The 57,671-nt window shown below is 53.0% G+C and carries 49 protein-coding genes and 1 riboswitch (1 of these 50 cut by a window edge); of the genes, 21 read left to right on the top strand and 28 right to left on the bottom strand.

Annotated features, from left to right (window positions below; all coding sequences use genetic code 11):
• Positions 1-285: 285 nt before the first annotated feature.
• Positions 286-873: a TetR/AcrR family transcriptional regulator gene (locus BCV73_RS08230; RefSeq protein WP_089546711.1), complete on the bottom strand. Its 588-nt coding sequence runs from the start codon at positions 871-873 to the stop codon at positions 286-288.
• A gap of 233 nt (positions 874-1,106) precedes the next feature.
• Here BCV73_RS08230 and BCV73_RS08225 point away from each other — a divergent pair, with 233 nt between their 5' ends.
• Positions 1,107-1,769 (top strand): DUF2306 domain-containing protein, encoded by a 663-nt coding sequence (locus tag BCV73_RS08225; RefSeq protein WP_256992777.1) that lies wholly within the window; start codon positions 1,107-1,109, stop codon positions 1,767-1,769.
• Positions 1,770-1,851: 82 nt separating this feature from the next.
• Here the strand turns inward: BCV73_RS08225 and BCV73_RS08220 are convergent, their stop codons facing one another.
• Positions 1,852-2,829 (bottom strand): hypothetical protein, encoded by a 978-nt coding sequence (locus tag BCV73_RS08220; protein WP_089546710.1) that lies wholly within the window; start codon positions 2,827-2,829, stop codon positions 1,852-1,854.
• Positions 2,830-2,973: 144 nt separating this feature from the next.
• Complete coding sequence (locus BCV73_RS08215; protein ID WP_076167500.1) at positions 2,974-4,329, bottom strand: amino acid permease; 1,356 nt, start codon at positions 4,327-4,329, stop codon at positions 2,974-2,976.
• A 238-nt stretch (positions 4,330-4,567) separates the two neighbouring features.
• Between BCV73_RS08215 and BCV73_RS08210 the strand changes: the two genes are divergently transcribed.
• Positions 4,568-5,683: a VanZ family protein gene (locus tag BCV73_RS08210; protein ID WP_089546709.1), complete on the top strand. Its 1,116-nt coding sequence runs from the start codon at positions 4,568-4,570 to the stop codon at positions 5,681-5,683.
• A 47-nt stretch (positions 5,684-5,730) separates the two neighbouring features.
• On the opposite strand, the gene BCV73_RS08205 is transcribed toward BCV73_RS08210, so the two are convergent.
• Together BCV73_RS08205 and BCV73_RS08200 are read right to left on the bottom strand one after the other, a co-directional pair.
• The gene (locus BCV73_RS08205; protein WP_089546708.1) at positions 5,731-6,522 is read right to left on the bottom strand and encodes a hypothetical protein; all 792 of its coding nucleotides are present in this window, start codon (positions 6,520-6,522) and stop codon (positions 5,731-5,733) included.
• Between the two features lie 205 nt (positions 6,523-6,727).
• Positions 6,728-7,495: an SDR family NAD(P)-dependent oxidoreductase gene (locus BCV73_RS08200; RefSeq protein WP_076167506.1), complete on the bottom strand. Its 768-nt coding sequence runs from the start codon at positions 7,493-7,495 to the stop codon at positions 6,728-6,730.
• Between the two features lie 273 nt (positions 7,496-7,768).
• Between BCV73_RS08200 and BCV73_RS08195 the strand changes: the two genes are divergently transcribed.
• Both BCV73_RS08195 and BCV73_RS08190 read left to right on the top strand, forming a co-directional pair.
• Positions 7,769-8,377, top strand: coding sequence for a TetR/AcrR family transcriptional regulator (locus tag BCV73_RS08195; protein ID WP_076167508.1), 609 nt, complete (start codon positions 7,769-7,771; stop codon positions 8,375-8,377).
• Positions 8,378-8,438: 61 nt separating this feature from the next.
• Positions 8,439-8,522, top strand: a riboswitch (ZMP/ZTP riboswitch).
• Positions 8,523-8,589: 67 nt separating this feature from the next.
• Positions 8,590-9,435 (top strand): bifunctional 5,10-methylenetetrahydrofolate dehydrogenase/5,10-methenyltetrahydrofolate cyclohydrolase, encoded by an 846-nt coding sequence (locus BCV73_RS08190; RefSeq protein ID WP_089546707.1) that lies wholly within the window; start codon positions 8,590-8,592, stop codon positions 9,433-9,435.
• Between the two features lie 210 nt (positions 9,436-9,645).
• Here the strand turns inward: BCV73_RS08190 and BCV73_RS08185 are convergent, their stop codons facing one another.
• The 3 genes from BCV73_RS08185 to BCV73_RS08175 are packed head-to-tail and all read right to left on the bottom strand — an operon-like array spanning position 9,646 to position 13,147.
• Positions 9,646-10,878: an ABC transporter permease gene (locus tag BCV73_RS08185; protein ID WP_089546706.1), complete on the bottom strand. Its 1,233-nt coding sequence runs from the start codon at positions 10,876-10,878 to the stop codon at positions 9,646-9,648.
• Positions 10,875-11,567: an ABC transporter ATP-binding protein gene (locus tag BCV73_RS08180; RefSeq protein WP_089546705.1), complete on the bottom strand. Its 693-nt coding sequence runs from the start codon at positions 11,565-11,567 to the stop codon at positions 10,875-10,877. The genes BCV73_RS08185 and BCV73_RS08180 overlap by 4 nt, the downstream gene beginning before the upstream one ends.
• On the bottom strand, positions 11,564-13,147 hold the full coding sequence (locus tag BCV73_RS08175; RefSeq protein ID WP_179231926.1) for an efflux RND transporter periplasmic adaptor subunit: 1,584 nt from the start codon (positions 13,145-13,147) through the stop codon (positions 11,564-11,566). Before BCV73_RS08175 ends, BCV73_RS08180 begins: the two co-directional genes overlap by 4 nt.
• Positions 13,148-13,356: 209 nt before the next feature.
• Here BCV73_RS08175 and BCV73_RS08170 point away from each other — a divergent pair, with 209 nt between their 5' ends.
• Entirely contained in the window at positions 13,357-14,586 is a 1,230-nt protein-coding gene (locus BCV73_RS08170; RefSeq protein WP_089546703.1) for an aminopeptidase, read from the top strand.
• 98 nt (positions 14,587-14,684) lie between these two features.
• Here the strand turns inward: BCV73_RS08170 and BCV73_RS08165 are convergent, their stop codons facing one another.
• The 3 genes from BCV73_RS08165 to BCV73_RS08155 all read right to left on the bottom strand — a co-directional run bounded on the left by BCV73_RS08165 (position 14,685) and on the right by BCV73_RS08155 (position 17,169).
• Positions 14,685-15,854: an MFS transporter gene (locus BCV73_RS08165; RefSeq protein ID WP_089546702.1), complete on the bottom strand. Its 1,170-nt coding sequence runs from the start codon at positions 15,852-15,854 to the stop codon at positions 14,685-14,687.
• Positions 15,855-15,924: 70 nt separating this feature from the next.
• Positions 15,925-16,203, bottom strand: coding sequence for an ArsR/SmtB family transcription factor (locus tag BCV73_RS08160; RefSeq protein WP_076167525.1), 279 nt, complete (start codon positions 16,201-16,203; stop codon positions 15,925-15,927).
• A gap of 201 nt (positions 16,204-16,404) precedes the next feature.
• Positions 16,405-17,169, bottom strand: coding sequence for an exodeoxyribonuclease III (locus BCV73_RS08155; RefSeq protein WP_076169474.1), 765 nt, complete (start codon positions 17,167-17,169; stop codon positions 16,405-16,407).
• 163 nt (positions 17,170-17,332) lie between these two features.
• Between BCV73_RS08155 and BCV73_RS08150 the strand changes: the two genes are divergently transcribed.
• The gene (locus tag BCV73_RS08150) at positions 17,333-18,517 is read left to right on the top strand and encodes an MFS transporter (protein WP_089546701.1); all 1,185 of its coding nucleotides are present in this window, start codon (positions 17,333-17,335) and stop codon (positions 18,515-18,517) included.
• A 54-nt stretch (positions 18,518-18,571) separates the two neighbouring features.
• Here the strand turns inward: BCV73_RS08150 and BCV73_RS08145 are convergent, their stop codons facing one another.
• Positions 18,572-18,907 carry an antibiotic biosynthesis monooxygenase gene (locus BCV73_RS08145; protein ID WP_076167530.1) on the bottom strand — a complete coding sequence of 112 codons (336 nt, stop codon included), beginning with the start codon at positions 18,905-18,907 and terminating at the stop codon, positions 18,572-18,574.
• 293 nt (positions 18,908-19,200) lie between these two features.
• Here BCV73_RS08145 and fabV point away from each other — a divergent pair, with 293 nt between their 5' ends.
• Positions 19,201-20,391, top strand: a complete 1,191-nt coding sequence (gene fabV / locus BCV73_RS08140) for an enoyl-ACP reductase FabV (protein WP_089546700.1) — start codon at positions 19,201-19,203, stop codon at positions 20,389-20,391.
• A 119-nt stretch (positions 20,392-20,510) separates the two neighbouring features.
• On the opposite strand, the gene BCV73_RS35705 is transcribed toward fabV, so the two are convergent.
• The gene (locus tag BCV73_RS35705) at positions 20,511-20,636 is read right to left on the bottom strand and encodes a hypothetical protein (RefSeq protein ID WP_256992776.1); all 126 of its coding nucleotides are present in this window, start codon (positions 20,634-20,636) and stop codon (positions 20,511-20,513) included.
• A 298-nt stretch (positions 20,637-20,934) separates the two neighbouring features.
• Between BCV73_RS35705 and aspA the strand changes: the two genes are divergently transcribed.
• From aspA to BCV73_RS08115, 5 genes are all read left to right on the top strand, one after another.
• Positions 20,935-22,344, top strand: a complete 1,410-nt coding sequence (aspA, locus tag BCV73_RS08135; RefSeq protein WP_076167538.1) for an aspartate ammonia-lyase — start codon at positions 20,935-20,937, stop codon at positions 22,342-22,344.
• A gap of 266 nt (positions 22,345-22,610) precedes the next feature.
• Positions 22,611-23,702, top strand: coding sequence for an endospore germination permease (locus BCV73_RS08130; RefSeq protein ID WP_089546699.1), 1,092 nt, complete (start codon positions 22,611-22,613; stop codon positions 23,700-23,702).
• On the top strand, positions 23,699-25,549 hold the full coding sequence (locus tag BCV73_RS08125; RefSeq protein ID WP_256992775.1) for a spore germination protein: 1,851 nt from the start codon (positions 23,699-23,701) through the stop codon (positions 25,547-25,549). The genes BCV73_RS08130 and BCV73_RS08125 overlap by 4 nt, the downstream gene beginning before the upstream one ends.
• Complete coding sequence (locus tag BCV73_RS08120; RefSeq protein WP_089546698.1) at positions 25,546-26,691, top strand: Ger(x)C family spore germination protein; 1,146 nt, start codon at positions 25,546-25,548, stop codon at positions 26,689-26,691. Before BCV73_RS08125 ends, BCV73_RS08120 begins: the two co-directional genes overlap by 4 nt.
• A gap of 78 nt (positions 26,692-26,769) precedes the next feature.
• Entirely contained in the window at positions 26,770-26,970 is a 201-nt protein-coding gene (locus tag BCV73_RS08115) for a hypothetical protein (RefSeq protein ID WP_089546697.1), read from the top strand.
• Between the two features lie 81 nt (positions 26,971-27,051).
• Here the strand turns inward: BCV73_RS08115 and map are convergent, their stop codons facing one another.
• The 6 genes from map to BCV73_RS08085 form a co-directional block, all read right to left on the bottom strand.
• Positions 27,052-27,798 (bottom strand): type I methionyl aminopeptidase, encoded by a 747-nt coding sequence (map, locus tag BCV73_RS08110; protein ID WP_076169476.1) that lies wholly within the window; start codon positions 27,796-27,798, stop codon positions 27,052-27,054.
• Positions 27,799-27,964: 166 nt separating this feature from the next.
• Positions 27,965-30,229 carry a YhgE/Pip domain-containing protein gene (locus tag BCV73_RS08105; protein WP_089546696.1) on the bottom strand — a complete coding sequence of 755 codons (2,265 nt, stop codon included), beginning with the start codon at positions 30,227-30,229 and terminating at the stop codon, positions 27,965-27,967.
• A 226-nt stretch (positions 30,230-30,455) separates the two neighbouring features.
• Positions 30,456-31,037 carry a TetR/AcrR family transcriptional regulator gene (locus BCV73_RS08100; RefSeq protein WP_089546695.1) on the bottom strand — a complete coding sequence of 194 codons (582 nt, stop codon included), beginning with the start codon at positions 31,035-31,037 and terminating at the stop codon, positions 30,456-30,458.
• A gap of 122 nt (positions 31,038-31,159) precedes the next feature.
• Positions 31,160-31,498, bottom strand: a complete 339-nt coding sequence (gene ymzB, locus BCV73_RS08095) for a protein YmzB (RefSeq protein WP_089546694.1) — start codon at positions 31,496-31,498, stop codon at positions 31,160-31,162.
• A gap of 256 nt (positions 31,499-31,754) precedes the next feature.
• A complete protein-coding gene (locus BCV73_RS08090) occupies positions 31,755-37,220 on the bottom strand; it encodes a HAMP domain-containing protein (RefSeq protein ID WP_089546693.1) in 5,466 nt (1,821 codons plus the stop codon).
• Between the two features lie 278 nt (positions 37,221-37,498).
• Positions 37,499-38,473, bottom strand: coding sequence for a helix-turn-helix transcriptional regulator (locus tag BCV73_RS08085; RefSeq protein WP_089546692.1), 975 nt, complete (start codon positions 38,471-38,473; stop codon positions 37,499-37,501).
• 230 nt (positions 38,474-38,703) lie between these two features.
• On the opposite strand from BCV73_RS08085, the gene BCV73_RS08080 reads away from it, so the two are divergent.
• Positions 38,704-39,498: an alpha/beta hydrolase gene (locus BCV73_RS08080; RefSeq protein WP_218828116.1), complete on the top strand. Its 795-nt coding sequence runs from the start codon at positions 38,704-38,706 to the stop codon at positions 39,496-39,498.
• A 121-nt stretch (positions 39,499-39,619) separates the two neighbouring features.
• Here BCV73_RS08080 and BCV73_RS08075 read toward each other — a convergent pair whose 3' ends face one another.
• The 5 genes from BCV73_RS08075 to BCV73_RS35395 all read right to left on the bottom strand — a co-directional run bounded on the left by BCV73_RS08075 (position 39,620) and on the right by BCV73_RS35395 (position 43,980).
• Positions 39,620-40,042: an SgcJ/EcaC family oxidoreductase gene (locus BCV73_RS08075; protein ID WP_089546690.1), complete on the bottom strand. Its 423-nt coding sequence runs from the start codon at positions 40,040-40,042 to the stop codon at positions 39,620-39,622.
• Positions 40,043-40,066: 24 nt separating this feature from the next.
• Positions 40,067-42,205 carry a multicopper oxidase domain-containing protein gene (locus tag BCV73_RS08070; RefSeq protein WP_256992774.1) on the bottom strand — a complete coding sequence of 713 codons (2,139 nt, stop codon included), beginning with the start codon at positions 42,203-42,205 and terminating at the stop codon, positions 40,067-40,069.
• Between the two features lie 51 nt (positions 42,206-42,256).
• Positions 42,257-43,006 carry an SDR family NAD(P)-dependent oxidoreductase gene (locus BCV73_RS08065; protein ID WP_179231925.1) on the bottom strand — a complete coding sequence of 250 codons (750 nt, stop codon included), beginning with the start codon at positions 43,004-43,006 and terminating at the stop codon, positions 42,257-42,259.
• 417 nt (positions 43,007-43,423) lie between these two features.
• Positions 43,424-43,831 carry a DUF6223 family protein gene (locus BCV73_RS08060; protein WP_089546687.1) on the bottom strand — a complete coding sequence of 136 codons (408 nt, stop codon included), beginning with the start codon at positions 43,829-43,831 and terminating at the stop codon, positions 43,424-43,426.
• The gene (locus tag BCV73_RS35395) at positions 43,828-43,980 is read right to left on the bottom strand and encodes a hypothetical protein (RefSeq protein WP_218828115.1); all 153 of its coding nucleotides are present in this window, start codon (positions 43,978-43,980) and stop codon (positions 43,828-43,830) included. The genes BCV73_RS08060 and BCV73_RS35395 overlap by 4 nt, the downstream gene beginning before the upstream one ends.
• 218 nt (positions 43,981-44,198) lie before the next feature.
• Between BCV73_RS35395 and BCV73_RS08055 the strand changes: the two genes are divergently transcribed.
• Positions 44,199-44,885, top strand: a complete 687-nt coding sequence (locus BCV73_RS08055; RefSeq protein ID WP_089546686.1) for a response regulator transcription factor — start codon at positions 44,199-44,201, stop codon at positions 44,883-44,885.
• Entirely contained in the window at positions 44,882-46,000 is a 1,119-nt protein-coding gene (locus BCV73_RS08050) for a sensor histidine kinase (RefSeq protein WP_076167576.1), read from the top strand. Before BCV73_RS08055 ends, BCV73_RS08050 begins: the two co-directional genes overlap by 4 nt.
• A gap of 124 nt (positions 46,001-46,124) precedes the next feature.
• On the opposite strand, the gene BCV73_RS08045 is transcribed toward BCV73_RS08050, so the two are convergent.
• The gene (locus BCV73_RS08045; protein WP_089546685.1) at positions 46,125-47,669 is read right to left on the bottom strand and encodes an MDR family MFS transporter; all 1,545 of its coding nucleotides are present in this window, start codon (positions 47,667-47,669) and stop codon (positions 46,125-46,127) included.
• A 173-nt stretch (positions 47,670-47,842) separates the two neighbouring features.
• On the opposite strand from BCV73_RS08045, the gene BCV73_RS08040 reads away from it, so the two are divergent.
• Entirely contained in the window at positions 47,843-48,280 is a 438-nt protein-coding gene (locus BCV73_RS08040; RefSeq protein WP_089550152.1) for a MarR family transcriptional regulator, read from the top strand.
• A gap of 78 nt (positions 48,281-48,358) precedes the next feature.
• Here the strand turns inward: BCV73_RS08040 and BCV73_RS08035 are convergent, their stop codons facing one another.
• Together BCV73_RS08035 and BCV73_RS08030 are read right to left on the bottom strand one after the other, a co-directional pair.
• Positions 48,359-48,958 (bottom strand): nitroreductase family protein, encoded by a 600-nt coding sequence (locus BCV73_RS08035; protein ID WP_089546684.1) that lies wholly within the window; start codon positions 48,956-48,958, stop codon positions 48,359-48,361.
• 196 nt (positions 48,959-49,154) lie between these two features.
• On the bottom strand, positions 49,155-50,177 hold the full coding sequence (locus BCV73_RS08030; RefSeq protein ID WP_244169189.1) for a UDP-N-acetylmuramate dehydrogenase: 1,023 nt from the start codon (positions 50,175-50,177) through the stop codon (positions 49,155-49,157).
• 211 nt (positions 50,178-50,388) lie between these two features.
• Between BCV73_RS08030 and BCV73_RS08025 the strand changes: the two genes are divergently transcribed.
• The 5 genes from BCV73_RS08025 to BCV73_RS08005 all read left to right on the top strand — a co-directional run bounded on the left by BCV73_RS08025 (position 50,389) and on the right by BCV73_RS08005 (position 55,786).
• Positions 50,389-51,486 carry a GerAB/ArcD/ProY family transporter gene (locus tag BCV73_RS08025; protein WP_089546683.1) on the top strand — a complete coding sequence of 366 codons (1,098 nt, stop codon included), beginning with the start codon at positions 50,389-50,391 and terminating at the stop codon, positions 51,484-51,486.
• Positions 51,476-52,960, top strand: a complete 1,485-nt coding sequence (locus tag BCV73_RS08020) for a spore germination protein (RefSeq protein WP_089546682.1) — start codon at positions 51,476-51,478, stop codon at positions 52,958-52,960. Before BCV73_RS08025 ends, BCV73_RS08020 begins: the two co-directional genes overlap by 11 nt.
• 3 nt (positions 52,961-52,963) lie before the next feature.
• Entirely contained in the window at positions 52,964-54,106 is a 1,143-nt protein-coding gene (locus BCV73_RS08015; RefSeq protein WP_089546681.1) for a Ger(x)C family spore germination protein, read from the top strand.
• 178 nt (positions 54,107-54,284) lie between these two features.
• Complete coding sequence (locus BCV73_RS08010; protein ID WP_089546680.1) at positions 54,285-54,953, top strand: futalosine hydrolase; 669 nt, start codon at positions 54,285-54,287, stop codon at positions 54,951-54,953.
• On the top strand, positions 54,950-55,786 hold the full coding sequence (locus BCV73_RS08005) for a 1,4-dihydroxy-6-naphtoate synthase (RefSeq protein WP_089546679.1): 837 nt from the start codon (positions 54,950-54,952) through the stop codon (positions 55,784-55,786). Before BCV73_RS08010 ends, BCV73_RS08005 begins: the two co-directional genes overlap by 4 nt.
• Positions 55,787-55,889: 103 nt before the next feature.
• On the opposite strand, the gene BCV73_RS08000 is transcribed toward BCV73_RS08005, so the two are convergent.
• Positions 55,890-57,671, bottom strand: partial view of a glycoside hydrolase family 3 N-terminal domain-containing protein gene (locus tag BCV73_RS08000; RefSeq protein WP_089546678.1) — the 3' portion only. Its footprint extends 537 nt past the window's final position; only the last 1,782 of its 2,319 coding nucleotides appear in the window; its start codon lies off the right edge, out of view — the gene reads right to left on this strand; its stop codon occupies positions 55,890-55,892.

Raw genomic sequence — 57,671 nt, 5'->3', positions numbered from 1 at the left:
ACTGTATTTCCTCTGTGTGTTCTCTATATCTCCACCTTGATCTCCACCTTGCTCCCGTCTTTACTTGTGCCTCACCTCCATTTTTCAATGGTTATAACTTTGCGGCTCATTTTACGTCCCACTTTTGTAACCACTAGTACAAAATTATTCAAAAAGCACAGCCGCGTCCATCGCGTGAACATCGTACAGCGCAAAGCGGCAGCTCGAATACGAACACAACAGCAAACAATGATTTAGATAGACTAGATGATAGATTAAATATATCTCTGACTCCCAGGGATTCTGCTAAAATATGGCCGCAAGCGTGCCGTCAATAATCTGCCGGGCCAACGCACGGTTCATGGTCCCCGGATAAATCACACGCAGGCCATAACAACAGCTGAGGAACAGAGCCGTCAGCTCCGATGTATCCCGTTCACGAGAAATTTCGCCGACGGACTGCCCTTCGCGAATCGTTTCCTCGAGAGCCTGCTCCAGCAGCGCCACATGCTGTTTGAAGATCCGCTCAACAGTCGGGTCAGACTTTCCCCGCTCTACCGACGCGTTAATAAGCAAACATCCACGGTCCTTGGCTGTCGAGCCCTCCCGGATTTCCCATTCCAGCAGCTCCCGCAGCCGCTCCTTCACCGGAGCGTCTTTGCGCAGAATGTCCAATTGGGTCTCGATCCCCACCTGATGGTATCGGATCAGCGCCTGTTCGTACAGCTCATGCTTGCTCCCGAAGGCATTGTACAAGCTTCCTCTGCCGAGACCGGTTTCCTTGCATAAATCGTCTGTTGAGCAGGACCCGTATCCCTGTGACCAAAACACCTCCACAGCGGCATCGATGACGGCTGTGTCTTTGAACTCACGGGGTCTACCGCTTTTACTCATGTTTAGGCATCCCTTTCGTAGGTTTGATTGGATTGATTCTTAGCTTACTTAATTTTGTACTCATCTGTCAAATATTATTTTTCTAATAAAATCCATTTCGTCACAAAAACGACACCAAACATGCGTTGCAAGCAAAGCCGTTTTCCTATAGCATAAATTTCCGAACGAAGTTCGGCCACCACGGTGCTGCCGCGGTTCGAACATTATCTCCAAATGGAGCGGAGTATTTTGCCATGTCAAAAAGCAAGCGCTATTATGCCCTGATGCTGCTGGTCATCACCGCCTTTATTTTATACGTCGCCTATGTACAGATCATTCAGGATCCACAAGCTTCGGCTTTCCTCGGTTTCAAAACCGACCTGAACCATCCCCTGAACCCGAACCTGTGGCTGATCGTCATGAGGATTCATGCCATATTGGCCTGCTTGGCCATGATCTGCGGAGCCGTCAACTTCGCAGCACGGATCCGGGTCAGACACGTAAAATTCCACCGGTTCAACGGATATTTATATGTCATCTGTGTCATGCTGGTTGGCCTCACCTCAGGTTATATGGCACCGGTCGCCACGGGAGGAAGGTCGGTCAGCATTGCGTTTAACCTGTTAACGATGCTATGGCCGGCATTCACGGTGATCGCTGTAATTCAGATCCGGAAAAAGCAAATGGCCAGCCACCGGAAGTGGATGGCTCGCAGCTATGCATTCTGCTTTACAAACCTGGTTGTCCACGTCCTCACGTGGACGATCCGCACGCTTGCCGGAAGTCCTTACCCGGTCAGCTACCGGATCAGCGTGTTTATTACGATTCCTTTGCTGCTTCTCATCGCAGAGCTTGTTATTCGCACTGCGTGGCCTGGGTCAGCCGGTTCCCGGCGTTCTGCCGGCAACAAACCGTAAGCGAAAAAAACCGCCAGATGGCGGTTTTTCTCTTCTTATTCATGCAAATTTCCGTGCAAACAACAGTAATTTCAGCTTGAAGCTATTCGTTTTCGATCGAATTCAGCGCTGCAAACGCGAGCGGTCCAAAGCCTTCAGAAGCTTCCCTCTGCGGCTGTGTGACATGAAAAACAAATCCGCTGCCGTCAAGCTTCTTCACGATATATTCATGAGTTCCCGAGGAATCGAATGCCGTCAAAAAAATAAGCGCGTCCTTCATCGGACCGGTAAGGTCTGCCGCCCCAAGCTTCTTGATTTCGCCATACGGCTTAAGCTCTTTCTTCCCCTGCGACTCCAGCTGGTCCAAATTGAAATCTGCAGGCAGCTTCTCAATACGGACCGAGTACTCGTGATCAACATTCATATACAGCAGATGCTTGCCCGCATCAAATGAAAACTGTTCGGGAATATACAGCGAGTACCCTTCAGCCTGAACAAGCTTGGCGGGCCGCACTTCGTCGTTGCCTTCCAAGGTGACTTCCAGCTTGCCCTCGGCAGGGCGCTTACTGACACTGCCGCTGCTTGCGGATGATTTAGAGTCTCCTGAATCAGATTGACCGCCGGCAGAAGCACTGGAAGATGAATCCTTGCCGGATGTGCCGTCTTCGCCGCTTTCGCCTGCTCCTTGCACGCTGTCCGATTTTTTAATTTCGGTCAGTACGAGCTGCTTTAATGTATCCTCGCCTTCAATAGCCTTTTCTTCGTATTTGAATTGCACTGGGTCCTGCTCCTGTAAATCGGCTACCGCTTGATCCAGCCCGTCACCCAGCTGAAAAGCAGTAGGCTTGCCGTCAACCACAATTTCCACCGTATGCGGATCAGCCTGGCCGGTATACGTTCCGGTTCCTTCCCTCACGGACGGTACCTGTTCAGCATTCCCGGGCTGGGTTGACGGATTGTTCTGCTCATCCACGTGGTCTGGCGTACCCGGCGCCGTTTCCTGTTTGTCACTGCATGCGGTTACCGCAACAGCTATAGCCAGCGCCAGCAGAATCGAACTGATTTTAATCGTATTCTTCATGCTGCACCTCCATTACCATCTTAGACGGACGGAGGCAGCTTCAGGTTTCAATAAATTCGATAGTCTTGATAAAAATATCAAATGGGATGGGTCATACGAGACAATCCAAACCGCTTCATAAGCGCATCATTCGTTTTCTTTCGTTTACTTACTTCTTCCTCCAGTCCTGGAAAACCGGATCATGGACCAGATAATCAGCACGATAAGTACGGCAATGCATACGCCGATACTAAGCCGGTTCTGCGCATCGAATAAAAACATGGCCGCGATTACCGCCAAGCAGGCCACGACGGCAGAAGTAACATACGGGTACCCCCAAACCTTAAAGGATGGCTCCACCGGATACGACTTCCGCAGCTTGATTTGTGCCAGGGAGATGCAGATCCAGACCAGCAGGACGCAAAATCCCGGAACAGCCATTAACACGCGGAACAACTGATCCTGCGCAAACATGCCCAGCATGGATCCCAATATCAAGATCACGGCACACAATAACAGCGTATTTACCGGGATCCCCCTCCGGTTCGTGCGGGCAAGAGCCGGCGATGCTTCGCCGGCTGCAGCCATGGAGTGGAGCATGCGTGAAGCTCCGTAAATTCCCGAGTTGGCTGCGGACAGCACTGCTGTAACCAGAATAAAATTCATGAGATCCGCCGCCCCGGACAAGCCGGTCGCGGTCAGTACCTGGACAAACGGACTCGACTCGGGGCCGAGCTGGTTCCAGGGAATCAGCCCGCATATCACGAGGATCGGCAGCGTGAAAAATAATATGATCCGCAAAATAAAATTGCGCACCACTTTGGGCAGCACCTTTTCGCTGTTTTCCGTTTCCGTCAATGTCAAACCGATCAGTTCCGAGCCCCCATAGGAAAACATGACCACAAGCAAAGCGGAAAAGATGGACGTCCACCCGTTGGGCAGAAATCCTCCGGCCGCCGAGTAGTTATGCAGATACGGCGTGTTGCTGCTCGGAATGATCCCAAAGATCAAGCATGTCCCTAAAACGATAAAGACGATAATCATGGCGATTTTGATCCCCGCCAGCCAAAATTCAAACTCGCCGAAGCTTCCCACGCTCATCAGATTAATCAGAATAATGAAGGCCGCGCTGGCTAGACTAAGCAACCATAACGGTACCCCGGGAAACCAATACTGCAAAAAGCTGCCGGCCGCTATAATCTCAATGACGCACACGGAAAGCCACAGGAAGCAGTACATCCACCCCATAATAAAGGACACTCTCTCACCAAAGGCCTCACGGACGAAGTCCTTCATGTTTTTACCCGGGTAAACCGTAGCCATTTCCGCCATGGCTCCCATGACGACGAGCAGCAGCAGCCCGGCGAAGACGTAAGAGATAATGACGCCCGGTCCGGCGAGACCGATCGTTTCGGCACTGCCTTTGAAGATACCGGTGCCGATGACTCCACCCATGGCCATCAAGCTGATATGCCTTGGTTTTAATTTTTTCTGCAATGAAACCCCATCTGGTTGTGACATCAAATATCCTCCTGCTGAATCTTGTTGTATTAGAACAAAAACCATAAGTTCAAGTATAACATTTTGCTTAAGCATCCTGATAGAAATTTAGCCGAATTTTCTGTATTTGCTTCACGATTCTTTATGATTTTTAAACAAAATTTAACCAGAAACCGATCATACTTATGCTATGATGTACATTCAGCCGATGGCAAGGCCGAAAGAAAACATAAAGAAATTAAGGCGGTGCAGTTTAGTCGTGTTTCATTCGTATGTATTTCCAATCTCTTATGCATTTCTGTCTTTTCCCTTTGCGGCACTATTTTTTACCATTCCCTTCATGGTCGTCCAGTACCGCAGACACGGTTATATCCATAAAATCAGGGCGTTTGTGCTGTACCTGTTCCTGTTGTACCTGCTCAACGCACTGTTTCTGGTCATCCTTCCGCTGCCATCTTCACGGCACAATCCCGCCATGGCCGGAGGGGCGCTTCAGCTGGTGCCGCTGAATTTCATTCACGACATCCTGAAAGAAACGTCCGTCGTGTCTTCGCAGCCCTCGACGTACCTGCGGCTGCTTACGGAACGCGCCTTCCTTCAAGTGGTGTTCAACGTGTTTCTTACCGTGCCGTTCGGTATGATCCTCCGTTATTATTTCCGGACGGGATGGAAACTTTCCATTCTGCTGTCGTTTTTGCTGTCGCTGCTGTTTGAGACGACCCAGCTCACCGGAATATTCGGGATCTACGATCACCCGTACCGGGTATTCGACGTCGATGACCTGATCACTAACACGCTCGGCGGTTTGCTTGGATTCTTGGCAGCCGAATGGTTATCCGGCCTTCTTCCCCGTATTGAGCATTTGGATGCCAACATCGACCGGGCCGCCAAACGGGTGACCTATACGCGGAGGGGAATCGCCTTTATGGCGGACGGGATCGTCTGGGCGATGCTGCTTGGCATTCTGCATATTCTGCATATACCGGCTTCCTTCTGGGTTGCGACAGGACTGTATTTCATGCTGGTACCTTGGCTGACGGGCGGACTGACTCCCGGCAAATGGCTTGTCCGCATCCGTCTGGCCGATGGAGGGGAGCGAATCTCCCTTAAATCGCTTGTGGTTCGATATGGAATCCTCTACTGGCTGTTTTTTGGAGTCAACCGGGTTCTGGCCGGCTCCCTTGACACCGTTCCGCCGATCCTTCGCATGATCCTGGGACTCATCGTGTTTGCCTTGAATACCGTCTTCTTTATCCATGTCGTCATCTGCGTATTCAAGAAGGAGCCGCAGTTGTTCTATGAAAAATGGAGCAAAACCCGGCATGTTATCCTTTGGCAGCCGGCCGCAGCAACCGAACCGGAGAAAAAGGAGTAGTTCCCCTTGGCAAAACATACTTCACTAGGACATATCACGCTTGTCCTTCAAGACTTGGGGAGCTTGGTTTCCGCTGTCCGGATGACGGAATCGATCTGCTTCTCCCATTGGTAAATTTGATTGAGGGAAGCGCTGATTTTACCAAGCTCCTTATACATCACGGTCAGTTCAGCCGTGGCTGTGATCGCGTTCCCGAGCTTGACTGCCGCTTTATACCGTTTGTCCGATGCGCTCCGGGTGCTGTTCGCTGCCGTAATCTTCTTATTCTCGGCAGTCACCTGCTTCTTTAATGTTTGGACTTGGGCCAACGTATCCTTCACCGCCTTGGCTTTGGCCGAGGCTTCCTTCTTGGCGGCAGCGAGCGCATCCTTACGGCTCTTGATTTCCGCACGGGCCGCACTGGCCGAGGCCTTGATCTGGTTGCGCTTCAGATCGTACTGAAGCGCGGCCTTCTGGTCCTTGCGTTTTCTCGCATCCGCCGCCTTCTTCCCAAGGTCTGTATATTCATTGAGCAGCGGCTGATATTTCTTCTGAGCCTGATCGGCTTCGGATTTCAGCTTATCGATCTTGGCCTTGTCGATCCCCTGCACCTTCGCATTGACAGTCTTTAACCGGTCATCATTCTGTTTCCGGAGCACTTGAATCTGCTGTTTCTTCAGCTTGTTGGCCTCATCCAGCGCCTTATAGCTGTCATGAAGCACGCCTATACTCTGTAAAGCGGCGTCCCAGGCACTGTCCGATGCGGCGTCCGCCTTGGCCGGACCCAGCAAGAACAACGCGACCGAACAGCATAAAACCGTCAACAAGCTGTTTTTCCATAAAACTTTTACATACGACATCTCCATCTCTCCCCCAAATCATCAAAATTCATAATAAATGGACAAAAAAAGCACCCCGCAAGTAAGGCATGACGCCTTTCCTGCAGGGTGCTTCTCCCGCTTCCATTCACTATGTTGAACCCACTATATCGCTATTTCTCACAGTTGTCAATAAATTCCTGGAACATTTGTTCCTCTTTTTCTTGGCCGAATCCGGTTGTCGTGATTACTGACCGACCATTCCGCCGTCTACCGTGTACAGGGAACCTGTAACGAATGAAGCTTCATCGGAGAGGAGGAAGTTCATTACCGCCGCTACTTCCTGCGGCTCGCCGTAACGGCCCATCGGTGTGGCCGCTTCATTGGCGGCTTTGTACGCTTCCGCATTGCCTGAGTTCGCCTCAATCTGCCGCATCATCCGGGTGTTGATCGTTCCCGGCAGAACCGCATTAACCCGGATGCCCAGCGAAGCCAGCTCGTTGGCAGCAACACGCGTCAAGCCGATCACGGCATGCTTGGACATAATGTATGGGGCCACTCCTGGCGCGCCCATCAGGCCTGCAAGCGAAGACGTATTCAATATTGCGCCGGAATTCTGCTTTTTCATAACTGGAATAACGTAATGCAGCCCCAGGAACACCCCACGGACGTTGACGTTATATACCAGATCAAGCGCTTCCACGGATTGCTCTTCGATCAGCCCGGTAGGGCCCTCAATCCCTGCATTGTTCGCAAAGTAATCGATGGTGCCGAATTTTTCAACCGCACGGTTCACATAGTTCTGCACATCCTGCTCTTTGGATACGTCGGCAGCGATCGCCAGTGAATTGGTATCGTTCAGGCCAAGCTCCTCGACGACGCTCTTGACCGCATCTTCCTTCAAATCGACCAGGACGAGGTTCAGCTTGCGCTCGGCCAAACGCCGTGCCAGCTCTTTCCCGATTCCGCCGGCGGCGCCGGTAATGACTGCAGTTTTCGTTTGTGTTTGACTCATGACTGAATCGCTTCCTTTTCAACAAAGTTTATAAAATGATTTATAGGCTTTATAGCTCATGTCTGCTACATGTATAGGTTACACCTTTATTAATTGTTTACACAATAATCATATTTCGAAATAATGTCATCTATCCAACAGATTGCCGCCGTATGTCACCGAACCATGACAATCTTGAACATTTACCTTCTCTTTGTTGATGATTTTCTGCGTTTTGGCGGCATCCCAACTTACGTTATAATAGGAGAAACGACAAGCTGGAGGCAGATGCATTTGACAGATGAACACGTTCTTGACCGCAGAGCCAGAAGAACCCGGCAGGCGCTCAAATCCGCTCTCGTTTCCTTAATTCTCGATAAAGGCTTCGATTCGGTGACTATTATGGACATCGCGGCCCGTGCAGACTATAACCGGGGTACCTTTTACAAGCATTTCGTCAGCAAGGAAGACCTGCTCAAGGAAATCCACGACGAGTTTCTGCAGGGCATCGCCGAACTGCTCGTCAAGCCGTATGAGGGCCTGGAGCGAATTGAAGCCTCGATGACCTACCCCTCAGGGCTGCGCTTGTTTGAACATATCGAACAGCATAAAGATGTGTTCCTGGCCTTATCGCGAGTCGAACGCGGAAAGCTGGCGATGGACATGTACGACAGGCTCAGGGAGTCGATGCGGAAGGACATGCATATCGAAATGGAACCGACCGAGCCGCCGATCGACTACGAAATCATGCTGAGCTACCGGATGTCGGCCACGGTAGGGGTCATTATGCACTGGGCAGAGGTTGATTTTAAATACACGGCGTCTTATATGGCGCAGCAGCTGATGGTGCTGGTTGAGACAAAAATGGATTACATCGTGTTTAAAAGAAACGGCGGCACATAAGCATCATTCTCAAAACTCCCCATTGTGCCCGTAAGCACAATAAGGTATCATTCTACATAGATGGACTGTGTGCGACTGGCGGAAACATGGGATGAACCATGAGGGAGCACATGGATATAAACAGCCGTACGCCTGGGCAGAGGTAAGGGGGATTTCCCCTTGCCTCTTTATGTTTTTCTGGACCTTACCATGATTTAAAGGAGATGCAGACAATGACAGAACAAACGTTGATTTTGGACGGAGCGCGCGTGGCGCAGGACATTAAGGACGGCTTGGTTAGCAGGGTGAAACGGCTGTCCGAGCAAGGGATTACCCCCTGCCTGGCGACCATTTTGGTAGGCGACGACCCGGCATCGGCCACATACGTGCGCATGAAAGGCAATGCCTGCAGACGGCTCGGGATGGAATCGTTAAAAATCACACTGGATGCGGGGACGACGACCGAGGAGCTTATCCGGGAAATTCAGAAGCTTAACGCCGACCCGAACGTTCACGGTATTCTGCTGCAGCATCCGGTTCCCCATCAGATTGATGAAAGAGCCGCATTCGACGCGATCGCCATTGAAAAAGACGTCGACGGCGTCACCACGCTGGGATTTGCGCAGAATGCTTTCGGCTTTGCCGCCTATCCTTCCTGTACCCCGGCGGCCATCATCACCATCCTGGATTACTACCGGATTCCTGTAGAAGGCAAGCACGCTGTTGTTGTCGGCCGCAGCCCGATTCTCGGCAAGCCCGTCTCGCTGATGCTGCTGAACCGCAATGCCACAGTTACGATCTGCCATTCGAGAACGAAAGGCCTTGGTGATATCGTGTCCCAGGCAGAGATCGTTGTTGCCGCAGTAGGCAAACCGAAATTCATTCAGGGAGACTGGATTCAGGACGGCGCCGTCATTCTGGACGCAGGCTACAATGAAGGCAATGTCGGGGACGTTGATTATGAGGCATGTCTTGAAAAAGCGAGCGCCATTACACCCGTCCCTGCGGGCGTCGGACCGGTAACCATCGCCATGCTGCTGAAGCACACGGTGGATGCGGCGGAAAAACAGCTGGGATAAACCAGCCATCGGTATGGCCAGGTTTTCCAAGAGACACTTAAAAAGCCGTGTATCGGCATCACAAATACGCTGGGTAACGGCTTCATAAATGGCAAGAGGGCATTCCGCCGAACATCATTCGGTGAAATGCCCTTTTTTCTACCCAAGATGAAATGTTCTTGAGTCGGTTGATAACCGATTCAAATAAATCCGTTCGTCACAAACGGCAGCCTATTCGTACCGCAGCGCCTCGATCGGATCCAGCTTCGCGGCCTGTCTGGCCGGGAATACGCCGAATACGATGCCGATGCAGGCTGAGAACCCGACGGCAAGCAGCACGGAGTTCATGGACACCGCGGTGGTCACGTCCATCAGCTTGCCGACGAACTTGGAGCCGCCGAAGCCAAGGATGACGCCGATCACACCGCCCAGGATAGCCAAGGTGACCGATTCAAACAGAAACTGCGATAGAATCGTCCCTTCCTTGGCCCCGATCGCCTTCCGGATACCGATCTCCCGCGTCCGTTCGGTAACGGACACCAGCATGATGTTCATGATGCCGATTCCACCGACGAGCAGGGATATCGCCGCCACGCCGCCTAGAAAGAGGGTCAGCGTTTTGGTGACACTTTCGGCGGAGGACATGACATCCTCCTGGCTTTGAACCCTGAAATCATCGTCGGCCCCGCCAAGTTTATGGCTTTGGCGCATCGTATACTGGATCAGCGCCATGGTGCTGTTGATCACGTCGGTAGATTTGGCTTCGACCAAAATTTGCCGGACACTGCTCCGGGAGCTCCCGGTCTGAAACCGGGACTGAATCGTCGTGATCGGCGCGATGACGGTGTCGTCCTGGTCAACCGTTCCCGAAGAACCCTTCGCTTTGAGCACACCGATGACCCGAAACGGGATGTTGTTGATTTTGATCATGCTGCCGACCGCATCGAAGCCCGCTTCACCAAATAGCGTTTCCGCCGTCGTTGCGCCAAGGACCACGACCTTTGCCCGGTCATTGACTTCATCTTCGGTAAAGAAACGTCCGATGTCCGTCTCCCACGATTTGATGTCGGCATAGTCCGGCGTCGAGCCGATGATCGTGGCGGAGGCCGTGTTCGATCCGTTCAGCAGCTGCGCGCTCACCTGCGAGACCGGCGCGACGTACTTCACGGTATCGATTTTGGAGATCGGGTCAGCGTCCGAAATGTTCAGCGTGCCCGTGCTTCCGCCTTGGCTGCCTCCTGCCGCTGTGCCTGTTGACGACCCCGAGCCTGCGGTAACCGTGATCAGATTGGAACCCAGGCTTTGGATTTGGCTCGTCACCTGCTTGCTCGTTCCCTGACCGATGGAAATCATGGCAATGACGGTCGCCACGCCGATGATGATTCCAAGCATCGTCAGGAAGGAGCGCAGCATGTTGGACCGTAAGCTTCGGATTGAAATGCGCAGCAGTTCCCCCACATTCATACCCGCTCACGCTCCGTATTCAGCCGGTCCGTCTCGATCAGGCCATCGCGAAACCAAATGACCCGTTTCGTATGGGCGGCGATGTCCGGTTCGTGGGTGACGATGACGATCGTATGCCCCTTTTCGTTCAGGCTCCGGAATATGCCCATGATTTCCTCGGATGATGCCGTATCCAGGTTGCCCGTCGGCTCGTCCGCCAAAATAATGGCGGGGTCGTTGCTCAAGGCGCGGGCAATAGCCACCCGCTGCTGCTGTCCCCCGGAGAGCTCATTCGGCTTGTGATGCATCCGGGTTTTCAGGCCGACCAGCTCAAGGCAGTACTCGGCCTTCTCCCGCCGCTCCTTTTTGTTTTTGCCCGCATACAGCATCGGAAGCTCGACGTTTTCAATGGCGGAGGTTCGCTTGAGCAGGTTAAAGTTTTGAAAGACAAAACCGATCTTGCGGTTGCGCACCTCCGACAGCTGCTTGGCCGATGCCGAGCCGATGTCGATGCCGTCCAGCATGTACTTGCCGGAAGTCGGTTTATCCAAACAGCCGATCACGTTCATCATGGTCGATTTGCCTGAACCAGACGGTCCCATAATGGAGACAAACTCGCGCTCATCGATTTGAAGGGTAACGCCCTTCAGCGCCTGGACCTCGTTCTCGCCCGATGCATAAATTTTCTTCACTTGATCAAAGGTAATCACTGTCCGCCACCTCCCATGCCGCCGCTGCGTGCTCCGCCTCCGCCAGTTCCTCCGGTTCCACCCGTACCGCCGCCGCGGTTGAACTGCCGCATCTCGCCGCCTCCGTTCATGCCTCCGAAGCCGCCCATACCGCCCATGCCGCCAAAGCCGCCCATAGTTCCCTGGCTCGTTCCGGTGCTTGTCTTTGTCGTCGTCATCGTAATGGTTACTTTGTCGCCCTCGGACAATCCGGTCAGCACTTCGGAATTAGCCCCGTCATCAAGGCCGGTCGTAATTTCCACCTGCTCCTCTTTGCCGCCTTTGTCGACCATGACGATTTTCCGTCCGCCAAACGACTTGATCGCCGCATCAGGAACTTTCAATACATCCTTCTTACCGTCGGTAATAATGGCAATCGTCGCGCTGATACCCGGAATCAGCTTGTCTGCGTTATCTTGACCCGCTGTGATTTCAATGCCGACCGGGAACGTCACGACGCCGCTGGTCTGCGCTTCCCCGAGCACCGCCTTGGACACGACTTTGCCTTTCAGCGTTACGCCCGTGAGCGCGTCAAATGTTATATTTACGTCCTGGCCGACCTTCACATCGGTGATATCGGTATCGTCGATGGAGGCCGAAATCCGGAAGCTTCCGCCGGTTGAGTACATGGAGATGGCCGAAGCAGCGTCGCCGGCAACCGTCTCCCCAACCTTGGCGTTCACGGCGGAAATGATGCCGTCATACGGCGCATAAATTTTTGCCCCGGCTGCGTTGGCCTTGGCGTCGTTCAAGGCAGCGAGTGCCATGGCCACGTCGGCTTTGGCACTGGCCACGTCGCTTTCAGCCGGCCCTTCCTGCAGCTTGGCCAGCTGCGAAACCGCCTGATCATAGGCGCGGGACGCGCTATCCACCTGTGATTGGGCATTGGTAACCGCTTCTTTCAGCTGATCCAGATTGCTTTGCTGCGATACCGCTTGTTTATAAGCATTCTGGGCATTATCCGCCGCGACTTGAGCGAATAAAATCTGGGACGGGTCCGTCCCCTTCTTCGCTTCGTCCAGCTTGGCCTGCGTGCTGATGACGGCAGCCTTGGCCTTGTCCACCTGTGCCTGCAGGTACGATGCATTGGCCGCCTTTTTTGCGTTCGTAAGCGCCGTCTTGGCATTCTCCAGGTCGGACTGCGCCTTGGACACCTGGGCTTTTTGTTCGCTTAAGGTAGCCGAGTCCGTTCCAGCCTGGATGCTGTCCAGCTTCGCCACGGCACTGTCATACTTCGCCTGGGCTGACAGCAGCTCGTTTTGCAGCGCCGTTGCATCCATCGCTGCAAGCAGCTGCCCCTTTTTCACCGCTTCCCCGACGCTTATGTTGACCTTGGTCACTTTGGAGTTTCCGCTGAAGCTCAGGTTCACCGATTCGGGTGCTTCCACATTGCCGGAGGACGTTACCGTTTTGGACAAGTCGCCCCTCTCGACGGCATATGTAATGGTCGCCGTTTCCGTTTTCGTCGCGCTGGCGTTTTTTTGATAAAAATAGGTCCCCCCCGCGCCGATCACAATGACGCATCCGCAAATGATCAGCACGTTTTTTACCGCTTTGTTCATGTCCATTCTCCCTTCCTTCATATGACAAACACGATATCAGCCGAAACTTAAAAAAACCTAAACTCCGGCAGGCATGCAAAAAAGTTTTTCGAAAAAGACGGGAAGCCCCAATAAGCTTGCATCATGGAAATGGATAGAGATACACTGGTAGACAGACATTCTTTTCTCGGCAGGAATGCCATTTCACATACGATGGAGGAACTTGAATCATGGATCATTTTGAACAAATGCTGGAGAAATACGCCGAACTGGTCATCAAGGTCGGGGTGAACATCCAGCCCGGCCAGGTGCTGCTTGTGCAATCCCCGCTGGAAACCGTAGATTTCACGCGGCAGATCGTGTCCAAAGCCTATGCGGCTGGCGCCAAATATGTTCAGGTCGATTGGGACGACGAGAAGCTGACCCGCATCCGGTATGAACAAGCGCCTGACGATTCGTTCGCTTATTATCCGAAGTGGCAGGCGGACATGATGGAGCAGCTCGCCGAAGGCGGCGGCGCGGTACTGCACATCAAGGTGCCCGACCCTGAGCTGTTCCGCGGCATCGATTCCGCCAAAGTATCGACGGCCGTGAAAGCGGCGGCGGTGGCCCGCGAGAAATATCAGGCCTACGTACGCAGCAACAAGGTCAGCTGGTCGCTGATCAAGGCGCCGACCCGCGCCTGGGCGAACAAGGTTTACGCCGATTTGCCGGAGGAAGAACGCGTCCCGGCTATGTGGGAAGCCGTATTCCGCATGAACCGCGTCGACAGCGGGGATCCCGTCGCGGCTTGGCGGGATCATATCGCCGAGCTGAAAAAACGGCAGCAGTACATGAACGACAAGCGGTATAAGAGCCTGCACTACCGTGCTCCAGGAACCGACCTGCGGGTCGAGATGCCGGAAGGGCATCTGTGGCTCGGCGGCGGGGATTTGAAGGAGGACGGCGTGTATTTTGTGGCGAACATGCCGACGGAGGAAATCTACACGATGCCCCTGCGGACCGGAGTCAACGGAACGGTATCCAGCACGCTTCCGCTCAACCTGAACGGCCGGCTGGTGGACGGCATCAAGTTAACCTTCAAAGACGGAATAGTGACGGAATACGATGCCGTATCGGGCCGCGAGCACCTGACATCGCTGCTGGAAACGGATGAAGGCGCGTCCTACCTCGGCGAGATGGCGCTGGTGCCTCATGACTCCCCGATTTCGCTCATGAACCGTGTCTTCTACAATACGGGCGTGGACGAAAATGCTTCCTGCCATTTCGCGCTTGGAAGCTGCTATCCGGTCAATATCGAGGGCGGAACCAAGCTGAGCAAAGAGGAGCTGCTCGCCAAAGGCGGCAACGTCAGCCTGACGCATGTCGATTTCATGATCGGTTCGGACCAATTGGACATTGACGGTGAACTGCCGGACGGCACCGTCGAGCCGGTGTTCCGCGCAGGCAAGTGGGTTTAAAATAACAAAAGCGGTCAGTCCCTAAAGAGGACTGGCCGCTTTCTTTTTTAGATATAAACGTAGTTTTTCTGCTCCATGCGAGTGGAAGACCCGTTCCTTTATTCCGTCGCCGCAACCTTTCGCCGTGCGGACAGCTGATTCAAGCCGAGCAGCGCCAGCATCGCAACCAGTACCCCCACGGCCCCGATCCAAGTAACCGCCGACAGCGAGACGCCCGAGACGACTACGCCGCCGATGCCGGCGCCGGCCGCCATGGACAGCTGCATCATCGATTGGTTGAGCCCCAGCATGACACCGGAGGATTCCGGCTTGATCGTCACCAGATTGTACTGCTGTGCCGGTCCTGTCGACCATGCGGCGAATGACCACAAGATCAGGATGGCGAACACGGCGAACGCCGAGTGGCCGGCCAGACTGAGTAGAATAAGAGCGATCACGTGAAGAGTCATCCCGCTCAATAGGGTGAAGGTCACCCCTTTCTTATCCGCACTGAAGCCTCCCACTTTTGAGCCGACCAGGCTGGCGATACCAAAAGCTAACAAGGCCGTGCTCAGCAGGCTCTCCTGCAATCCGGATATTTGAAGCAAATAAGGGGACAAATACGTGTAAGCCACCGAGTAGCCGCCCAGCCAAAAGAAACTGATAGAAAGGCCCAGCGCAACTCTCGGATTTTTCAGAAGGGAAAATTGCTGCCGAAGGGGCACATGCGCGTCTCCCTGAATCCGCGGGATGGTCACCGAAATGATGAGCATCGCGACAATGCCGAGCAGAGCAATCCCGATAAATACCGCTTTCCAGCCAAAAGCAGCCGCGACCATTCTTCCGAGCGGCACACCGATGATGAGCGAAGCTGTAAAGCCCATGATGACGGTGGCCAAAGAGCCAGCCTGTTTACCTTCAGGCGCAATTTTGGCGGCGATGCTGAGCGCCGTGACGACGACCATCCCCGCACCAAGCGCCATCAGTATACGTGACGCCAGCAGCAGTTCATATCCGGGCAGCACGAACGACAAGATGTTGGCGACAACGAAAATGCCAAGGGCCGTGATCATCAGCCTGCGACGGTCCCACCTTGCCGTCAGGGCCATGAGAACAGGCGTAGCGATCGCGTATGTCAGTGAGAACACGGTAATCAGCTGGCCCGCGGCAACGACTGTAATGCCCATCGAATCCGCAATTTTATCCAAAATACCGGAAACGATGTATTCCGAGGTACCTACCAAAAAACTGATAATGGCCAAAATGTAAATCTTCCAGGTGCTGGTCATAAATGCAATCAAACTCCTTTGAATAATATTTTCGTATTTCTACAATCATGGAAATAAAGGACAAAAAAAATTAGTTCAACAGAAATGGCGCATATTTCTGCGCTACCTCACGGTTCAGGCAGTAGAAAATGAAGGTGCCTTCCTTACGCGAATCCAGCAGACCGCTCTCTGCCAACTGCTTCAGATGATGGGACAGCGTGGAGTCCGCTACAGTTTCCAGCTTGGTCCCAAGCGTGGAACAGCAGGCTTCACCTTCCCGGGAAAGGATCATCGCCACTTTCAAACGAGTCGGTTCGCCCAGTGCCTTGTATATTTTTACGGCTTGCTTGGACTCCACATCTTCGTTCATATCTGCTCCTCCTTCCTGATTTCGTATTTCTAAATTTATAGAAATAAAGTAGCATACAGTTTACCGGATTGTCAACACCCTATCTTTGTGGGTGGTATTAAAAAGTGGGATCATGCCCCTCACTCACCGCTGCAATGTCTGATCATGTTGATTGCCGCAGTGAGCCAAGGGATGACGGATTACAAGGACAAGATCCACCGTTTACAGCTTCGTTTCGTCCATCAGCAGCTTCACCGGACAATGATCGCTCCCCAGGATCAGATGATCGATCTGGGCGTCAATCAGGGACGGGGCAAGCCGTTCCGATACGAGAAAATAGTCGATCCGCCAGCCCACGTTCCGCTCACGGATTTTGGGCATGTAGGACCACCAGGTATACGCGCCTTCCTGCTCCGGGTAAAAATGTCTGAACGTATCGATCAGCCCCGTATTCAGCAGTTCAGTCATTTTGCCGCGTTCCTGAGGAGTAAAACCCGAGTTTTCACGGTTCGACTTCGGATTCTTCAGGTCGATTTCCTGATGGGCGACGTTTAGATCCCCGCAAATGATGACAGGCTTTCGCGCATCCAGCTGCTGAATGTAGCTTCTGAACCGGTCCTCCCATTCCAGCCGGAGATCCAGTCTCGACAGATCGCGGCGCGCGTTGGGCGTATACACGTTGACCAAGTAAAATCCTTCGTACTCGAGCGTAAGGATTCTCCCTTCCGGCTCCCCGTCCTCTTCCAGCCCGGAGTACACGGACAACGGCTTCTGCTTGGTAAAGACGGCGGTACCGGAATAGCCTTTCTTCTCGGCGTAGTTCCAGTATTGGTAATACTCGTCCATGCCGTCCAGGCAGATCTGCCCTTCCTGGAGCTTCGTCTCCTGCACGCAGAAGATGTCCGCGTCCACTTGCTTTACATATTCTATAAAACCTTTATTGACACAGGCCCTAAGCCCGTTCACGTTCCAAGATACCAATTTAATCATCATTTCCCCCGCTGTTGTTGAAGTCTGTAACTCTAGTCTACCATACTACGTCCGCCCCTTCCGTGACAAATCGGTGATTTAGAAAATGATAGATTCATGATACAATGTCCTAACGCAATTCAACTTATTTCCAAAATGACGTGAGGGATCTATTGTACCCATGAGAACTTCCGCTCCTGTTAAAGCGTTTAATTTTCTGTTTTTCGCCCTGCTGGCCATTTTCATTCCGTTTCTCCCCGTATATTTTGATGAGCAGGGACTATCGCCTTCCCAGATCGGCTTCATCGTCGGTACAGGAGGATTTATCACGATTGTGGCCCAGCCGCTGTGGGGGATGATCAGCGACCGGACCAAAACGATCCGGAAAGTGCTGCTGCTCCTTCTCGTTTGCGCCATCATGACCGGCTTTGTCCTGTACCATACCGGCACGTACAGCCTGATCATCCTGTTTGCCATGCTCACCTACTTATTTCTAATGCCGGTCGATCCGCTGACGGAGAGCCTGAACTTCCGCGTCGCCGAATCGGCGGGGATCAGCTACGGCTCGCTTCGCACCTATGGGGCGCTTGGCTATGCAGTGATGTCATTGTTCGCAGGCTATTTCATGACTTCGTATGGCGCGCACAGCCTGGCGTATTTGTTTGCGGCCATTGGTCTGGTCAGCTTTGTCATTACGCTGTTCATGCCGGACGCTCCGGTGTCGGGCAAACCGGTCACCCTTTCCAGCCTGAAGCATTTTCTCAGCAGCAAGGAAACTCTGCTCTTTCTCATCCTGATCTTTATCAGCTCGATCCCCGCGCGGATGAACGATACTTATTTAGGAGTTTACATCAAGGAGTTGGGCGGGACGGCCAGCCTGGTGGGACAAGCCTGGTTTCTGGCAGCGGGAAGCGAAATCGTCGTGTTCGCCTTGAGCTTCTGGTGGCTTCGCAAAGGCAGCGAGCTGATGCTGATTGCCTTTTCGGGTTTCTTTTACTTTATACGCTTTTTCGCATCGGCCTGGATTGAGGACCCGCATCTCCTCGCCTATTTGCAGTTACTGCAGCTGCTCACCTTTCCGGTGTTTTATTCCGCCGCCATTCAGTACCTGTACCGCATCGTTCCGGTCGAATGGCGGGCAACCGGGCAGACGGTGTTGGCGCTGCTGTTCTTCGGGGTTTCCGGCATTATCGCTTCCTTTGCAGGCGGTGCGCTGTATGAGGCATTCGGCGGGAGGACGCTGTTTCTGACGATTTCCGGCATGTCGCTGACGGGAACGCTGTTCGGAATTGTACTGTACCGGATTTACGGGCGCAGAGACCGAGCAGCATCTGCAGAGCCGGCCGGAGAAGACGCCCCGGAATAATCGTGAAGGCCACAAAAAACCGCCGTTAGTGGCGGTTTTTTCTTGTTTCCGATGTTAATTGGTGCTGGAAGAAGCCTTGCCCGGCTTCACAGCCTGCACTTCATACATTTTGACGGTTGTGCTGATCATATAGGCTGGCGGCTCCTGGCCCTTCTTGTCGCGATGACCTTGAAGATGCGCGTCGCTTTTCTCCCAATTTTTCCAATCTTCCTGGGACTCCCAGCGGATCATGACGACGACTTCGTCCTGCTCTCTTCCTCTGGTATTGACCATGACCGTTCTGTCGATCAATCCGTTCATCTCGTCCATCGGGCCGTCCTTGGTGAATCTGGCCGCAACCTGTTCGCTGTACCCTTTTTGCACAGCCATGGTTCTCAATTGAATAAACATAGGTGGTTCCTCCCGTCTATCGATATGATGGCTGTATTCCTGCGGAATCATCGCCTCATGTCGGCTCCGTGATTTCCGGACTGTATTCATCTTACTTGATAATGATTCTCATTGTCAAATGGATGGTCATCCCGAAATCTCTCCGCTTCTACCATTCACCGCTTAAACCCTTGTATTTCGGTTTTTAGATATAATATCATTAAAGGAGTTTCCTCATGGCTGTTCTATAGGATACATAAACCTGACTCCAAACAAACGATACTTTACTTTAAAAAGAGAGGATAATCATTCACATGATCATCAAACCAAGAACACGGGGTTTTATCTGCACGACGGCACATCCTGTAGGATGCGCTGCGCAGGTCCAGGCCCAAATCGATTACGTCAAATCCAAGCCGGCCGTCCAAGGGCCGAAAAACGTGCTCGTAATCGGCGCGTCGACGGGCTATGGCTTGGCGGCACGCATCACAGCTGCATTCGGGGCCGGAGCGAATACCGTAGGCGTATACCGCCCAAGCAGCGGTTCCGAGAAACGGACAGCCTCCGCCGGATGGTACAATTCCGCCGCGTTTGAACAAGCAGCTGAAGCGGCCGGGCTAAAATCTTTCAGCGTGACAGGGGACGCCTTCTCGACTGAAACGAAGGAGAAAACGGTGGAATTGATCCGTTCCGAACTCGGTCAGGTCGACCTGGTGGTGTACAGTGTGGCATCCGCCCGGAGAACCGATCCGGTCACCGGCGAAGTGTACAATTCCACCCTTAAACCGCTGGGCAAGCCCTATACGAATAAAACCGTCAACTTCCACACCGGCGAAATCAGCGAAGTGACCATTGAACCCGCTACGGAAGAAGAAGTCCGCGGTACGGTTGCGGTCATGGGCGGGGACGACTGGCAGCTGTGGATCGATGCGCTGGAGCAGGGCGGCGTGCTGGCCGACGGAGCTGCCACCATTTCCTTCTCCTACATCGGATCGGACATCACCCAGGCCGTGTACCGGGAAGGCTCCATCGGCAAAGCCAAGGATCACCTGGAAGCCACTGCGCTGATGCTGAACGATCAGCTGGCTGCCAAAAACGGACGCGCTTATGTCGTTGTCAGCAAAGGGCTGGTGACCCAATCCAGTTCGGCGATCCCGGTCGTGCCGCTGTATATCTCCGCCTTGTACAAGGTCATGAAAGAAAAAGGCATCCACGAAGGATGCATCGAGCAGACCTACCGCCTGTTTACCGACCGTCTGTATACCGGTGGCGAAACGCCTGTGGATGAAGTCGGCAGAATCCGCATCGACGACTGGGAGCTCCGCGAAGATGTGCAGGCTGAAGTCGCCGACATCTGGAACAGCATCACATCAGACAACATCTATGATCTGACCGATCTTCATGGGTACCGCCGCGAATTCTTCCAGCTGTTCGGCTTTGAGACGGATGGCGTCGATTATGAAGCCGACGTAAATCCTGATGTAAAGGTTCCGCATTCCGTTTAACCGATTTATACGCTTAAAAATAGAGAAGCCCGGGTATGCTTGTTCGCATACCCGGGCTTTTTGGCTTGTTCACCAATTCTTCGATGTGACGAATCATAAACACTCATCCTCCGGGTATGTTAATGAAGACGGTCCTGAACGATCGGTTGGTCGGCATTGTCAATGACTTCTCTGAACATGTTCCTCTCCTCCGGAGACTCGGGACCCGCCAGCGCTACGACCGCCGACTGCCAGATAATGATCATGATACGCCTCCTCTTTGTTATGCCAAGCTGTGCGAAACGTTAAAGCTCCTTCTATGTAAGCCTTGCCACCAATACAAAGTTCAAACGTATGTGTGTAGAAGTACATCAAATTCACCGTCCCCCAGGTCCGTATCGTCCGTTTTCAGTGGACAAATGAATGATCTTTACACCCCTCGTTGACAATAAACTAGCAAATTTCAAGACAACCAGCGTATAATGGTAGCGAGTCCGACAAATCACAGCGTTTACATGCGGCTCTTTGACTTATCCAGTACAGATACCCGGAGGATTGATTTTCATGAGATTGGAAAAAGATTTTCTAGGCACCAAAGAAGTTCCCAACCATGCATACTACGGCATTCAAACCCTACGCGCAAAGGAGAACTTTCCGATTACCGGACAGCGTCTGCATCCTGAACTGATCCGGTCGATGGCCATGGTCAAAAAGGCTGCAGCATTGGCTAATATGGAAATCAAACGGCTGCTTCCAGCCAAAGGTGAGGCCATTGTACAAGCCGCAGATGAGATCATTGGCGGTGAGTGGCTCGACCAATTTATCGTGGATCCGATCCAGGGCGGCGCCGGTACATCGATAAATATGAACACGAACGAAGTGATTGCGAACCGGGCTTTGGAATTGATGGGCAAGGAAAAAGGCAGCTACGCCGATATCAGCCCGAACAACCATGTCAACATGGCGCAATCGACCAACGATTCGTTTCCGACCGCCGTCCATCTGGCGACACTGACCATGATTGACAAGCTCGTGGCCACCATGACTGATCTGCACCAGGCCTTCGTCGATAAAGCCAACGAGTTTGACGCGGTGATCAAGATGGGCCGAACCCATCTGCAGGACGCCGTTCCGATCCGTCTCGGGCAGGAATTCCAGGCATACGCCCGCGTGCTGGGCCGTGACATTGAGCGGGTCAAAGCCACCAAGAACAACCTGCTGCATATTAACATGGGCGCAACGGCGGTCGGTACAGGCCTCAATGCCGATTTGACCTACATCAAGCGCGTGGCCGAAATTCTGGCAGAGCTCAGCGGTTTTCCGGTGCAGGCAGCAGATCATCTAGTCGATGCCACCCAGAATACCGACGCCTACACCGAGGTGTCCGCCGCCTTAAAAATTTGCATGATGAACATGTCCAAAGTCGCCAACGATATCCGGCTGATGGCTTCCGGCCCACGGGCAGGACTTGGGGAACTTTCTCTCCCTTCACGCCAGCCGGGTTCCTCCATTATGCCGGGGAAGGTCAATCCGGTCATGTGCGAGGTTATCAACCAAATCGCGTTCCAGGTGATCGGTAACGACCATACGATCTGCCTGGCATCCGAAGCCGGCCAGCTGGAGCTGAACGTCATGGAGCCGGTTCTGGTCTACAACCTGCTGCAATCGCTGGAAATTATGAATCAGGGCTTCCGGGTGTTCCGCGAACACTGCGTCGAGGGCATTCAGGCTAATGTGGAGCGGTGCAGGGAATATGTCGAGAACAGCGTCGGCATCATTACGGCACTGAATCCGCACCTCGGCTACGAAGTCGTCTCCCGCATTGCGCGCGAAGCGATCACGACCGGCAAGTCGGTTCGGGAGCTGTGCCTGCTGTACAACGTGCTGACGGAAGAAGAGCTGAACATCATCCTCGATCCTTACCAAATGACCAATCCAGGCATTGCAGGCGAAGCGCTGCTGCGGAAGGAATAAATTATAGGAACAGGCCGTGCCGGCAATGGCACGGTCGTTTTTTTTATCATATAAACGAAGCGTTGTTCCCGCTCTTCCATCTGGATCTTTTGAAAATTTCTACGCACATAGAATGAACTAAATAATCTCCTAGGCCTTTGCTGGACCGATCTAACAGGAAGTTTCATGCAAATCTTTAGTTCTATCTATGTAAATACATAAAATTCCCCTTTCCTTACCATACTACCCTTTATCAAAGCCTAAACCGGAATAGAGTGATTAACGCGATGGGTTCTGTCAATCGAATGAGTTTCTCCCAAATCTGTATGATCCTCATGTTAATGAACGGGCTGACCAGTCATGTCATTGTGAATCCCATGATTCTGGACTCGTCCGGCAGAGATGCCTGGGTTTCCGTCATCATGGCGGCGGTCTTTTACGTGCCCTGGTCGCTGCTGCTCGTCTTGTTCATGAAGAGATCCGGAAATCGGAAGCTGCAGCCATGGCTTGCCGATCGGACCAAACCATGGATTTCCTGGGTCCTCATGGCCCCGATATGCCTGTATTTGTATTTAATAGGTGGCCTTACGCTTCTTCATACCTCCACTTGGACGATCACCAATTACCTGCCGGCCACGCCGAAGCTGGTGCTCGTTACCGTACTGGCGCTTGTTTGCCTGTACATGGCAAAAACCGGGCTGCGCTCCATGGCCATTGGAGCTGGCGTCCTGCTGCCTATTGTCGTCTTCCTGGGGATTTTCGTCTCGGTTGCCAATACGGCGCACAAAAATTACAAATTGCTGTTCCCCCTGATGGAGCACGGCTGGGAGCCACCTGTTCATGGCATGCTGTATGCGGGAGGTGCGTTCATCGAACTCATCGTCATCGTCACGATGCAGCACCGGATCCGGTCTCATGTGAAACCCTGGCATATGGTCGTGTTTGCGCTGTTGATGGTTTGGATTACGCTGGGACCCGTTATAGGAGCCATCACCGAATTCGGGCCGTATGAAGCGGCCAAGCAGGCCACGTCCCCTTATGAGCAGTGGCGGCTTGTCAAAATCGGCGATTATGTGGAACATGTGGACTTTTTGTCGGTGTATCAGTGGCTTGCCGGGTCAACCGTACGGGTCAGTCTTTCCTTGTTTTTGCTTGCGGATATTATGCCTTTCTCCAGTCAAACGATGCGGAGCCGATTTATTCTCGCCCTTACGTTCAGTTACATCGTGCTGTGCATGTTTCCGTACAGCCAGCAGGACTTTTATAACATGATGTACCGGATGTATTTTCCGGCATCGCTGGTCTTGGGAATCGCGTATTCCCTGCTGTGCGTTGGCATGTCCTTCATTCCGGAGAAAAGGAGGGAACGTACGACATGACGGATACTGAAAATAAACATTACATGCCCCAAGGGAGCAATGAACCAGCAGAGGACCAGAAATCAGAAAGTCATCCGCATGGTGACAAACGTGTCCAGGATCACGAAAAAAGCGGGGATCCAGGTAAACGGCGCCACCATTCATCGGAAGATCCGTCTTCAGAAGAATCGGGCCAGGAAAATGGCGAACCGCTGGACGACAATAAAGATGACGACGGGGATAACGGCGGCCCTGAACATGACAAGGATAAAAGAAACGATGAAGATGCAGAGCACGGCAAAGGTAAAAGTAGAAATGAAAATACAGATAACAAAACTTCAGAAGACGGCCGGTCGGATGATAAAAAGTCCCAAAAAGACCAAAAGGATGACAACCCCTCGGAGGATCCGACGCTTTGGAATTTCAGTAAGCTAAACGATTTGTTTGCGAAAAGTGCAGATATTAAAGTCCAAATGCATCGGCTCAGCAAATCCAATCCTTATTCGGAAATCGTATTGGTCTTTGCTGATGGTCTGTGCGAGTCGTCGCAGATCGGCAGAATCATTCTGCCGGAGCTCTACGACATGTATGAGAAGGACGGCCTTCCATCCAAAAAAGGCGAACTGCTTGCAGGCAAACTTCCGCTGAGCGTGCTAGAGCACAACGCGCCCAGCAGCGCGGTGGAAGAAGCGGTCTTTCAGGGGAGTGTCGTCCTGTTCCTCCCGCATACCAACGAACTGTATACGATGGACATCAGCAACATGCCCAAGCGGACCCCGGAAGAGTCGACCACTGAAATTTCCGTCAAAGGCCCGAAAGACGGTTTTACCGAAGATATCAGCACAAACGTCGCGCTGATCCGCAAGCGGCTCCGCAGCACAACACTCTGCAATGAGACGTTTATTATGGGCAGACGAACACGGACGCGCGTATCGCTTCTTTACATTGATGACATCATCTCACCGAAGCTCCTGGAGGAAGTCAAAAAGCGGATGTCCAAAATCGACATGGACGGACTGTATACGGCGAGCCAGTTGGAGGAATTGTTGTCCGACTCGAAGTATTCCCTGCTGCCGCTGATCGATTTTACGGGCCGGCCGGATTACGCGGTCAGCTCATTGATCAACGGAAGATTCGTCATCATCGTAGACGGCAATCCGATGGTGCTTACTGGTCCTGGCTCGCTGTCCCTGCTCATGAAGTCGCCGGAAGACATCCACTTTAACTACATTTATGTCTCCTTCGTGCGCCTGATTCGCGTGCTCAGTCTCGTCTTGTCCGTGGCTCTGCCGGGATTCTGGGTGGCCTTGACTGCATTTCACCAGGACCAGCTCCCATACCGGATGCTGGCGACCATTTCGGTGACCCGTCTGGGCCTGCCCTTTTCCGCTCAGATGGAGCTGTTTCTGCTGCTCCTGCTGTTTGAGATTTTCCGCGAGGCCGGCATCCGGCTGCCCACTACGATCGGCCAGACCTTGACCGTCATTGGCGGTCTTATCATCGGCGACGCCGCCATCCGTGCCGGGCTGGTCTCTCCGTCATCGGTCGTCGTAGGCGCCATTACGACCGTCACCGGCGCGACCCTGGTCAACCAAAGCTTAACCTCGGTCATCAGTGTCATCCGGTTCACCTTGTTCCTGATCGCCTCGTTTCTGGGCATGTACGGTCTCATTCTCGGCTTGATTCTGCTGCTGATCTACGTATCCCGCCTCCGGACGTTCGGAGAATCCTATCTTGCGCCGGTTTCGCCTTTCCGGTTCAAGGATTTTATCAACTCGGTCATCCGTCTGCCGTGGGATAAAGTCAAAAGCCGCACCTCCTTCCTGAATCCGCAGGATCCGGATCATCAAGGGGAATCTCCGACATGAAAAGAACGGTGCTATCCATCGTGTGCTGTGCGCTGCTGCTTCTCCTGCCGGGATGCTGGAACTCCAAGGATATTCAGAATATGGCCTATGTGACGGCGATCGGACTTGATTATGAGGATGGAAAATATAAAAGCTACATACAGGTACTGAACTTCTCGAATGTTGCTCAATCCCAAAATGCCCAGGTCGGTAAAGTCGTGCCGATCTGGATCGGTACGGGGGAAGGGAAGACCGTGACCGAATCGCTGACGTCCATCTACTCGACAGCCCAGCGCCGTGTATTTTGGGGCCATATGAAAGCGGTCGTTTGTTCCGAGCGGCTGCTCAAGCATGGCATGGACCAAGTGTTTGACATGCTGAACCGGTTCCGGGAGGTCCGCTATAACGTGCTGCTGTACGGGACGAGAAATCCGATTCAAGACATTTTGACGGAGAAGTCCATCCTGAATTTTTCTCCACTGGAAAGCGTATTGGAATCACCGCAGCAGATTTATACGCAGCGTTCGTTCATCCTGCCCATTTACGAGTTCAAAATTTTAGCCCAGCTGAGAGAACCAAGCGGGACAGCAATTCTTCCATCGTTGACGATCGACATTAAGGACTGGTATGAAGATAAAAAGGACCACCCGATGCTCCGGGTGAACGGAGCTTATTTCTTTGACAACCGGGAGCTCCGCGGATGGCTGTCGGAGGATGACCTGAGGGGAACCCGCTGGATTCAGCAGCAGCTTGAACAGACACCCATCAACATCCCAGTCGGCGAAACCCCTGTGGCCGGCCTGGTTCTGATGAAGCCGCATTTTGTCGTCGAACCCAAATTGGAGAACGATAAAATACACTTCAATATCCGGATCGGGCTTAAATCCTATATAGATCTGCTCATCAAGGATACACCGGAGTCGACGCTGGAGAAAATGGCCGCCGAACTGGTCAAGAAGGAAGTCATCGAGAGCTATAAAAAAGGCGTTGCCCTGAAATCCGACGTGCTGATGCTGGAGGACAAGCTTTACCGGAAATACCCTGGCAAATGGAGGGAGCTCAGCAAGCAGTCCGATTTTATTTTGACTGAGGATATGCTGAAAAACGTGGACGTCACCATTACGATGGTGAACTCCGGAAAGTACAAGCAAAGGGTTCACTGATCCACCGGTGCATGGTATGATGAAGCAAAGAATGCGTTCCTGTCATGCACAGCCAAGGATCAAGGAAGGTGATTGTATATGTGGATTTACATCGTCGTGATCGGCATCGCCCTGCTGGCTGCTGTCGGGACGTTCTGGGTCGGTTTTTCCGCAGAAAACAAGAAGCGTAACCCGGAATACGAGCATCGTACGAAGAAGAATTTGTCCAAGCTGACTTCCATGTACGTGGTGACCGTGGTCCTGGCCATTATCATCTGCGTAGCAGTGTATTTGAGGTAGCTTGCACTCCACATACAAAAAGAGAAGCATCACAAGGATGCTTCTCTTTTTGTATTTCAGAAGGCCGTCTAGGGAATTCGATTACTGTGCCGTCAAAATTTCCGGTCCGTTCGCCGTAATCGCGAGGGTGTGCTCGTACTGGGCCGAAAGTCCGCCGTCCAGCGTTCTGGCGGTCCAGCCATCGCTGTCCATCTTGCTCCGATATGTTCCGGTATTCAGCATCGGCTCGATCGTAATCACCATGCCTTCCTTCAGCCGTGGACCCACATTCGCCGGCCCGTAGTGGGGAACCTGCGGCGCTTCGTGCATTTCCTCCCCGATGCCGTGGCCGATGAAATCGCGTACGACCGAGAAGCCTTCACCTTCGGCATAAACCTGGATCGCATGCGAAATGTCGCCGATCCGGTTGCCGATGACCGCCTTCTCGATTCCTTTGTACAGGGATTCATGCGTCACGTCCAGCAGGCGCTGCGCCTGCTCGGAAATGTTTCCGACCGGATAGGACCATGCAGAGTCGGCCAGCCAGCCTTTCAGGTTGACCACCATATCCACGGTAATGATATCCCCGTCCTTCAGCACCGTTTTGCCCGGAAAGCCGTGGCAGATCACGTCGTTTACCGAAGTGCAGGTCGCATAAGGAAAACCGTTGTATCCTTTCTGCTCGGGCGTAGCCCCATGCTTGCGGATGAATTGCTCTGCGAAACGGTCAATCTCTATAGTGGTGATGCCGGGAGCGATCATCTTGCGGATCTCACGGTGGCAGGCAGCCAAAATTTCGCCCGCTTCTTTCATGTACTTGATCTGGTCTTTCGTCTTCAGAATTATCATCTTTTTATCTACCCTCATTCCTGTCTGTATCTTCTTATTATACCCAATATCGTCAATGTCCGAAATCTACCCGTATCATCTTATGCGTGATAAGGCGAAAAGGAGCTCCGGTCCTTCGATTGGAAGAACCGGAACTCCTGTGAATGGATGGTTATCGCGAGTGCAATTAAGCCGTTTGCGGCTCTGCAGAAACTTCCTTCGCCTTGCGGCCCTTGATAAGGAAGTAGACAAGGGTCAAAGCAAGGAAAATTACGGCGTCAATCCCCAGTATGCCTGCCTGCTTCCACACCAGATCGAAATCTCCGCTGGCGATAATCGCCTTGTATCCGAGCACGCTGTGGGACATCGGAAGCCAAGGATTCAGCGGCTTCAGCCAATCCGGAATCAGCTCCAGCGGGAACGTTCCGGCGCTGGTTGCCAGCTGCAGAATCAGCAGGATGATGATCAGGAAGCGTCCCGGCATATCCAGCCAGGTGACGAATGCCTGCACGATAAACATAAACGTCAAGCTCGTAATAAAGGAGAAGAGGAAGAAGAGCGGTACGCTTCGAACCTCCAGCCCCAGTCCGTACAGAATGATCGCTGCCGCGACCACGGACTGGAACAAGCTCATGCCCGCGAAGGAAAGCGAACGGCTGACAAACCGGCTGAAGCCGGAAGCGCCGGGAACCGTCGTTCCTTTGAGCGAAATGACCAGCGTCGAAATGAGCGCTCCGACGAACAATCCGAGCGACATGAAGTACGGCGTCAGGCCTGTGCCGTAGTTCGGCACCTTGCGGTCATCGATTTCCTTCGTATCCACCGGGGAAGCGAACATTTCCACAAGCGCATCGGTCTTCTTGAGCTCGGAGGTTTTATCCGCCGCGTCTGTCAGCTTCGTCTGCAGCTCCTTCGAACCGTCCTCCAGCTTGCTGATGCCGCTCTTCAGGTCACCTGCGCCGTTGTTCAGCTGCTGCGAACCGTCGGCAAGTGTTCCAAGCCCGCTGGCCAGCTTGTTCACGCCGCCCTGCAGCTGGCTGGATCCTGCCAGGAGCTGCTGGGCGCCGCCCACCAGGCTCTGGCTGCCGCCGGCCGCTTCGGACAGCTTCTGGCCGAACGTTTGCAGGCCGGCCGTAAGCTGTTGCTGGCCGGCATTCAGCTTGGATGCGCCGGCCACGAGCTGCTGCTGGCCTTGTACGAGCTGTCCGCTGCCTGCGGTGAGCTGCTGCGTGCCCGCATGCAGCTGGGCCGCGCCGCCGGCCAGCTTCTTCTGGCCCTCATGCAGCGAATTCGCCCCGCTGACCAGCTGCTGCTGACCCTGCGCGAGCTGGGCGCTGCCGTCGGCTACCGCCTGGCTGGCTGCGATCAGCTTCTGCAGCTCAGGGTTTGCCGCGAGCTCAGGGCTCGCTTTGGCCAGCTGCTGCAGGCCGTCGGCCACGCCTTTGGCGCCGTCGGCGACCTTCTGAGCGCTGCCTGCGGAAGATTCAAGGCCGCTCGCCAGATCGGAGCTTCCCTTCTCCGACGCCTTCAGGCCGGATTCCAGTCCGGCTGCGCCCTCGTCGGCGCTCTTCAGACCGGCATTCAGGTCTTGGGCTCCCTTGAGCGAGGACTGCAGCCCTTGATACAGCTGCTCGCCGCCCTTCTGGGCCGACACGGCCCCAGCGGTCAGCTGACCCTGCGCGCTGCTCAGCTGGCTGAGCCCGCCGGCAAGCTGCTTGGCGCCGCCTTCCAGGTCGCCAACACCTTTGGTCAGGTCGCTTGCCCCTTTGGCCAGCGGCCCCATGCCGTCCTTCGCTTCCAGTGTGCCTGCGGCCAGCTTGCCGAGGTTCTCCTTCAGCTTGACGGCTCCTTCATCCAGATCGTTGGTACCGTTGTGCAGCTTGCCCGCGCCTTCACCGGCTTCGGCCAAACCGTCCGATACCTCCGTAAAATTGTCCAGCAGGCTGTCGGTATACGATTCCGTTACCTTCGCGGATACTTTGGACTTGATATCTTTAACGGCCGTATTGCCGATCTGGGAGGCCACAAAGTTGTAGTCTCCGTTCGGCTCGTATTCGATGCTGGCCGGCTGCGGATTTTCATCCATCAGCGTCGTCGCTTTGCTGGAAAAATCCTCAGGGATCGTAATTTTCATATAATAGCGGTTATCCTTGATTCCCTGCTCAGCTTCTTTTTCACTAACGAATTCCCAGTCAAAGTCCTTGCCTTTCTTCAGTTCGTCCACCAAATCGTCTCCGATGTGGAGCTGCTTGCCTTTGAATTCGGCGCCCTTATCCTTGTTGACCACCGCTACCGGCAGTTGGTCCAGATGACCGTAGGGGTCCCAAAAGGCCGCCAAATATACGCCGCTGTACAAAATCGGAATAAACATGACGGCAATGACCGGAATGAGCACTTTCGGATTTTTTACGGCCGCCGCCAAATCTTTAAAAAACACGGCTATTGATTTCATGTTCCCGGGCTTCCCCCTTTACGTTATTTAGTATGACTCAGACACTCCCGAGTATCATTGACTGATTTCTTCAATTGGTCAGTTTTGCGCATACGGAAATACTCCGGACAAAAGAACCCCACATCGTGGGGCCATTGCTCCGAGACGTACACGGGTACTTCGCCGTGGCGCCTGATAAAGGCCGCAGCGGCCCCTGCTTTTATAAAGGGATATAATGCATGCCCGGTTATTTCACAGACAGCCCTTCTTCCAGAAACAGCCGGAAGTGCTGTCTGATTTCCGCCTTCGTTAACGTTTTTTGATGCTGTTTGTTCCATTCGGACGTCAAGGCGACATACATTTTCAGCATGAGAAAAGCGACGACGGACGGATCGCATTCACGGATTTCGTGCTGCTCCACCGCGAACCGGACTTCCTTCTCCATGTAGCCAAGGATGACACCCTCCACCCGGCTCATCGCCTCCTGGGACTGTGGCGTCCCGAAGTCTCTGACCTCCTGTGAGAGCTTGATCAGCAGCTCATGTTCCCCCCGGAATTCCAGAAGGGAATCCAGAACCCGGAACAGGTTGTCGAAAAACGGCTTCCGGTGATCCACTTCCCGCTCAATGATCGTTTTCATTTCGGAGATGACGCCGTGCAGAATTTCGTCAAACAGCTGTTCCTTCGTATCAAAAAACGTATAAATCGTTCCTTTTCCCACATTAGCGATCTTCGCTACCTGCTCCATCGTCGTCGCCTTGTACCCGAACAAGGAAAAGGACTGGGCAGCCGCGCCCAGCACCTGTTTCTTCCGGTCGACCGATCCTATGATGTTCTCCTCCCATCTAAACGCGTATCAGCAAAAACTGACCAATTTTCAATTCCAGTCATAAGGTCAGTTTTTACTTTACCACATTTATTGGAATATGCAAAGATACTTATTGAAATTTTTCACGATTGTATGAAAATTTCATATTTTGCCCGTTCCGTTTCCATAGAAAGCTGCTGGTCCTGCACATTCGCGTGCTTCAATCCGTCAACGTAAATTTGGTATGTGCTCTGCGGAAGCGGGATATCTCCCTGCTCGTTCACCACGGCTCCGCTGCCGTGCAGGATCAGCGAATCCCCTTCGGTATATTCGTCAATCGTCGGTGTGCTCGGTTTGTATTCCACATCCTCCAGTGTGATTCGTGTCTGGTCGATGTCCTCAAGCTCCTGTTTGCGGATCATAACGGTCTGCTGTTTATGCGCGTTCAGCCAGTCGGTTACGGATTTGAGAGAATCGTTCATTACAAAGCCCTTCTTTCTGCGTAGTAGTCATTGCCTTCATCTCCGGGTACGGTTGGTGCAGATGAAGCGGCCGCGGCCCGTCTATAAAGAGTCTAACCATTCCGCCGAAAGGCAAAACATCCCTGGAAATCACGATCTCTCCGCCAAACTGGATCAAAGGACAGGGGCTTATTGTGATAGGGACATTGCCGAGAATAGAAAAAGAGATGCCTCCCACCGGAAACAGCGGGAAACATCTCTAAAATGTCCGTTCCTTCTACTCCTCCAGGTCCGGCCCGGCATCTTCCTCAGGTGCCGTCGTTCCGAGCCAGCTGCGGATCATCGACAACAGCTGCGCACTGTTCACCGGCTTGGTAATGTAGTCGGATGCTCCGGCTTCCAGGCATTCCTCCCGGTCGCCTTTCATCGCCTTGGCGGTCAGAGCAATGATCGGGAGATCCTTGAACTGCGGCTTGCTGCGGATCGCCCGCGTCGTTTCGTAGCCGTCCATGACCGGCATCATGATGTCCATCAGCACGATCTCGATATCCGGCGTCTGCTCCAGAATTTGAATGGCCTCGTGTCCGTTTTCAGCAGGAACGACCATCATCTGATGACGCTCCAGGATCGTAGTCAAGGCAAAAATGTTGCGGATGTCGTCGTCCACTACCAGAACCTTTTTATACTGAATCATCTCGTCGGATTGATACAGCTTGCGCACGAGCTCTCCCGCCTGTTCTGGCAGGTCATCCAGCTTGCGGTGCAGGAACAGGCTCGTCTCGTCGATCATCTGGGCCGGCGTCTTGACCTCTTTGATGACCGCGGATTTGGTCAGCTCTTCCAGTTCCTCCTCCTGGTCATGGTTCCATTTGACGCTCCGGTTCAAGACCAATGGCATGTGCTTGTTCTTTGGATTTTTCTGCATTTCCCGGACGAACTGCAGAACGTTCATATCCTCCAAATCGTTATCCGCGAGCACGCAGTCAAAATGCTCATTCTTCAAGGTCTCGAGCGCTTCCCGGGCGGTCTGCGCCATGACGATCCGCATGTCCCCGCTGCCCAGAAGAGCCGCCCATTCCTGGCAGCGCTCATCTTCCGTTGCGGCCAGCAGCAGGCTGCGGCTATGTTCAGCCGCAAACCGGCTCAGCTGATCCAGCGCCTTCTCGAGGTCTTCGTTGGTGACCGGCTTGCAGACATACTCATAGACTCCCTTGCGGAGCAGTTCAACTTCATCCTCTTCGACGGTGATGACGCAGACCGGAATATGCCGGGTTGCCAAGTCGTTCTTCAAGTGCTCAATGACCATCCAGCCGTCCATATCGCCGAGGCGCAGATCGAGCGTAATCGCCTCAGGCTGGTATTTTCTCGCCAGCTCGAGTGCGCCGGATCCTTTTGTCGTGATGACCGCCTTGATATTCTTCCGGTGCAGCAGCTCCAGCAGGATTTCGTTAAACTTCACGTCGTCTTCAATGATAAGAAAGACGCGATCTCCCGGCTCGATCCGCTCGCGGTCGTCGTTCACGTCATCCGCCTTGCGGCTGAAGGTCAGCTTCTGCTCCGGCGGCGTGACGTCGATGATTTCCGGCACGTATTTCGGCGTTTCCTCCTGCGGCCCCATTTCCATGTCGACCGGCAGGTAGAGGTTGAAAATGCTGCCTTTACCGACGACGCTGTATAGCGTCAGTTCCCCGCCAAGCAATTGGGCGATCTCACGGGAAATGGCCAATCCGAGCCCCGTGCCCCCGTACACCCGGTTCGTGCTGCCGTCCGCCTGCTGGAACGCCTCGAAAATGATCTGCTGCTTGTCCTCCGGAATACCGATTCCGGTGTCGCTGACCGAGAAGCACAGCACGTTCGGCGCTTGGTTCAGCGATTCGTTATCCCTGCTCCAGCCTTCGCTGGCCCGCCGCAGGGCCAAAGTAACCTGGCCCTTCTCCGTGAACTTAAAGGCGTTCGACAGGAGGTTTTTGAGCACCTGCTGCAGCCGCTTCTGATCGGTAACCACCGTATCCGGCACGTTCGGATCCACCTTGATGCTGAACTCAAGCAGGCTGTTATCCACCATCGGGCGGAACGACCGGTCGAGGCTGTCCGTCAGCGCTTTGAGGGACACTTCGCTGAAGTCCGGCGTTACGGTGCCCGATTCAATTTTGGACAGATCCAAAATTTCATTGATCAGGTTCAGCAGTTCCAGCCCTGAATCCTGGATCGTTTTGGCGAATTTGACCTGATGTTCGCTCAAGTTCTCATCCGGGTTATCCGCAAGCTGTTCGGCAAGAAGGAGGAGGGAATTGAGCGGCGTTCTTAATTCATGCGACATATTGGCCAAAAACTCCGATTTGTAGCGTGAGGTCAGCGCAAGCTGCTCCGCCTTCTCCTCGAGGAACTGCTTCGCAACCTCGACCTCCTGGTTTTTGCTCTCGACCTCGGCCTTTTGCAGGACGAGCAGCTTCGCCTTGTCCTCCAGCTCCTCATTCGTATGCTGAAGCTCCATCTGCTGCTTCTGCAGCTCCTCCGTCAGGGACTGCGACTGCATGAGCAGCTCCTCCGTCCGGCGGTTGGCCTGCATCGTATTCACGACGATGCCGATCGATTCGGTCAGCTGATCCAGGAAAGCCAGATCGATCTCGGTAAACGCCCGGAAGGACGCCAGCTCCAGCACGCCAAGCACATGCTCCTCGAATATAATCGGCAGCAGCACGATATTGAGCGGCACGGCTTCGCCGAGTCCCGATGATATCATGACATAATCATGCGGCACGTTCGTCAGCAGGATACGCTGCTTCTCCACGAGGCACTGGCCGACCAGCCCTTCGCCGGCACGGAAGCGGTTCGACAGATGCTTCCGGTTCTGGTAGGCGTAGCTGGCAAACAGCGTCAGCACCGGTTCGTCGTTCTCCGGCTCGTTGATATAGAAGACGCCGTGCTGAATCGACACGAGCGGCGCCAGCTCCGACAGGATCATGCGGCTGATGGCATACAGGTCGCGCTGTCCCTGCAGCAATCTCGAAAACTTGGCGAGATTGGTCTTCAGCCAGTCCTGCTCGGTATTGATGCGGGTCGTCTCTTTCAAGTTCCGGATCATTTCGTTCACATTGTCCTTCAGCGCGGCAACCTCGCCGGCCGCAGCGACATCGATCGTCCGGGACAGATCCCCTTTGGCTACCGCCGTAGCCACATTGGTGATTGCACGGACCTGCGTGGTCAATGTGCTCGCCATATAGTTGACATTGTCGGTCAAATCCCGCCAGGTGCCTGCGGCTCCCGGAACGCTGGCCTGACCGCCCAGCTTTCCTTCTGCGCCGACCTCACGGGCGACGGTAATGACCTGATCGGCGAACGTATCCAGCGTCTCGGTCATATTGTTGATCGTATCGGCCAATTCGGCAATTTCGCCCTTCGCATCCACGTTCAGCTTCTGCTTCAGGTTCCCGTTCGCCACGGCGGTCACGACCTTGGCGATGCCGCGGACCTGATCCGTCAGATTGTTCGCCATAATGTTAACGTTGTCGGTCAAATCCTTCCAGATGCCGCCGACCCCGCTCACCTGCGCCTGTCCGCCCAGCTTGCCGTCCGTTCCGACTTCGCGGGCGACGCGCGTGACCTCGGAGGCAAACGAGTTCAGCTGATCCACCATCGTATTGACTGTATTTTTCAGCTCCAGCAGCTCGCCGCTGACGTCGACCGTAATTTTCTTGGACAGATCTCCGTTGGCGACCGCTGTCGTCACACCGGCAATGTTCCGCATCTGGATCGTCAGGTTGCGCGTCATGTTGTTCACCGTATCGGTCAGGTCCTTCCAGGTACCCGACACATCCTTGACGTTCGCCTGGGCGCCGAGCTTGCCTTCTGTTCCGACCTCGCTGGCCACCCGCGTGACTTCCGACGCAAAATTGCTGAGCTGGTCCACCATCGTGTTCATTGTGTTTTTCAGCTCGAGCAGTTCGCCTTTGACGTCGACCGTAATCTTCTTGGACAAATCGCCCTTCGCTACCGCCGTCGTCACTTCGGCGATGTTCCGCACCTGATTCGTCAGGTTGCGGGCCATATTGTTGACGCCTTCGGTCAAATCCTTCCACGTGCCGCCGACGCCCCGGACCTCAGCCTGTCCGCCGAGTTTCCCTTCCGTGCCGACCTCGCGGGCCACGCGGGTAACCTCGGACGCAAACGTGCTGAGCTGATCCACCATCGTGTTGATCGTGTTTTTCAGCTCAAGGATTTCGCCCTGCACGTCCGCAGTGATCTTCTTCGACAGGTCCCCGTTCGCCACCGCCGTCGTCACGACGGCGATATTGCGCACCTGGTTCGTCAGGTTCGAGGCCATGTAGTTGACGTTTTCGGTCAGATCGCGCCACGTGCCGGCCACGCCTTTCACCTGCGCCTGACCGCCAAGCATGCCGAGCGTTCCGACCTCGCGGGCCACGCGGGTCACTTCGGACGCAAACGTGCTAAGCTGATCCACCATCGTGTTGATCGTATTTTTCAGCTCGAGAATTTCACCCTTGGCGTTAACCGTAATGTGCTTGGACAGGTCGCCCTTCGCCACCGCTGTCGTCACTTCGGCGATGTTGCGGACCTGGTTGGTCAGATTGCTGGCCATGGAATTGACGCTTTCGGTCAAGTCACGCCATGTTCCCGCTACGCCGCTGACCTCCGCCTGTCCGCCCAATATGCCCTCGGTGCCGACTTCGCGGGCAATTTTCGTCACTTCGGAAGCGAACATGGACAGCTGGTCCACCATCGTGTTGATCGTATTTTTAAGTTCCAGGATTTCACCCTGAACGTTGGCGGTAATTTTTTTCGATAAATCCCCGTTGGCAACAGCCGTCGTAACGACCGCGATATTGCGGACCTGATCCGTCAAATTCGTGGCCATGTCGTTGACGCTCTCCGTCAAATCTCTCCACGTGCCGGACACGCCCTTGACGTTCGCCTGCCCGCCGAGCTTTCCTTCCGTGCCGACCTCGCGGGCCATTCGGGTGACCTCAGACGCAAAGGTCGACAGCTGATCCACCATCGTATTAATCGTATTTTTCAATTCCAAAATTTCGCCGCTGGCATTGACCGTGATCTGCTTGGTGAGATCGCCCTTGGCCACTGCCGTCGTCACTTCGGCGATGCTGCGGACCTGGCTCGTCAGATTAGCCGCCATGCCGTTCACGCTGTCGGTCAGATCTTTCCATGTCCCTGAGACGCCTTCAACATCGGCTTGACCGCCCAAAATGCCTTCGGTCCCTACCTCTTTGGCTACGCGGGTCACTTCGGAAGCAAACTTGCTCAGCTGGTTGACCATCTTGTTGATGTTGTTGGCGGATTTTTTGAACTCGCCGGTCAGCGGCCGCCCTTCAAACTCCAGATCCACCTTTTGCCTCAAATCGCCCTGGGCAACCGCGTTGATCACGCGCACCATCTCGCTGGTCGGCTGGATCAGGTCACTGACAAGACCGTTTAACGATTCTACGGCCGCCTCCCAAGACCCGCCGGTATTTTTATGGGAAAACCTGCGCGACAGCTTGCCCTCTTTACCGACAACCCTGGCAACGGTATCGATTTCGGACACAAGGCTCTCCTGCATTTCCATGATCTCATTAAAGGTGTCTGCGATTTTTCCGGCGATGCCCGTCTGATCGTATGGCATGCGGTATGTAAAATCTCCCTTTTTAAAAGCCATCAGCGCATCGAGCAGTTCCTTGGACTGAACCTGGCTCTCTTGCGAATCCGGTTTCAAATGCTGATCCGACATGGTCAAATCCCTCTCTCGACATAATTTTACACCGTTCATTGCTGGTAAACATGATTTCTCTATTATTCTACTATGCCGATTAAAATCTGTCATTTTTCTGCCAGTTAAAAGTTAAAAATTACACTTTAGCGAAAGCACATTAGCGAACACACAAAAAGCCGCCCAAATCGCTGGACGGCCGTGAAGGTATCAAGTTACTTTTGCTTAGGACACTTGTTCTCCGCAACTAACTCGAGAGAGAAATCTACATCCACCCCAATAAAATTGAAATCGGAAGACTAGGATTGTGGAATGCTGTACTCTTCGAGAGCACGGACCAGCTTTGTTCTGACCGCTTCTCTTAGCTCTTCCGATTGGAGCACGACCGCTTCAGCACCAAAAGAAAAAAAATAATCAGCAAAGAATGGTATTTCGGAAGGGAAGATACCCATTTCCAGTATGCCTGTGCCGTCCTCGGAACGATGTACTTCTCCCCAAGGGAAAATCCAGCTCTTTTCTCGGAATAACTCAATCCCTTTTGCCGTTAGTTTCACTTGAACATCTACGCTTTCCCGTGTGCTGTAGAAATGAGGCCCCCAGTTCGTTAAATCCACCTCTGAAACATCCACTGCAGGCGTTGACGCTTCGGCATCCGCCAAGACGGCTGACCCTATCCGATCTACCCGGAATAATCGGAAAGCTTGTCGCAAATAGCAGTAAGCTGGGCAAAACCAATATCCCTCATGGGCATATATACCGATGGGTTGAATCGTTCTTTCATGGGTACCATTCTTTCGAATTCCATAATTGATTGTTACGGGCAACCTTCTAATGGACGCTTGGAGCAATAACTCAAGGCAGCCAGCTTGTTCTGGGCGTGTATGCGTAAAGAAGTCAATTCGGTTTCGCATCTCGTCGATCTGACCTTTCACATCTTCCGGTAAGTACCTGTAAAATTTTCGAAGTGCGGATTTTGCAGATGCCTCGAAAGGCAGCGAGCTGAAGTGTCGAAGGGCATGGGAAGCAAAAAATATGGAGAATGCCTCATTTTCCGTAAATGAGATCGGTGGGAGGCTTCGCTCAGTCAGAACATGGTATCCGCCTCCCGCTCCAACTTGAGAGTATAAAGGCACTCCCATTCCACTCAGCTCCTGCAAATCGCGTAGCATGGTTCGGGTAGACACACCAAATTCTTCGGCAAGCTCTTTGACGGTGAATTTCCGCTTTCGATTTACCGCCATCATCAATTCAATCAGGCGCCTTGACTTCCCCATCATATTTACCCCCAAAAGATTATAGTGACAAGTTCTGTCACATTCATATTATACACTATGAATACGCCGGATCGTTGGGAGAGATTGACGGTAGAAAGCGATATAATAAAGCGAAGGAGAATATTCATATGTCTAGAGAACAACGTAACAAATTGGATGAAATGCTGCGGCGTCCTAACCCTGCCAAGCCGCAAACCGTCGAGGAGATGCGCGCGAACTTCGCTGCCATGATGGCAACGATGTTAGTACCTGCGGGCGTGCGGACCACGCCGACAACCATTGGTAATCGACCCGGTGTGATCGTTGACCCTGCACAGGATACCCGCCCAGGAATCATTCTTTATTTCCATGGCGGCTCGTATATTATGGGCTCCCCCTACACGGCTATGTCCCTTACCGCAAACCTGGTCGACAAGACCGGTATCCGGTCCGTCTCACTCGATTATCGCCTCGCCCCGGAGCATCCGTTCCCTGCGGCTCTTGAGGATGCTCTCGCAGCCTATCGTGAGCTTCTGGATAATGGAGTCCAGGCGTCGTCTATTGCGTTTGCCGGCGACTCCGCTGGCGGCGGTATTGCTGTCTCGACTTGCCTGATGGCACGGGACGCAGGCCTGCCGATGCCAGCAGCAGTCGTGACGTTCTCGCCGGGGCTCGATAAGACGCATTCCGGAGCAAGTATGGATAACAAAATGGGGCTCGATCCGTTCTTCACCCGTGAGGGCTTTGCATTGACGGACGAGATGTACCTCGCAGGACAGGATCCGAATCATGAACTCGTAAGCCCCGCCAGGTTCGCCGATCTTACCGGATTCCCACCGATCCTGGTGCAGGCCGGAACCAATGAGCTGCTTCTTGACGATTCCACGCAGTTAGCCGATCGTGCACGCGCAGCAGGCGTTGATGTCATCCTTGACGTTACCGCCGACGTCCCGCATGTGTTCCAGGCGTTCACGGGTATGCTTGATGAAGCCGATCAAGCGCTGGACCGTGCTGCATTGTTCATCACACAGCATCTCAGATGTTGAATACAAATGTTTAAAGATTTGCTAAAAAAAATGCTCCCTTATACGATAAGGAGAGCATTTTTTTCGTTATTGCATTTCTTTGGTTGGCCCCATCACGGGCGGTACTGGTAAGCCTGCTTGATTAAATGCCTGGCATCGACTGGATCCGGCTGTTTTGGAATGCCGCTATTTTCCATTCCCCTTCTTGTCTGATTACCACATTCGTATTTATTGAGCCCCTGTCGTTAGGGTCCTGCGCTGGATCAGGCAATTTGACCTCGCCGATCCCGTGAACAATCGCTATGTCCGGCGTTAAAAAACGCGGCCGCACTTCATCCGTAAGTGTGGAATCCAATGTTGTGCCTTTGAGCGGACCCTGGAACAGCATGTGATGAACCTCCGCAATCTCCTTTTTCCCTTTCAAGTGCTGGCCCATAAATGTCACGTAATCTGCGTCATCCGTAAAGCAATCGCCGTAAGCCGCTCCATCCCCCTTGTTCCAGGCCTCGCTCAACGACATAAACAGTTCCTTCATCAATTGAAAATCTTTCGCTTGGTTTTCCATTCATCATCTTTCCCTTCGATTGGTTTATTCCGGCATATTTCCCGATCTCACTCCCGCTTCAAAGGAGGGCATGACATGGTCATACATCAGATGCAGGGTCATCCCGACAGCCGCGTGGTCTAAAATATGGCAGTGATCCATCCACATGCCCGGATTGTCGGCTATAAAGGCCACTTCATACATTTCGTCCGGATTAACGTTCAATGTATCGGTCACCCACGGCGTTTGAACTCTTTTGCCGTTTTTCTTCAAAACCGTCATCTGATGTCCGTGGAGGTGCATCGGATGCTCCGAGAGGCTTTTGTTGATAAACGTCGTTTTGATTTTCTCTCCTTCTTTGACAACCAAAGTAGGCGTATGGGGATACACTTCTCCGTTAATGGTCCAAAGATAATTCATCTTCCCGTTATAAAATCCGAGCCGGTTTCCCAATACCATCCTAAATTCCCGATCGAACCTGGTCACGGATGTCAGTTCTGAATCTGCCGGTTTCCCGTATTGAGACGGGTCAAACAAGCTCGATTCCGCTTTAAAGCTTATTGGGTCCGGCGGTAAATTTCCATAAAAAACGACGCTCGGTCCCTCCATATCCGTGGAATCGCCTAATTTGAGCAGTACGGGATGATTCGGCATCGTAAATGTGACGTCGTATCTCCCGCCCGCCGCAAGCCTGAAGGCAGTTTGATCCGATAACCGATCCGGCTGCCGGAGAGGAGTGCCATCAATGCTCGTGATCTTATATTCACTCCCCTGGAGCAAGTACTTTTGGGATTGATTGTTGGCGTTAATGAGCCTTAGTAATACGGTCTTTCCGGGCTTTACCTGTTTTTTTTGTATACGGTCCTGGTCCTTGAAAGCCGTCTTCTCCCCCTGATCGGTGTTCCAATTATGATTAATGAGCGTCACCTCTTCATCGTAGCTGGCCGTCTCCTCTGATGGTTCGACGATAAAGGATCCGAACAGGCCGTTGCGTACTTGCTCTGCAGCCTGCTGGTGAGAGTGGAACCAATACGTCCCTGCTTGCTCGGCTCGAAACTTATACGTGAACGATTCCCCCGGGTTGACGACATTTTGAGTCATGCCCGGTACGCCGTCCATGGCGTTCGGCACGTTGTATCCATGCCAATGAATCGTCACACCTTTGTCGATATCCCGGTTCATCAGCTTCACTTCCACCATCTCTCCTTGCCTTGCGCGCAGCTCGGGGGCGACCTCGCCGTTATACGTCCAAGCTTCGATCTTGGCACCGGACGCAAGCGTCATTTCCCGTTTCTGCGCAACGAGCTCATAATGGATATCCGCAGGAGAGGAGATATCCCCCGTCAGTTTCGCTACTTCCACCATATTGGCATGGTCAGCATGATTCTGATGACCCGTCATCATCGTCGGCGTGCCGCCTCCTTCGTCCAGCCAGCGGTGATTCATCATATCCGATGCTTCCGGAAGCTTCGAGGCGTGAAAGTCCGACCAAGCCTGAAAGGCCACCACCCCGATCGCTACAATGGCCGTCGTTAATCCCGCTAAGGCGAATTTCAACAGCCTTTTCCATAAAGGAGCCACGGTAAATGTACCTTTCATGATCGCCTGATATCTTCTGATGACGATATAGGATGGCACAACCAGAACGAAGAGATATAGCGTGATCATCAGCACCGTCTCCAGCAGGCCGGGAAGGGTCGGCTGCGAGAAAATCGTATGAAAGGCAGCAATGCCGGATGCAAGGGCGGCCGCATAGATCGGGATCAGCAGCCTCGGATCGGTTGTTGTGACCATCGAATCTGAAGACGATACGTCCGCAGTGGAAACCCGCAGTCTCCTTAAAACGGGAAGTGTATACAGGACCAAGGGAACGTAGCCAATCAACATGATGGGCAAAATCGTCTTGACGATGCCTTCAACGAACCACCAGCCGTTTCTAACCCATTGGCTGATCATCAGAATGAACCATAACAAGGCTAATGCAAGGCCAATATAACTGATCCAAAGCAATAACGTTCTCCAGACCTTCCGTTGAAAAATGCCTTTTACGTAAGGAAGCCCCGCGGCCGCCGTTCCGACGATCAACCATAGCGCCGTCACCGCGTAGGTTAACATCATACTTGTAATCGTTTCGAACATTACGTTTTTTCCTTTCCACCGGTAAATATCCTGACGTCTGACCACACAACATTTGGATGGGAGGCAGCCTTCTTATGGATCTGCACTCTGCCCATGTTATTTACCGCCTGTAACGCGGATTTCTTCTCCATTGACAAAGCTGTTCGCCGTTGATCCCAAATAAATGATCAAATTCGCAACGTCATCCGGGGTGCCCAGCCTTCGCGTCGGAAACGATTCGGCATAATCTTCAAGCATCGGCTGCGGGAATACGTGCGGGACCCATTCCGACAGCGTGAGCTCAGGAATGACAACATTGGAGTAAATACCATCCGAAGCCAGCTCCGCCGCCAAGGTACGGCTGAATCCGTGCAAAGCCGCTTTGGCCGTCAGATTTGCGGTTTCGTTCGGTTTCCCGGCGTATACCAGACTCGAAGAGACATGAATCAATCGTCCCCATCCCTCCTGCTTCATAAGCGGAACGGCCGCTTTCGTTGTCATATACGTTCCCTTGACGGTCTGATCGATAACGGAAAACCACGCTTCATTCGCGCTCGCCTCTACCGCGGCTTCCTCTCCCCAAAAGACGGCGTTATTCACGAGCACATCCAACCGCCCCCTCTCCTTCTTCACTTGGTTGAAGGCCCGGTAAATGCTCTGCTCGTCATTTAAGGACATTTGGACGGCCTGACCAGAACCTCCTGACGACTGAATATCGCTGATGGTTCGGTCCGCCTCGCTTCGGTTGCTTAAATAGGTGATGTAGACATGAGCTCCTTCCGCAGCGAACTTCTTTGCAGCCGCTCTGCCAATTCCGCGCGAACCTCCCGTTATCACAGCCACTTTCCCCTGTAAACCATAATCCATCCTCAACATCCTCCATCATTCGACTTTTTTGCAACCCAATCCCGATCTGCTTGTATTTTAACGAAACGGTCCCGCGATTCCATTCGGCTCATCACGATAGGCTCTCTCCCCTTTCGAGACAAATCCTGGCTCGCTTCCTTTAGATCGTGGAGGGCTGTCACATTAATCTCAATCGATTAATTATCTTATTTTATTATTTATCTTAAACAATTAAGATAATTTTATATTATCCTCGAGGTTCCCTTGTGTCAAGAGGTAATTCATCCGAATTTTTCCTTATCCGAACAGATAACAAACGTCCCAAGTCAGATGATCTTTAACAGGATCCAGCAAAACCTCTTGCTCCTATCAGAAATAAAAAAAAGACCGCTTGCAGCGGTCCAGGTCGGCCAAAATCAGGTATTTAACGATTACGCATCAGCCCGAATGGCGAGATCGAACCAAAGTCAACCCGGCAAGGACGATACTGACCAGCCCTACTACAATGGCAATGATGGCTCCGGCCCGCCCGCTGCCGGTTCCGAAATCTCCGGTAAAAATGGTCAAATGCAGCAGGGCGTAGACTATGACAATCAGCCCCACCACCCCGGACACGATGGCCCCGCGCCTCCCACTGCCCTTACCGAATCGACCTGCGGAGCGAGCCAAAGAAAGCCCGCCGATGATCGCGCCGATCAAGCCTAACATCGCATCTAACGAAGCCCAGATTCGCCCAGGGGTAGCTTCTCCGTATCCGACATTACCATTGGCCGCTGCAGCGGAAGCAACTGATGGAACAAGTAGAAAAACACAAAATATAGCGAACATCACCATCTTTATTTTCATTGGCCAAAGCTCCTTTTTGTTTTTGATTCGTTCTTCGCCACTTCCTTGTACACGACACGCGTTCTAACTGCGAGCGGTGAAAGATCGGCTGCTTCCACCGTACGATCCAGATCTTCAGGTTCACTGCGGTTTACGGGTAGATTACTCATCTTTGAATCCTCGCCTTCGTTAATTTAAGATTTTTGTTCTTATGCGCTTATCGCTCGCATTGCACAGTCAGTGTAAACAATAAATGTCGAGAACTTATGCAGATCCGCCTCCTTTTGTATGGATTTATTCATGATCGTGTGAAAACACAGTATAATTTGGGGGTAAGTGATGGAGCTCACCTACTCGAAGCAGACTAAACTGGAAAGATGGGATTCGAATGGAACCGAAGTTGTTGCTTGTGGAGGACGAACCGGGCATGCTTGAGGAGATGCAGACCTATTTGCATCGTGAAGGGTTTCGAGTATTGACCGCCCGTACCGGGAAAGAAGCGCTCATAATCGCCCGATCTGAACGGCCAGATCTCGTTGTGCTTGATTGGATGCTTCCGGAGAAAAGCGGCATCGACGTGTGCCTTGAAATCAGACAAACCTCGAATTGCGGCATTATTATGGTCACAGCCCGTTCGGATGAAACGGATAAAATCGTCGGTCTGGAAATCGGTGCGGACGATTATTTGACGAAACCGTTCAGCTTGCGCGAGCTGTCTTCGCGTATCCGGGCATTGCTTCGCCGCTTGCGTGGACCTGAAGACAAGCCAATACTGCTTGAAAGAGACAACTTGACCATTTCCGAGACCAAATGTCAGGTGTTCAAGGATGGCCAGGAGATTCAACTGACACCGACCGAATTCAAAATTTTGCTCACATTGGCTGCGCGTCCCGGAATGGTTTTCAGCCGCCTGCAATTGTTAAAAGCCGCCCTCGCGGATGAATATATGGGATACGAGCGAACGATGGATTCCCACATCCGGAATCTTCGCCGCAAGCTGGGAGACGATTCGGCCAATCCCCGTTATATTCAAACGGTCTACGGTTTCGGTTACCGATTCGGTGAACAACCATGACGCTCACGGTTCGCCAAAAAATATTTGTCTGCATGGGACTGCTCGTTTTTATTATCGGAGGTGTTCATGCCGTTACCAAGCAGGCTTATATGGAGTCTTTGTTCGATCAATATCGCAAGGAAGAAATCCGTACAGCTTATTTGAACGCACCGCCCGGGGAACAAATTGAGCATTTGAAGACTTACGTTTCAGGAAAAATGCGGAAGTTCGAGCTTGGGAATTGGTTCTTTTTCATCGCAACCGGGCTGTTCGCCAGTTTATGGATTTCAGGGGTGCTCACGATCCCGCTTCGAAAGCTTGTTGCCGCGATCGAACGCGTTGCGCAGGGAGATCTGCACGTGAACGTTCCTGTAAAATCAAAGGACGAATACGGCAAAGTCATCCGGACATTCAATGACATGACGCTTCGTCTCCGGGAAGCCGAGGACGCCCGCAGGCGGTTGGTAGCGGATGTCGCTCATGAGCTGCGGACCCCGCTGTCGATCATGCAGCTCAAGCTAGAAAATGCTCAGCAGGCCGGTCAATCTGTCCCCCCGGAAATGCTGCTTAGACTCCATGACGAAGTGATCCGCTTAGGCCTGCTTGTGGAAGATCTTCATGTCTTGTCGCTGGCTGAGGCGGGTCGATTGGCGCTGGATTGCAAACCGCTCGATCTCTCAGCAAGACTTGAACAAATCGTGGACGATATGAACGTGGAGGCTGAGGAGAACGGGCTGGAAATGCGCTTCTCTTCAAACACAAGGCCGGTAACGGTGATGGCAGACGCGAGACGAATGACGCAGGTGTTCATCAATTTGTTGACGAATGCAGTTCGTTACACATCGGAAGGCGGAAAGGTTTCGGTTGTCATTGAAGATCAAGTTTGGGATCAGAATGCACTTTATGTATGTGTCTCGGTGATAGACTCCGGTATCGGTATTCCAGCCGATGAATTGGCTCATCTGTTCGATCGTTTTTATCGTGTGGAAAAGGCCCGTTCGCGGCACACAGGCGGAACGGGCCTCGGATTATCGATTGCTCATCATTTAGTCCGGGCCCACGGCGGGTTCATCCGCGTTGTGAGTGAACCCGGTCAAGGTACGACATTTAGTGTTTTTTTGCCTGTGCATACTTGAAAAAATATATCGCTCTTGTCCTATATCAAAATAGTGTCCACATTCGTGTTGTAATAAAAAGTTTGCCTTCAATCAGCAAGGGCTGCCCGTGGAAACGGACAGCCCTTGCATTTTTTTAACCGATTTACACCGTTTTCTGCTGTTTTGCCGAAGCTGCCTTTTGTTCCTTGCCGACGGTGACTCTGGCATTTCCCATGCTGGCCACGACGACCGCGGCGATGGCGATCGGAATCAGCGCAAACAGAAATACGCGGGAAATGGAATGGGACATGGCGTCCACGATGTTGTTGAGCACTTCAGCCGGAATTTTGGCGCGGTTGGCCGATTGGAAAATTTCCTGCGGACTGCCGACATTGGCCATGGCCGAATTGGCCCCGCCGCCCATGCCCTTGAAATTTTCAGCAAGCCGGTTCGTGAACAAATTGTTCTGAATGGTGCCGAAAATCGTGATCCCCATCGTCATGCCGAGCGACCGCAAAAACTGGTTGGTCGAGTTTGCGGTACCGCGGAAGCGAGGCTCCAGGTTATGCTGGGATGCCGTCGGCAGCAGCGAGAACGAGAAGCCCATGCCAAAGCCGACGATGATCATGAAGATCGTCAGATAAATCCGGGCGGTATCGGGGGTCAGCGTGCTGAGCAGATACATGCCGCCCAAATAGAAAATGACCGACATGATCATAAGGTTCCGGTAGCTTGTCTTGGTGGAGAAAATCCCGCCAATGGCGCTCCCGGCCACCGATCCCAGCATCATCGGCGTCAGGATCAATCCGGCGTTCGTAGCCGAACCGCCATACACCGCCTGTACGAAGATCGGGATATATACCGTCATGATGATAAAGGTTCCGCCGTACAAAAACGCGAGCAGCTGTGATGTCGCAAACAGCCGGCGTTTAAACAGGAAGAACGGCAATATCGGCTCCTTCGCTTTCAGCTCCACGAAGAAGAAGATGATGAAGAATACCGCAAAGCTGGCAAACAGAGCAATAATCGGTGCGGAATCCCACGCGTACTCCTTGCCGCCCAGCTCCAGTGCGAACATCAGGCTGATGACGGAAATAACGAGCGTCGATGCGCCCCACCAGTCGATTTTTTGCTTGTTATGGGATGGGGACTCTTTGTAACTGCGCAAAATGAAAATCAGGGACACGATGCCGATCGGCACGTTGATGTAGAAAACCCACTCCCAGCCGGCGTATTCGGTGATATACGCACCGAGCAGCGGTCCCACCACGCTGGCCGATCCGAATACGGCTCCGAGCAGCCCGGTCATTTTGCCCCGGTTCTCCGGCGGAAAAATATCGAAAATAATCGTAAACGCGATCGGCAGGAGCGCGCCTCCCCCGATCCCCTGAATCGCCCGGTACAAGCTCAGCTGTTCAATCGTCTGGGCCAGCCCGCACAGCGCAGACCCCAGTAAAAACACAGTTAAGCCGAAAATGAAAAAACGCTTCCTCCCGTACATGTCCGACAGCTTGCCGAAGATCGGCATGCCGGCCATCGTCGTCACCATATAGGCCGAGGTGACCCAGACGAATTTGTCCAGCCCCCCAAGATCGGATACGATCGTACCCATGGCGGTGGCGACAATGGTATTGTCAATGGCAGACATAAAAATGGCCAGCAGCAGCCCTGCTACGACCATTTTAATGTTGCTTTTCGTCGCTTCCATTGGTTATCTCCTTTACAATGTATTGTCCCTTCCGATAAAATGAAACCAAGTCATTATCTCGGAATTCAAGTATCTCGATCATCAAGATATTCAGATTCTAAGAGGAGGTCTTGCTTTTGTCAAGTCAAAATGCTGAGGGCAACACATCACCTGAAGAACGGTTGGCTTCGCAAATGAGAAAGCTGGGAACCAGGACCGTCCTGTACCAACAGCATGTCGCCAGTTCCCTCGGTTTATCCAACACCGATTTGAAATCCGTAGATATATTGTGGGAAACCGGTCCGATTACGGCCGGAGAGCTCTCCAAAATTACCGGTCTCTCCACCGGCACCGTCACCGCCCTGATCGACCGTCTGGAGAAAGCGGGTTACGTGCGGAGAGAGCAGGACCCGTCCGACAGACGCCGGGTCATCATCGTCCCCGACTATTTTGCCAGGGACGAAGTTCGCGAGACCTTCAAGCCGCTGCACGATTCCGTGGTCCAGCTCGGCTCGTCCTATACGGCAGAGCAGATCGAGCTGCTCATTGACTTTGCAGCCAAGGTCAGCGGCATCATGGAGGAGCAGATTCGCACGCTTGGCGGCGGACGCTCCAAATCGGCTGCAGAATAGCATGGCACGCAAAAAAAGCACCCCGCGCATAAGACGTGAGGTGCTTCTCTTAAATTAAGTATAAAAATTCCGTACTGCTTATTTGAATACTTTAACGCGGTCTTCAAGCGGCTTGAATTCTTTCTCGCCTGCCTGAACTGTCGGTTTGCCGAAAGGCATTTGGGCAATCAGTTTCCAGCTTGCAGGAATGTTCCACTCTGCGGCAACCTTCTGGTCGATCAGCGGGTTGTAGTGCTGCAGGCTGGCGCCAAGGCCTTCGACTTCAAGCGCGGTCCAGATGACCAATTGGTGCATCGCCGAAGTATGGTGGGACCATACCGGGAAGTTGTCTGCATAAGAAGGGAAGCTTGCTTGCAGTCCTTCAATGACTTCATAATCTTCGAAGAACAGGATTGTGCCGTATCCGGCGCGGAAAGCAGCCATTTTCTCAGCAGTCGGTGCAAAGCTGTCAGCCGGAACAACGGCTTTCAGCACGTTCTCCGTTACATTCCACAGCTTGTCATGCTGCTCGCCAAGCAGAACGACAACGCGTGTGCTTTGCGAGTTGAAAGAAGACGGCGTGTATTTCACCGCGTCGTTGACGATCTCCTGAATTTTCTCGTCGGAGATCACCTGCTCCTTGCTGATTCCATATATGGAACGTCTGTTCTTGAGTGCATCAATAAACTGTTTAGACATTTTTATATCTTCCTCCTTTTTGTTACTTACTTACTTTTTTAGTATACATACACCCTCGTCCAATTACAATACCTTAATTTAAAGATTTTTAACTGGATTGTCACCTCGGTCACGAACGTGACACAAATAACCCGCCAATCGCGGGTGAAGGCGGGTTACGGTCACATAATATTCACATATTCGGATTTGAAACAGACTACTCGACGACGACGACCTCAGGTTCAGGAACGAAGCCGAACGCCTTGTCGACCCCCTCCATGATCACATTCATCAAATATTTAATGTGCTCGGCGGTCGCATGATCCGTGTTGATGATCATGTTCCCGTGGAAAGGAGAAATCATGGCGCCGCCGTATGCCTTCCCTTTCAATTCAAGCCGGTCGACCAAAGCACCGACGGGAACGCCGTAATCGTAATTGTTTTTAAAGACGGATCCGCAGGAAGGATACTCGAAATGGCGCTTGCCGTTCCGGTATTCCTCAATCTGGGTCATCGGGGCGGGCAGATGGATTCCCCGGCTTTGGAGCGCCTTCGCCTCTTCAGCCATATACGAATAGAACGAAGACAGGGACGACATCCCCTCTTTGTCCTTCCAGCGGCTCAGCAGGCGGTTTGCCTGCTGCGGATCCAATTGCTCCGGTACGGCCAGCATATCCGCACCCAAAATAAGCCACGGATTCATCTGGAATATGGACTGCTTATAGCCATATTTGCACTGGCTGACATCAATCGATTGAACGGACAGGGATGGATCTTCCAAGTCCACATAATACACCGTTTTGATAATGTCGCTGATCTGCCGGTGGTTGTACTTGGCGTTCATGTAAATGCCGGCCCCCAGGCCGCCCGGCAGCAAGTAGGTAAACTCGTAACCCGGGATGTTATACATCAGGCCTGCGATCGACAGCATGGACATCGGTGTCCCCGAGGAAATAAACCATTTGTCCGGGGTAATGTCCCAATAAACCAGCCTTTTCAAAGAAATGTACAGCGTATCCTTGCGCGGATTGTCGGGAAACAAAAGATTAGAGCCCATCCCGCAGAAAAAATAGTCCAGGCCGTGGGTTCTGCATCCCTGCAGCAGCGTGATCAGCTCTTCGGCCGTTTCGGGCATAGCGAAGAAATTCGCTTCTCCGCCGATCTGATAGGACGAGTGGTTCGCAAGCGGTTCATTCCGCAAGCACAGATTTTCAAATGTCATCCGGTTATTAATCATCATGGCAAATTCTCACTTTCAACTTTCTTGTCTTTGCACGGTCCCTGGATCGGGAATCCGCGCCTCATAAGAAGCCTAACTAAATATACAGACCTATCTATTCTAATATATCGTCGGTCTTCGCGCCATGTGTCATTTTAAATATAGGAAGTATTGCGGGGAACCTCCCGGTTAATAATGGATCTAGATCCACGCCTTACTTGGAGGTAACTGAATGAAAGTACTTAAAGCCCGCTTGTCGCAAGGCTTCATGATGATCCTGCTGTCCATCGGGATGATGAACCATGTGTTTATCATTCCGTTCCTGCTGCAGAGCTCAGGCAGAGACGCGTGGATCTCGGTCACCTTGTCCATTCTGCCGCTGATGGCCGTGACTGCTATGACGTATTACGTAGCCAAACGATTGGGAAACCGCTCCATCCACGAATGGCTGAGTCAAGAATACGGCCTAGCAGCGGCCGTTCTTCTGCGCATCATCATGAGCGTTTTTTTATACATGATTTGCTTCTATACGTTGTTTGATACGACCACTTGGGCCAAAATCACCTTTTTGACCGAAACGCCGGTATCTGTAACAACCATAGTTATGCTGCTTTTATGCCTATATGCCGCGATCATGGGATTTAAACCCATTGCCATCTCCGCGGGGATTCTTCTGCCGTTCGTCGTCCTACTCGGATTTTTTATCATGACGGTCAATTTTCAAACCAAGGATTACAGCCAGCTGCTGCCGGTTCTGTCCAAAGGCTGGGGACCTGTATTTTCCGGACTGGCCAATTCATGTGCAGGTTCCTTTGAAATAATCATGTACCTGTTTCTCCAGCCAAAATTGGCGAAGGCCGCGAAAGCCTGGCAGTTATACGTTCTTGCCTTGGCCCTGACCGGGCTGACCATGGGGCCGCTGATCGGCGCCATCACGATCTTTGATCCGTATGAGGCGTCCAGGCAAATGTATCCGGCGTATGAGGAATGGCGTGTGGCCACCATTGGAAGATATGTCGCTCAGACCGACTTTTTCTCCATCTATCAATGGCTGTCGGGAGCCTTCATCCGGATTTCACTAGCCCTGTATTTTATCGTTGATGTTTGGAACATTAAAGAAAAGCTACCGCGAATTGGCGCATACGTTACCGTTGCTGGCTTGATTCTCCTTATAAGCCTGACCGGACTGAACGATACGAATTTCCTGAAAATTTTAAAACGTTTCTATTTCCCGTTTTCTGCCGCCTTCCTGGGGGCTTTAATCCTCATCTTGTTTGCTTTGGCTCTCATTTCATCCGGAAAGAAAGGAACAGAACACCATGACAACTAGTACAGAGCAGCCTCAAGTCAGCCTGGCAGATATCGATATCCCGTTCCTCCAAAAGTATTATGAGCCATGCGGCGATGTGGTCCTTCATCCCTTTTATGTAGGGGAAGGAGACCTGAAGCAGTCCATCCTTCTGATTTATTGTGAAGGCATGACGGACGAGGTCCAAATCAACCAGTTCGTGCTCCCTAGGCTTGAACAGATGTACATGGAAACAGGATTCTTCAGCAAAGACAGCATCCGGGACTATCAATCGCTGCCGCTGAAGGAAATGAAGACCCAAAATGTACTGTACGAACTCGATACCCAGGTGTTTCAGGGAATGATGATCCTGTACTTCCAGCATATGAATGCCTTCTACCAATTGAATGTCAGCAGCACCCCTTCCCGGTCTCCGGAGGAGTCATCCACGGAATCTTCCATTAAGGGGCCCCAGGATGGATTTACCGAAAATTTAAGCGTGAACCTCGCACTTGTCCGCAAGCGGCTTCGGACCCAGTCGTTATGCGTGGAAAAATTCGTCCTTTCCGAGCGGGGTCACACACAAATCGCATTGATGTACATCCGGGATATCATTAACCCGGATATCGTTGATGAAATCAGGATGAAGATTCAAAATTTCAACGGGGACGCGATTATCGGCACCACACAAATCGAAGACCTCGTTCAGGGGCGGCTTAAAAGCGTGTTTCCGCTCACCGATTATGTTGGCAGGCCGGATTATGTCGCATCCAGCCTTTTGGCAGGCCGGTTCGTCATTATGTTCGACGGTTCTCCCATGGGAATTATCGCACCCATCACGCTCTTCAGCCTGATCAAATCGCCGGAAGACTCCAATATGCCCTTTCACATCGTCTCGGTGCAAAGGTTTTTGCGGATATCGGGCCTCTTTATTGCTATGTTCCTGCCTGGATTCTACGTGGCGCTGACCACCTTCAACCTCGAGCAGATTCCGACTCCGCTGCTGGCAACCATTATGAATTCCAGAATCGGGCTTCCGTTCTCGATTCCGCTGGAATGCTTCTTGATGCTGTTCCTGTTCCAGGTGTTCCATGAAGCGGGCACCCGCCTGCCCAAATCGGTCGGCCAGACCGTAACGGTGGTCGGGGGTCTCATTGTCGGCGATGCGGCCATTAGAGCAGGAGTTACGTCTCCGACGATGGTTGTGGCGGTGGCCGTGACGATCATCGCTACCTTTACACTGGTCAATCAAATTCTTTCGGGGACGACGGCAATCATTAGGCTGTATGTTCTCCTGCTTTCTTCTTGCTTGGGCATGTTCGGATTTTTTATCGCGATGTTCTCCGTCTTGCTACACTTGGCCACGCTGGAAAACTTCGGGGTTCCTTATCTGGCTCCCGCTTCCCCCTATATCGCCAAGGATTTCTGGGAAGGTCTGTTCCGTAAGCCGGTCAAGCTGTTCAAGTACCGTCCGCGGGTGCTGCGGACGCAGGACGATACGCGCAAGGGAGAGTAACGAATGAAAGCCATCATCGTTGTTCTGGTCTGTTCCCTGCTGTTGACCGGCTGCTGGGACTTGAAGGCGGTACAGGATATGAATATCGTGACGGCGCTCGGCATCGATTACAAAAAGGACCATTATGTCGTATACGTCAAGCTGACCGATTTCTCCGCTGTCGGGACAAAGGAAGGCAGCGGGGATTCCAAACCTGCATCAACCTGGGTGGGGGTCGGCGAAGGCCCCACTGTGTTATTGGCTATCAACGATATTTACAGATCCGCCCAGCACCATACGCTGTGGACGCATGTTAAAGCGATCGTCATGACGAAATCCGCACTGGGAAAGCTGGAGGATATTTTCGACAGCCTCCTGCGTTCCAGAGAGCTGCGGTATACATCCTGGGTGTACGGAACCGATAAACCGATCGAGTCGATATTCATGGCAGATACGACGCTGAATCAGTCTCCTCTGATGCTCGAAATGTTTGAGCCTAAGGAGACCTATAAGCAGCGATCCGCGATCATGCCGATTCAGCTGCAAAAATTAGTCAACAGCATTCGGGAGCCTGCAACCAGCGTGCTGCTTCCCGTCCTGTCCGTAACGGACCGGAAATGGATGGCCAACCAAAAGGATAAAACCCCCTCCATGATGGAGCTCACAGGCGTATATGTCATCAATAAAGGAGCGAATGAGGGATGGGTCGCAGAGGAGGACATGATGGGCGCCAGATTGATCCGGTACAGCCATATGTTAAGATATCCGTTCAGCATTCCCGAAAAACACGGCCTGAAAAACACGTTGAATTTAACAGGTCCCCATACGAAAATCTCGTTGGACCCAGATACGTCTGAACGCTTAAACATAAATATCAACCTTACGGTCAATGCCACTGTATTAGAAACGCGTACCGAGGCTGGGATGTCAGAACATCAGATGGAGCAGCAGGCCCAGTCGATCCTGAAAAAGGACATCATGAAGGAGTTTAACGATGCGAAAGATAAAAATATCGACTTGTTTGGTCTTGAGGAGTGGTTATACCGCCATCACAATGATAGCTGGAAACGATACGTCTCCCGGGGGCCGATCCTTCCCAAAATAAATATTAAGGATGTGAACGTAAAAGTCATCATTAAGCATTCCAACACCTATATCACCGGATGAAATACATGGTACACCGATCCCCCTGCGCATCAAGAAGGCGTAGGGGGATCGGTGTTTTTATCGGATTACGTTCTGCCTCTCGGCTTCCCGCCACTTTACACACGGCTCCGATCAGGATAAGGTTATATATTGAAGCTGCATATACGGCCTGTAAACTATACGATAAGAAGGTACGCACATGAATTCACCAACAACCAATCACTCCCGGGTGCTGATCATGACCGCCGTCGAGGCCGAGCGGGAGGCGGTTCTTCGCGGACTCGGCAGCCCGGATTTTATCGACGTCGAGCTGGCCGGCGTCGGACCGGCCTCCGCCGCCGCCCGTACGGCTCGCGTTCTGGCCGGTAACGAATACGGCCTGGTCATCAGCGCCGGCATCGGCGGCGGATTTACGGATCGGGCCGGCATCGGCTCGATCGTCATTGCCGATCAGCTGATCGCGGCTGATCTTGGCGCGGAGACGCCGGACGGCTTTCTCAGCGTGGACGAGCTTGGGTTCGGCTCTTCCCGCCTCGAGCCGGATCTTCCGCTCGTCCGCCGCCTCGAGTCAGCCATGGCTTCCGCCGGACTGGCGGTTCGAAGCGGTGCCGTCCTGACGGTCACGACCGGGACCGGCTCGGCGCAAACCGCCGCCGCGTTAAGGCAGCGGTATGAGGACGCTGCCGCGGAAGCGATGGAAGGCTTCGGCGTGGCTGAAGCCGCCCGGCTGTTCGGACTCCCCTGCCTGGAAATTCGTACGATATCGAATGCCATCGGTCCCCGGGACCGTTCCGCCTGGCGGATGAAAGAAGCTTTCGAAGCACTTGAAGCAGCAAGCTCAATCTTAGTGGAGGTATTGAAACGATGAAAATTGCATTTTCCCCTTGTCCCAACGACACTTTTGTCTTCCATGCTGCGGCGCACGGCCTCATTCCCGCCGCCCCGGAGCTGGAAGTCACCTATGCGGATATTGATATTACGAATAACCTGGCATCGAACCCGGGCAGCGACCTGGACGTGCTTAAAATTTCTTATGCCGCCCTGCCATGGGTTCTGGACGAATACGCCCTCATTCCATGCGGCGGCGCCTTGGGCCGCGGCTGCGGACCGCTTGTACTGACCAAAGGCGGCCAAGCCGACCCTTCGGAACTTAGCGGACGCCGGGTTGCCGTTCCGAGCGAAAAATCGACGGCCTACCTGCTCTTCCGCCTGTGGGCCGCCCAGAACGTACCCGGCGGGATTGGCGAAATCGTGGTCATGCCGTTCGACCAAATTATGCCTGCCGTCCGGGACGGCTTGATTGACGCGGGGCTGGTCATTCACGAAGCCAGATTCACGTATCCGTCCTACGGCTTGTCCTTGATGACGGATCTTGGCAGCTGGTGGGAAAGCGATACCGGCCTGCCGATTCCGCTCGGCGCGATCATTGCCAAGCGGTCCCTCGACCTGGACGCGATCGAAGACTGGATCCGTCAGTCCGTCGAATACGCCTGGGCCCATCCCGAAGCTTCCCGGGAATACGTGCTGAGCCATGCCCAGGAGCTGGATCCTGACGTTGCCCAGCAGCATATTGATCTGTATGTCAACGACTTTACGCGCAACCTCGGGGACGACGGATACGCCGCGATCACTTCGCTGCTGACCCGGGCGGCCGGCGAAGGCCTGGTTCCTCCGATTGATCCGGAAGCGCTGCGCAAATAAGCGGATGATCGTAACAAAAACCTATCAAATCATACAGCATAAAAACCCGCCTCCTGGAAGGCGGGTTTTATCTGTGTCAGGCATTTTAAAGACAAAGATTTTTTTAAGGAACGATCAATAATTCCGTTCCGGCTGTATCCACGGAATTCCCCCCGACCATGATCCGCACCCGGCAGGGCTGTGCCTTAAACTGCATGTCCTGATTCCAAAAAGCCAGCTCCTCGTGACCAAGTTTGAAGACTACGCTCTGCTGTTCCCCTGACGCCAATTCGATCTTCCGGAATCCCTTGAGTTCGGCGATCCTCCGGCTAATTCCAGATTCCCGCACTTGAATATATAATTGGACCGTTTCGGCGCCGCTGCGAGGCCCGGCATTAACAATCCCGACTGTTACGCTTACGTGTCCTCCAGCTTCCAACTCGCTTACCTTGATCCGATCAGTTGAAAGGGACACATTCCCGTATTCAAATGTCGTGTAGCTGAGCCCATAACCGAAAGGATATAGAGGAGAAGAAGGCATATCAACGTAATGACGCGGTCTTCCCGGATCCTTTTGATTATAGTAAACGGGCAGCTGAGCCGCGGAACGGGGCATCGAAACCGGCAGTTTCCCGCTAGGATTCACCTTCCCGAACAGAATCTCCGCAAGGGCCTGTCCCCCTTCCGTTCCAGGATACCACCCGCATAATATCGCATCGCAGTGCGCCTCAATGCCGGTTAATGCATGAGGGCGGCCTTGAATCATGACGGCAACGATCGGTACGCCCGTGGCAGCGATTCGCTCAACCAACTGTTCCTGGACACCGCCAAGAGAAAGACTGGCTAAATCTACGCCTTCGCCGCAGTCCATTTCGGAGGGACTTCCTTCTCCCACGATGGCTTCACCATTGCTGTCAAAGGCCCCGTTAAACTGACGGGCGCTGCTTCCACCGAGCACCAACACCGCCACATCCGCGTCCTGGGCGGCGGCTACAGCTTCCGTAAAGCCTGCTGTTGATTCGTCCCGGATGCCACAGCCAAGCGCAAAGACCACTTCGGTCCCTTCCGGTGCGCACGTTCGAATACCTTGTAGAACGGTCGTCCCTTTCCCTTCCCGCTGCACGCTCGTATAATCACCCAATTGGTTGTACAAGCGATCGGTGTTTGGACCGATGACTGCGATTTTCCGCTTCTCCCCTTTCGGAATGTCCAGCGGCAGCAGCTGATTCGTATTTTTAAGCAGGACGATGGACTCCCGTGCCAGCTGAAGATTGGTTTCCCGCGCTGCCGGCGCGCCTACAGCCGAAATGGCCCGGGTCTCATCTGCATATGGGCGGTCAAACAGTCCGAGCCGGAACTTGAGGCGAAGCACCCGGCTTACTGCACGATCGATCGTTTGTTCGGAGACCAACCCCTGGCTCACCGCCTTTTCCAGAGTGGAAAACGCAGTGTCCCATAAGCTCAGATCAACGCCTGCAGACAATGCGAGGGCGGCAGCGGACTCATGGCTCCCCGTCAGCGCTACAAGCCTGTCCACGGCGACGCCGTCGGCCATGACGATCCCTTCGAATCCCCATTCCTCCCGGAGAATGCCTGTTAATAGGGCATGATTGGCATGACAGGGAATCCCGTCAATTTCATTATAGGCAGCCATAAAGCCCGCCGCTCCCGCGTTTGCCCCCGCCTTGGCGCCTGGCAGATGAATCTCTCTCAGCTCCCGTTCGCCGATCGCCGCAGGCCCGGCGTTTCGCCCGCCTTGTGCAGCCCCTTGGGCACAGAGATGCTTGAGCACAACAGCCACTTTATCTGAACCCGCCAGCATTTCGGGCGTAGTCCCCTGCATTCCCCGTACGGCCGCTTCCGTAAACCGCGCAGCCAGATAAGGATCTTCACTGAAGCATTCTTC

Origin of the sequence: Paenibacillus sp. SSG-1 (assembly GCF_002224835.1) — a bacterium.
Lineage (GTDB): Bacteria > Bacillota > Bacilli > Paenibacillales > Paenibacillaceae > Paenibacillus_AQ > Paenibacillus_AQ favisporus.
Note: the sequence above shows the minus strand (reverse complement) of the source record. Positions and strands in the feature narration are given on the sequence as shown.

What these genes read in the sequence shown, in the direction of transcription:
- BCV73_RS08230 (WP_089546711.1), bottom strand. Translation starts at nt 873, where the DNA reads ATGAGTAAAAGCGGTAGACCCCGTGAGTTCAAAGACACAGCCGTCATC.
- BCV73_RS08225 (WP_256992777.1), top strand. Translation starts at nt 1,107, where the DNA reads ATGTCAAAAAGCAAGCGCTATTATGCCCTGATGCTGCTGGTCATCACC.
- BCV73_RS08220 (WP_089546710.1), bottom strand. Translation starts at nt 2,829, where the DNA reads ATGAAGAATACGATTAAAATCAGTTCGATTCTGCTGGCGCTGGCTATA.
- BCV73_RS08215 (WP_076167500.1), bottom strand. Translation starts at nt 4,329, where the DNA reads ATGTCACAACCAGATGGGGTTTCATTGCAGAAAAAATTAAAACCAAGG.
- BCV73_RS08205 (WP_089546708.1), bottom strand. Translation starts at nt 6,522, where the DNA reads ATGTCGTATGTAAAAGTTTTATGGAAAAACAGCTTGTTGACGGTTTTA.
- BCV73_RS08200 (WP_076167506.1), bottom strand. Translation starts at nt 7,495, where the DNA reads ATGAGTCAAACACAAACGAAAACTGCAGTCATTACCGGCGCCGCCGGC.
- BCV73_RS08190 (WP_089546707.1), top strand. Translation starts at nt 8,590, where the DNA reads ATGACAGAACAAACGTTGATTTTGGACGGAGCGCGCGTGGCGCAGGAC.
- BCV73_RS08185 (WP_089546706.1), bottom strand. Translation starts at nt 10,878, where the DNA reads ATGAATGTGGGGGAACTGCTGCGCATTTCAATCCGAAGCTTACGGTCC.
- BCV73_RS08175 (WP_179231926.1), bottom strand. Translation starts at nt 13,147, where the DNA reads ATGAACAAAGCGGTAAAAAACGTGCTGATCATTTGCGGATGCGTCATT.
- BCV73_RS08170 (WP_089546703.1), top strand. Translation starts at nt 13,357, where the DNA reads ATGGATCATTTTGAACAAATGCTGGAGAAATACGCCGAACTGGTCATC.
- BCV73_RS08165 (WP_089546702.1), bottom strand. Translation starts at nt 15,854, where the DNA reads ATGACCAGCACCTGGAAGATTTACATTTTGGCCATTATCAGTTTTTTG.
- BCV73_RS08160 (WP_076167525.1), bottom strand. Translation starts at nt 16,203, where the DNA reads ATGAACGAAGATGTGGAGTCCAAGCAAGCCGTAAAAATATACAAGGCA.
- BCV73_RS08150 (WP_089546701.1), top strand. Translation starts at nt 17,333, where the DNA reads ATGAGAACTTCCGCTCCTGTTAAAGCGTTTAATTTTCTGTTTTTCGCC.
- BCV73_RS08145 (WP_076167530.1), bottom strand. Translation starts at nt 18,907, where the DNA reads ATGTTTATTCAATTGAGAACCATGGCTGTGCAAAAAGGGTACAGCGAA.
- fabV (WP_089546700.1), top strand. Translation starts at nt 19,201, where the DNA reads ATGATCATCAAACCAAGAACACGGGGTTTTATCTGCACGACGGCACAT.
- BCV73_RS35705 (WP_256992776.1), bottom strand. Translation starts at nt 20,636, where the DNA reads ATGATCATTATCTGGCAGTCGGCGGTCGTAGCGCTGGCGGGTCCCGAG.
- aspA (WP_076167538.1), top strand. Translation starts at nt 20,935, where the DNA reads ATGAGATTGGAAAAAGATTTTCTAGGCACCAAAGAAGTTCCCAACCAT.
- BCV73_RS08130 (WP_089546699.1), top strand. Translation starts at nt 22,611, where the DNA reads ATGGGTTCTGTCAATCGAATGAGTTTCTCCCAAATCTGTATGATCCTC.
- BCV73_RS08125 (WP_256992775.1), top strand. Translation starts at nt 23,699, where the DNA reads ATGACGGATACTGAAAATAAACATTACATGCCCCAAGGGAGCAATGAA.
- BCV73_RS08120 (WP_089546698.1), top strand. Translation starts at nt 25,546, where the DNA reads ATGAAAAGAACGGTGCTATCCATCGTGTGCTGTGCGCTGCTGCTTCTC.
- BCV73_RS08115 (WP_089546697.1), top strand. Translation starts at nt 26,770, where the DNA reads ATGTGGATTTACATCGTCGTGATCGGCATCGCCCTGCTGGCTGCTGTC.
- map (WP_076169476.1), bottom strand. Translation starts at nt 27,798, where the DNA reads ATGATAATTCTGAAGACGAAAGACCAGATCAAGTACATGAAAGAAGCG.
- BCV73_RS08105 (WP_089546696.1), bottom strand. Translation starts at nt 30,229, where the DNA reads ATGAAATCAATAGCCGTGTTTTTTAAAGATTTGGCGGCGGCCGTAAAA.
- ymzB (WP_089546694.1), bottom strand. Translation starts at nt 31,498, where the DNA reads ATGAACGATTCTCTCAAATCCGTAACCGACTGGCTGAACGCGCATAAA.
- BCV73_RS08090 (WP_089546693.1), bottom strand. Translation starts at nt 37,220, where the DNA reads ATGTCGGATCAGCATTTGAAACCGGATTCGCAAGAGAGCCAGGTTCAG.
- BCV73_RS08085 (WP_089546692.1), bottom strand. Translation starts at nt 38,473, where the DNA reads ATGGGGAAGTCAAGGCGCCTGATTGAATTGATGATGGCGGTAAATCGA.
- BCV73_RS08080 (WP_218828116.1), top strand. Translation starts at nt 38,704, where the DNA reads ATGGCAACGATGTTAGTACCTGCGGGCGTGCGGACCACGCCGACAACC.
- BCV73_RS08075 (WP_089546690.1), bottom strand. Translation starts at nt 40,042, where the DNA reads ATGGAAAACCAAGCGAAAGATTTTCAATTGATGAAGGAACTGTTTATG.
- BCV73_RS08065 (WP_179231925.1), bottom strand. Translation starts at nt 43,006, where the DNA reads ATGGATTATGGTTTACAGGGGAAAGTGGCTGTGATAACGGGAGGTTCG.
- BCV73_RS08060 (WP_089546687.1), bottom strand. Translation starts at nt 43,831, where the DNA reads ATGAAAATAAAGATGGTGATGTTCGCTATATTTTGTGTTTTTCTACTT.
- BCV73_RS35395 (WP_218828115.1), bottom strand. Translation starts at nt 43,980, where the DNA reads ATGAGTAATCTACCCGTAAACCGCAGTGAACCTGAAGATCTGGATCGT.
- BCV73_RS08055 (WP_089546686.1), top strand. Translation starts at nt 44,199, where the DNA reads ATGGAACCGAAGTTGTTGCTTGTGGAGGACGAACCGGGCATGCTTGAG.
- BCV73_RS08050 (WP_076167576.1), top strand. Translation starts at nt 44,882, where the DNA reads ATGACGCTCACGGTTCGCCAAAAAATATTTGTCTGCATGGGACTGCTC.
- BCV73_RS08045 (WP_089546685.1), bottom strand. Translation starts at nt 47,669, where the DNA reads ATGGAAGCGACGAAAAGCAACATTAAAATGGTCGTAGCAGGGCTGCTG.
- BCV73_RS08040 (WP_089550152.1), top strand. Translation starts at nt 47,843, where the DNA reads ATGAGAAAGCTGGGAACCAGGACCGTCCTGTACCAACAGCATGTCGCC.
- BCV73_RS08035 (WP_089546684.1), bottom strand. Translation starts at nt 48,958, where the DNA reads ATGTCTAAACAGTTTATTGATGCACTCAAGAACAGACGTTCCATATAT.
- BCV73_RS08030 (WP_244169189.1), bottom strand. Translation starts at nt 50,177, where the DNA reads ATGATGATTAATAACCGGATGACATTTGAAAATCTGTGCTTGCGGAAT.
- BCV73_RS08025 (WP_089546683.1), top strand. Translation starts at nt 50,389, where the DNA reads ATGAAAGTACTTAAAGCCCGCTTGTCGCAAGGCTTCATGATGATCCTG.
- BCV73_RS08020 (WP_089546682.1), top strand. Translation starts at nt 51,476, where the DNA reads ATGACAACTAGTACAGAGCAGCCTCAAGTCAGCCTGGCAGATATCGAT.
- BCV73_RS08015 (WP_089546681.1), top strand. Translation starts at nt 52,964, where the DNA reads ATGAAAGCCATCATCGTTGTTCTGGTCTGTTCCCTGCTGTTGACCGGC.
- BCV73_RS08010 (WP_089546680.1), top strand. Translation starts at nt 54,285, where the DNA reads ATGAATTCACCAACAACCAATCACTCCCGGGTGCTGATCATGACCGCC.
- BCV73_RS08005 (WP_089546679.1), top strand. Translation starts at nt 54,950, where the DNA reads ATGAAAATTGCATTTTCCCCTTGTCCCAACGACACTTTTGTCTTCCAT.